Genomic DNA, 57,671 nt, shown 5'->3' on the forward strand with positions numbered 1-57,671 from the left:
TAGCCTGAAGGCTTAGTAAGCAGGGCGGGAAGCGCTGCGATCGCTTTTAACTCGATCTTTAGCTCGAGCGGCGCTCTTTTTCAAAGCATCTAGACGCTTGACGTAGCGATCGCGCTGGCGTTTGCGGGGCGTTTGCTCAATCAAAGTTTTCAGTGCGCTGCCCAAGCTCTTATAGGCATTTGGCAAACTATAGCCAAAGCGGGTCGCGATCGCGATCGCTTTTTCATCAGCCTGAATAGACTCTTGCAGCGTTTTCTGCCCGTTGTTGCGACGATAGAGCCGGAAGCCGGAAATGCCGCACAGTGCCAAAGCCAAAACCAGCAGCAGGCCATCTTGCACCCACAATTCACCTACTGCGCCCCCTAAGCCAATAGCTAGGGCAGCCATCTCCCAGCCATCGCGAGGAATGGTATCGTTTTGAATGCGTGCCACCTCATGCCAGAACAGGAGATTGCGCTGATCTAGGGCTAACTGCTCCCACTTTGCCAGATCAATCTGAATTTCGACCTGGTCTTTGCCGAGTTCTTCACAGGTAACCAAAGGCGGCGCAACGTCAGTTGCAGGTTCTACCGTGACCCAGCTTTGCAGTTCGGGGGGCAAAAGTCCTCTGAGGCGGCGCAGTTCGCCCATATCAACCCGGGCGGTGGAGGTGGCGTAAGATGTCATAAGTCGTCAACTCGTCAACAAACCCAATATTACAGACAAGCAGCTAGCTGTTCGGAGTATATCAGTCTTATCCAAAGAATGAAGCAAGCACTCGTTAGCCCATACTTTAGTGTAACGAAAATCTCACGTCTGTCTTAGCGAGCTGTGGCGGCAACTTGGCGGGCAACGGTGAGGGCTGAATAGCTCACACCAGCCGTCCCTTCTCCTGGGTGCGTCCCATCGCCCACTAGCCACAACCCCGATATCGGCGTTCGATTGGCAAAGCCAAATGGCCCAAAGGTTGAAACCCGCTGCCCAATGCCACCGACAATGCCGCGATCGCGGTTTGTAAATTTTTGAAACGTACGCGGTGTAGCCGCTTCCACATGGATCAAATTAGCGGCTCGTAAATCAAAATACTGACTGAGCTTGGCGATCGCAGTTTCGGTGTACTGCTGCTTTAAGGCGGCATAATCGGGCGATCGCCACCAGAGATTGACATCAGTAAACGAAGAAGCCACAACGGTAGCCTTACCTGCAGGTGCACGGCCATCCCCCGGATGACTGACAGAAACAAACAGCGAGTTGTTTTCTGCAATCGGCCCTGCGTAATCATAGAGAAACTGTAGGTGCGGCGGACAGTCTGGCGGCAGGGCGGCTTGCTCAACACCCAAATAAACGACAAACGCCCCAGCGGCAGGAGGCAGCTTCTCTACCCGCCGTTCGTAGCCTGGGGGGGCAGCCGCGCCCAACAGCTTCACCAAATTTTGTGGAGTGACGTTGGCAATAATATGGTCAGCCGCTACCGTCCAGGTGGTTCCTGTTTTTTGATTACGAACCGCGACTGCGCTAGCGTGAGCTTGCTCAACTTGAATAGCTTCTACGCTGTGACGTAGATGAATCTGTCCGCCCGCTTGCTTTAGCGCCACAACCAGGCGATCGCTGAGTACCTGCATACTGCCTTGCAAATGGTAAAGACCCTGCGGCGCTTGCGAGACGCCCAGCGCAGTCGCGGCATAGAGCAAGGCTGTTTCATCAGCATTCACCTGGGAGTACAGCTTTAGCTGCATGTCTAAAAACGTTTGCAAACGGCGATCGCCTTCTAAGCCATACCCCCGCAAGATCTGACCAACCGTTGAAAAGGTATAGGGCAGCGTCAGCAAAGTATCCGGGCGCACAGCCTGGAGCAGTTGCCCCATATCCCATAGATTGCGAGGGGGCAAGACAGGCTGGCGCGTCTGAAATCGCCAACTGTAATTAAACAACGAGGTTAGCAGTTGCCAGAAAGGTTCACTACCCGGAAACTGCCGCTGCCGCTCTTGCTGCCATCGTTGCGGGTCGCGCCAGACGTTAATCGGTGCGGTTTCTCCTGGCAGATACACTGCACAAGCCGGATCACAAGGCGTTGCAGCGGGTGGCTCAATGCCCAGTTCGGCAAAAATTTGGTGGTGAATGCCCCCCGGTTCTAGCCCAGCCACCTGGGTTGCGCCCACATCAAAGGTAAAGCCGCGCCGCTTAAAGGTCGAAGCACACCCACCCGGCATCGCTGCCTGCTCAAACACCTGCACCTCGTAGCCACGTTTAGCCAGGAGCGCTGCTGCGGTCAGTCCGCCAATGCCAGCCCCAATCACGACAACTTTTTGACCTTGCTGGTTGGGCATAAACCTATTTACATTTCTTAATATTCTTTTAGTCTAGCTTGCCCGGTTTTGAATCGCTGACCAACGGCCAAAAGTTGGCCGCTGGTTAAAGGAAGGCCGCTAAGCCAGACCAATTTCTTGCAGACGTTGGTGCAGGTAGTCGCCAGCGCTCACCGCTGGGTAGCGGGCAATGCCGCCCGTACGATCTATGCAGACAGCTAACGGGGCTAAATTGGTCGTGGCGGCGGGATGCACAAAAAAGGGCAGAGAAAAGCGGCGATCGCCCTGATTCTCTGGGTTAACCACTCGGTGGGTGGTGCTTTTAAACAAGCCATTGGTCAGGTGCTGCAACATATCACCCGTATCGACAATGAGGTGTCCGGGCGGAGCCTGAATCGGCAACCAGTCGCCATTGGTTTGCAGCAATTCCAGGCCAGGTGCCGTTGCTTCACACAGCAGCGTGATTAAGTTGATGTCTTCGTGGGCAGCAGCCCGCAAACTAGCAGCAGCGGCGGTTGATGGCAGGGGGGGATAGTGGATAACTCGCAGCAGCGTATCGCCCTGGCGTACCAGGTCGCGAAGAGCGGTACGAGGTTGGTCTAAATAGAGCGCACAAGCTTCTAGCAAAACGGCGGCACAGACTTCTAGCTGCTGAAACAGCGCCGTCATCACGGTTTGAAACTGAGGCACTTCAACAGGCCAAAGATTAGCCCCTAAAGCAGACGGCGATCGCCCAACATGCCAAAATTCTTTAAGGTCGGGGTACGGCGAGTTTTTGGCATGTTCTCGGCCAAAACCCACAAATCCTCGCTGCCCTTTTAACTCAGGCCGCTCATACTGTTGCTTAATAGCGTCTGGCAATTGAAAAACGAGTGCTGCTGCTTCATAAGCTTGCTGAATCAGCGGCGCGGCAACTGAATGCTGTTCTAAGGCGAAAAAACCGATCTTTTCTAAGGCTTGCCCCAAGTTGTCAACAAAATCTGCCCGCTCGGTCTGTGTTCCCTGGGTAAACGCTTTGAAGTTGAGAAGGGGAATGGCGCGATCGCCCTGAGTCTCTGGCATAGCACTGCCTTAACTGCTGTGCCTCTTAGGTTATCAAATCAGCCAAGGCATTTGATTCAGATATCCCACAAAGCAGCCACTCTATCAGGCGATCGCGCGATCGCCCCTACCGTTGAGAATAAGCTTGGCTCAAACGATAAGCCATGATCCAGCAGGCGCAGGTGCAGATAAAGATGCTGCCTGCCGAAACCAACAGTGAAAAAGAATGCTCGTTGAGGAAAGACGAAACCATAACTGGCCTCCTAAAAAACCTTTGCTGAACGCCTCTTCCAAGGTGCCCTGATTCTGGCTCCTTGCCATCCCTTTTCTATAAAGAAGTCATACAGATTCCGAAAAGATTAGTTTAGAAAAGACACTGCAAATTGATTTTTCTCAGCTATGGCTCTCGCATCGCTCAGGGCAGCGCTGGCTAACACGCGAGTCATTGGTGGACTCAGCTAATACCGATTCTTCAAAAGAAAGGTACAGATGAGACTGACGAAACGTATGCAGAGCAAAGACTGTTCAATTCAAAATCGAAAATCCAAAATCGAGAATTGATATAACGCCTTGGGTTAAGCCGCTAGGCGATCGCCGCTTTGTTTATCCTTTCACAAGTTCCTCAAATTCTTGGCCTAGCGTGAAATCGCAATCACCCCCGGCTCGATCAGCAAGCGGCCAACTTGTCAGGTAGGCTCGATCGCTTAGAACATTGCCCCGCGTGAGTCAGTATGGCTGTAGCCATTAGCCGCGAGCCACTAATAGCATTCTTGCCAGAAAAGCTTTCTGGCTGCCCGCTGCCTTTAGCGATAGCTATAGAATTGAGTCAATCTCTAGGCGATCGCTCCAGCCTAGACAATTTCAACGGTCTGCTACCCAAAGGGCTAAACCGCCGCCGCGTCCGCGAGCCGCAATACAGTCAGGACGAATTAAAAAGTATTTAAAGAAAGCCTGATCTTTCAGCGCTTGCTGGTAAAACTCGGCTTCGCGCCCCTGACCTTGCCGAATAAAGCCAGAATAGAGCGTCTGCTTACCCAGCTTGAGCGACAAGCGGGTAAAGTCAAAAGCCAAGATACGCTGTTGCGGCCAGAAGCGCGTTGGGCCACTCACCTGTAGATCGAACGGGCCACACCGCACCCGGTTGTTGACCTGAGCGCGATCGCCTGTTGCAGTCGGTTCAGTCGGTTCGTAGGTAATCGTAATGTTCAGCCAGCGGGGCAAAAATCGCCCTGCCCCCAGGGTAACCCCAGCCCGCTGCCGAGCTTTTCGGGTTCCGGTAACAAAGCCTAAACGCCAGGTGCCCCATAGGGCTGGGTAGGTAGCTGGGCTTGACTTGGCTGCTTTTTCAGCCAGTAATAGGTCGGCAACGACGGCTGCCGCCGCCGGCGGTGAAGTCTGGGTAGAAGTCAAATAAGCAACCGCTTGGCTGAGGGCAGTCATGGGCAGAGGGAAATTAGCGATTGAGAACACGGCCTGCATTCAGAATAGCCAATAGCGCCACGCCTACATCAGCAAAAACAGCAGCCCAAAGACTCACCAGCCCCATAGCCCCCAACCCGATAAATAGAAGCTTAATTCCTAGCGCTAACCCAATATTTTGCCAAACGATACGCAACGTTCGGTGGGCAATGTGAATAGCTTCAGCCACTTTTGCGGGGGCGTCCGTCATAATCACAATATCGGCAGTTTCGATGGCGGCGTCAGAACCTAAGCCGCCCATCGCCAAGCCCACATCTGCTCTGGCAATCACCGGGGCATCGTTGATACCGTCGCCGACAAAAGCTACTTTGCCAGAGCGTTGGGTTTGCTGCAGCATTTTTTCTAGCGCGCTGACTTTGTCTTCGGGTAGAAGTTCAGCCTGATACTCGTCTAGCCCTAGCTGACCAGCAATGTCAGCGGCAACGCTTTGACTGTCGCCTGTCAGCATAACGGTGCGAATACCCTGGCGCTGCAGGGCTTTTATCGCTTCGACGGCGTCAACTTTGAGCTGATCGGCAATTAATAGGTGTCCGGCATATTCGCCATCAACCGCTAAATGAGCTACCGAGCCGTCAACCACACAAACCGAGTGTGGAATATTTTCACGGTGCAGCAGCCGATCATTGCCGATTAGCACTTGGCGATCGCCTACTTGAGCCTGTACACCGTGTCCAGAAATTTCTCGATAGTTTTGCACACTAGCTGGATCAAGCGGTTGACCATAGGCGGCTCGAATCGATTGGGCGACGGGATGGTTAGAATGCATCTCAGCGATCGCGGCCCATTCCAAAAGCTGTGCAGGCGAAAAGCCATTGTCCGTGACTAGTGCCGTGACGTTGAAGTTGCCCTGAGTCAGCGTGCCAGTTTTGTCAAATACGACGGTTTTAACCTGGGTGAGCGCATCCAAAAAAGTTGCGCCTTTTACCAAAATACCTTGCTTAGCTGCCCCACCAATGCCGCCAAAGTAGCCTAAGGGAATGCTAATGACCAGCCCACAAGGACAAGAAATAACCAGCAAAACCAACGCGCGGTAAGTCCATACGGCGGGCGTTGCCCCCGCAATGAGTAACGGCGGCAAACTGGCAACGGCCAAAGAAATCAAAACCACGGCGGGCGTGTAGTAGCGGGCAAAGCGGGTAATAAATTTTTCGGTTTCGGCTTTTTGGCTGCTGGCGTTTTCAACCAGGTGAAGAATTTTAGCAATTGACGACTCGGCAAAGAGCTTGGTGACGCGCAGCGTTAAAACACCCGACTGATTGATCATGCCCGCTAGAACCGTTTCTCCGGGTGTGACCTGACGGGGGATTGATTCTCCAGTCAGCGCTGAAGTGTCAACTTGCGATTCACCGACGACGACTTCGCCATCGAGCGGCACTTTTTCGCCCGGTTTTACGACAATCAGACTGCCAACGGCCACTGTTTCAGGCGCTACGGGTTTAATTTGGCCGTTAACTTTGAGGTTGGCAACCTCTGGGCGCACTGCTAGCAGGGCTTTAATCGATCGCCGCGATCGCCCTACTGCCAAACCTTGAAACAGCTCACCGATCTGAAAAAACAGCATCACAGCAACAGCTTCGGGCACTTCGTGAATGGCGATCGCGCCTAAAGTCGCAATCGTCATCAAAAAATTTTCGTCAAACAGCCGCCCTCGCAAAATGTTTTTTCCAGCCGTCGTCAAAACACTCCAGCCGCTGATGAGATAGGCTGGCATCAGCACAGCATATTCGGCAATGGCTAGCGGCGTATTGTGTAGGGGCTGATTAAACACCAAGCCCACCAGGAACAGCACCAGAGCGATCGCCAAGGGACGAAGTTGCTGCCAAAGATCAAATTCAGCTTCTGCGTGATGGTGTTCAGAGCCGCAACAGTGAGCGTGAGCAGCGGCTACTGGCGTAGCTGAGTCAAGGTTGTTAGCGGGTAAGGGATGATGGCTCATGGCGATGCGGATGCCTTAGGCTCAATATCTGAACATGTATTCAGATATTAAAGCATAAAACTTTTTTAGCCGCATGGCTGCTAGGCGTTTACGGTCAAATTCTCAAGGTGTTCCTGGTTCATCTAAATGTTCTGCCACTTCTCGGTACAGGTTCATGATGTGATCATCGGCTAGGCGATAGTAAACATTGCGCCCCTGTTTGCGATAACGCACCAAACGTAAGCTTCTGAGAAGGCGAAGCTGGTGAGAAACGGCTGATTCTCCCATTTTGACTAAGGCAGCTAGGTCGCAGACGCAAAGTTCTTGCTTGGCCAGAGCCGACAGCAACTTCAGACGATTCGGATCGGCCAAAACGCCAAAAAATTCAGCCATGCGCTGTGCCTTTTCGGTGGGCAAAACCTGGGGCTGTACCTGACGAACGTTGTCTATGTGAACCAGAGAGTCTTTGCAGACAGGCGCTGCTGAGAGCGCATTGAAGGAAGTAGCTGAATTAGCGTGATTCATTATGATTGATTTAGGCCCGGCGATTTATTCTCTAGCAGGGCGAATGCTGCGATAGCGATCGCGGCGGATACCGTCTAAAACCGCATGGATAGCCTGAGGGGGTTCCCCCAGCGTTTTAAGTAAGTGCGATCCCAATTCTAACGCGGCTTCAAACTCTGGCTGTACCACCTCTCTAGCGCCCATTTGGGTTAGGAGATCGAGTTCTTGATTGCTGTGGGATCGGGCAATAATGTCGAGTTGGGGGGCTTGCCCTAGCGCTCGCTGTAGCAACAACCGGGCACTGGCTGGATCTGGCAACGCGATCGCCAGCGCTTTGGCCGTTTCAAGGTGGGTTTTTTCTAGCACCAGTTCGGCGTCAGCATCACCAAAAATGTAGGGAATTTGTCGATGACGCAAGCGCTGAATCGCTGCTTCGCTGTTTTCTACCACCAACACCGGATAGCCGCGACTTTGCAAGATGTTGACAATCACCTGCCCCACTCGGCCATAGCCAGCCACAATGACATGATCTCGCAGCGTTTCAGGCACCGATAGCAAGCGAGGTTCCTCGCGCTGCTTGAGATACTGTTTGAGCAAGGGCACTTGAGCAAAGCGATCGGCAAATCTGGCAGCACTTTTCATCCAAAGCGGGGTGAGCACCAGGGTAATGGCTGTCGTGCCCAGCAGCAGTGAATAGCGCTGCTCACCGATAAGCCCCATTTCAAACCCCACCAGCGATAACACAAAAGAAAACTCGCCAATTTGATTCAGGCCAAAGCTGGCGTTGATCGCTGTTTTAAACGAATAGCCAAATTGCAACACAATGGGCAAAATAATGGCGGCTTTTCCCAACATTACCAGCATTACCAGCCCTAAAATCGGCCCCCAATTTTGCCAAAGTACCTGTGGGTCAATCAACATGCCGATAGAGGCAAAAAACAAGCAAGCAAAAGTATCTCGTAGGGGCAACACCTTCGCTAAAGCCTGATCGGCATAATCAATTTCAGCAATCATCAAACCCGCCACAAAAGCACCCATTTCAATGGATAGCCCCAGCTCGGCGGTAATCCAGGCGACCCCCAGACAAAGGGCAATAACCGTCAATAAAAACAGTTCGCTGTTTTCAGTGGCGGCAATTTTTTGGATCAGTTGCGGCACAAGCCAGCGCCCCGCCGCGATCGCCCCGCCTAGAAAAATCAGGACTTTGAGCAAAGCGGCTGCCAGCGTTTGCCAAAGCTGTTCGGGTTGAGTCAGGGCGGGTAAAAAAGCAAGCATGAGTCCTAAGGCCAGATCTTGGGCAATCAAAATTGCCAGCATGATTTGCCCCTGGACAGTATTGGTTTCGCCCCGTTCAACCAGCGTTTTGAGCACAACGGCAGTAGACGACAGCGACAAAACCAGACCCAGGAAAATTCCTTGAATGGGGGAATCGGCCCATTGAAACCAAAGGGCGATCGCGGCAACTAACCCGGTGGTCAAGCCAATTTGCAGCAAACTCCCTTGCAGAGCAATATTTTTCACCCGTTTGAGTTCGGCTAACGAAAATTCCACCCCCAAGGCAAACAGCAAAAAGGCCACGCCAACTTCCGCCAAAGACTGAATTTGCTCAACATCTTGCAGCAACCCAAATCCATAAGGCCCCACCAGCAGCCCGGTCGCCAGATACCCTAAAAGTGCTGGCTGCTTAAACCGATAGGCCAAGTAGCCGCCCACCGCTGAAGATCCCAAAGCCAGCGTTAAATCTAAAATGAAATGATGCTCAGCAGCCATAGGTTATTTGTAAAGCTGAGTGTCTAAAGCAAACAGGTCAGGGATAAACCGGGAACTGTCAGGAGAAAAAGCGGCCTTCCTATCCTAACCCTGTCAAGTCCTTACCTTAGCGGCTGAATGCGGCCAGGTGGCCAGTAAATTTTGTAGGCTTCACCGAGAATATCTGAGCGCGGCAAAAAGCCCCAGACGTGAGAGTCGCCGCTAAGATTGCGGTTGTCGCCTAGCACAAAGTAGGTATTGGCGGGTATGGTTTCTGGGCCCCAGCGATAGTTGGGGGGCACCAAAAGATAGGGTTCGCTCAACGCTTGCTGATTGAGCCAAACCTGACCCGCTTCTACCTGTACCGTCTGCCCAGGTAAGCCAATCACTCGTTTAACCAGTAAGTCGTTAGGCAAAACGTCTGTTTCGGCTAGCGCTGCCACGGGGGGAGTAAACACGACGATGTCGCCTTGCTGCGGCCGATAAAACGGATTTTTGCGCACAAACAGGCGATCGCCTACTTGTAGCGTCGGCAGCATCGACTCACTGGGGATAATACACTGCTCAACAGATTGCTGAATCCAACCAGGGATAGTCCCCACAATCAGACGAATCATAATTAGACCTGCCACGACCACCGCGATCGCCCAAGGACGACGCTGGCTACTGCTGGCCTGAGTGCGATAAAGATGATAGCAGGCCAACGCCCAGATAAAAGGCGGTAGCACCATCAAAGACGGATAGCGATTTGCCATCAGCGCCAGCCCAATGCCGACAACCAGCAAACTACCGCCGACAACTGCTTGCTGAAAGTACAGATGCCCCAAACCGGGCAAAATTTGAGACAAAAAAATGCCATACCAAGCGTCTCGCGGCCCCAGCGCTGACCCCGAAGGCGGCGGTGCTAAGCTCAGAGTGTAGGTCTGCCAAATACCCAACAGGTAGAGGCCAAAGGCGATTCCCAACAGCAGCAAGCCCGTTAAGGTGTTGCCTGCGGGGGCAAAAATTGACCAAATGGCGCTACCTATCAGCCCAATTTCTGCCAAAATCAAACACAGACCCAACCCCTGGTTGCCCATATAGAGCTGACCCAAACCGGGAAACAAAGCCGAGAGGTTGACAGCAACCCAGGGATTCGGCGACTTCTGGGTGCTCACGTAAAGACGCGATCGCATGTTGAGTGACTTTGGCTCATTGCCTCCAGGATGACGCATCTTGTCTAGATGTGCTAGCCATCCCTACCCGATCAAACGTTTGGCGGCAACCTCCCTCGCCACAGGCCGCCTCAGTCGGTGACGGCCAAATTGTCTAACAAAAACGCCCACTTATCAGCCACTTCTTCAATGATTTTGCTAGTGGGCTTACCCGCACCGTGTCCAGCCTTGGTTTCAATGCGAATCAGCACCGGACGGCTACCTTGGTGAGCAGCTTGTAAAGCAGCGGCAAACTTAAAACTGTGGGCTGGTACCACCCGATCATCATGATCAGCCGTGGTAATGAGCGTAGCCGGGTAGTCAGTTCCTGGTTTGAGGTTGTGCAAAGGGGAATAAGCATAGAGCGCCTCAAACTCAGCTTCATTTTGAGGTGAACCATAGTCAGACTCCCAAGCCCAGCCAATGGTGAACTGGTTAAAACGCAGCATATCCATAACCCCTACAGCCGGTAGCGCCGCCGCAAACAGCTCTGGACGCTGGGTCATACAAGCTCCTACCAGCAACCCGCCATTGCTGCCCCCCATCATCGCCAGTTTGGCAGCAGAGGTGTATTGTTGCTCAATCAGCCACTCAGCAGCGGCAATAAAATCATCAAACACGTTCTGCTTGTTGAGTTTGGTGCCAGCCAGGTGCCAATCTTCGCCGTATTCGCCGCCGCCCCGCAAATTTGGAACCGCGTAGATACCGCCTAGCTCCATCCAGACCAGGTTACTTACCGAAAAGCTAGGGGTTAGTGAAATACTAAAGCCGCCGTAGCCGTAGAGTAGCGTTGGGTTTTGGCCGTTGAGCGCTAGTCCTTTTTTGTGGACGATAAACATCGGTAGCTGTGTACCGTCGCGGCTGGTGTAAAACACCTGTTCGGTTTGGTAGGCAGCCGGGTCAAAATCTACCTGCGGTTGCCGAAACAGGGTACTTTCCCCGGTGCGCATGTCGTAGCGGTAGAGGGTACTGGGGGTGGTGAAGCTGGTGTAACTATAAAAGGTTTCGGTGTCTTCTCGTTTGCCGTCAAAACCGCCTGCTGAACCAATGCCGGGTAGCGCCACTGTTCTAACGAAGGTGCCATCTAGCTCAAAAATTTTGATTGCTGTGTAGGCATCTTTGAGATAGTCCACCACAAACTGATGGTTCAGCAAACCGATACTTTGCAGCGTTTCTTCTGTCTCAGGAATCACTGTTTGCCAGTGCGACTTTTGCGGTTGAGTAATGTCGATGGCGATGAGCTTGCCTTTAGGGGCGTCTAAGTCGGTACGAAACCAAAAGCGGGAACCTTCGTTATCGATAAAACTATATTCGGCTTCGAACTCAGAAATTAGCTCCACAATTTCGCTGTGGGGCGTTTGCAGGTCTTGGTAAAACACCAGGTTGCGCGGGTCGGTGCCTCGCCAGACTGAAATAATCAAGTAGCGGCCATCATCCGTTACACCGCCGCTAAATCCCCATTCTTTTTGATCGAGACGCTGGTAAATTAGCTCGTCTTCAGCTTGAGAGGTGCCCAGGCGATGATAGTAAAGCTTTTGGTAATAGTTAACGGCTTCGAGTTTGGTGGCCGAGTCGGGTTCGTCGTAGCGGCTGTAGAAAAAGCCTTGGTGGTCGTGCGTCCAGGAAGCGCCGGAAAATTTGACCCATTGCAGGCGATCGCTTAAGTCTTGGCCTGTAGCAATTTCGCGTACGTACCACTCTACCCAATCTGACCCGGCAGTAGACAAGCCGTAGGCTAGATAAGCACCATTTTCGCTAATGGCGATGCTTTGGAGGGCAACTGTACCGTCTTCCGAGAGGGTGTTGGGGTCGAGCAAAACCTGGGGTTCAGCGTCTAGAGTTGCTAGGGTGTAAAGGACGCTTTGATTTTGCAAGCCGTCATTTTTGTAGTAAAAGTAGCGTCCCCCGCGTTTGAAAGGGATACCGTAGCGCTCGTAGTTCCACAGTTCGCTTAAACGCTGCTGAATGCGATCGCGCTGAGGCAAATCGGCTAAATAGCCAAAAGTCACCTGATTTTGAGCGGCAATCCATTGCTGCACCGCTTCTGCACTGGGGTCTTCTAGCCAGCGATAGGGATCGAGCACTTCAATGCCGTGGTATACATCGACTTGGTCGCTCTGATGGGTTTGCGGATAGCTAAGCGGCTGTTGCAGCATAAAAAATTGCTTTGTTTGGATGAAGGTCAAACGCCTAACTTGATTTTAGAAGTCCCGCCTCGATCTGACAGCGCTGTTAAACTTCAGCGTCTTCGTAAACCAGATCAGCTAGCTTGTCAGCCGCCCCCGGTGTACCTCGTACCTGCTGCAAGGCTTGGCTCATGGCTTCTAGCTGATGGGGGTGGGTAAGATAGGCCAGCAAGCGATCGCCCACCGACTGCCCACTCAAACGGCCCCATAACTCGGGTACGATCTCTCGTTTTGCCCAAATATTGGGCCAAGCAAACTGTTTGCCCGATCGCTGCAAAATCCCTAACACCACCAGGTTAAACAGCTTAATTAGCGGTCGGCCAATACCGGGCAACCCGCTCAAAATTCCCGGCAGTCCATCCCAAGAGCGCATAGCGTCTAGCTGATGCGTTGGCAGCAGCACCACCATCGGCACGGCTAACGCCCCTAGTTCGGCGGTATTAGCGCCAACGGTGGTAACGCAAACCCGACATTGGGTGAGAACGTCGTAGGCTGGAAAGGGCTGCCACAAAAAGACTTGGGTTCCCGCCTGGGTTTTGAGATAAGGAAGCGCCCCTGCCGCAGGTCTGACCAGTTGGGTTTGCGGGCCGTGAACCAAATGCACAATCGGATTAAAACTCGAATCGGCGTAACGGGCTAGCGTTTCTAAGTCGAGCGTTGGCGCGACCGGAATCACGTAGCGAGTTTGGGGACGAGCCTGCTTGAGGTAGTCAGCGATCGCCAAAACCAGCGGCACTCCCTGTTCTAGCTTGTTGGGTTTAGACCCCGGTAACAGACCGATTAATTCTGTCTCAGCGCTGAGATCGAGCGACTGTAGCAGCGACTCAGAAGCCGCCACCTGGCGAACATCGCTCATCAAATCGCCCACCACCGCCAGCTTGTGCCGATACTGACGCGGGCTACGGTCAATCACAGCCCCATTCATAACGCCAAAGCGATCGAGCCAGCGCAGCCAGCGGGCATCCCACTCGGCATAAATGACGCTTTTGTAGCCCAGACGCTTGCTAATCACCAGCGCATAAAACTGATCGCCACCGAGAAACAGCACCACGCCGCGATCGCGCCAATCCCAAGCTGCCGCCGTTTTGCCCCGCAGCAGAAATTGCCAAAAATGCTCGGCTGCTTGAACGCGATCAACCTCTGGGTAGCTTTGGCCAATTTGGGCTTCGCGGCCACTGGCATGGGGACAGGGGGACAGCACCAGCGAAATTCTCACCTGCTCATGGCTGGGAACCCGCTGACGCAGCGATCGCAGTACGGGCTTAACCCAGGTCGTAATTTCGCCCGGCCCGTTCGACAAAATCAAAATATCTAGCGGCGGCATAGCGGCATGCGTAACAAAGGTCTTTCCGACTATACTCGGCTATTGGCTTATTCAGACGGATGACAATCAAGTTCGATCGGCCAAAGGCTAACTTCGCCGTAGTCTGGAATCCAGGCTATCCACTGGCCATTGCACTGCCGACACAAAAGTAAAGCTTCGGCACTCTCAAACGGCACAGAAGCCGCTAACGGCACCCACTGCCCTGCCTGCAACTGGGCAGCGCAGTGCTGTAAATCCGCGATCGCAGCCATCAGCGATCGCGGTTCAATCAAAAAAAGCGGAGCACCCTTTGCCATTTGTCTGCCTTTCCCAGGCGATCGCAATTGTTTGGGGTTTGCCTGAGAGTTATGATCATTCAATTCTTTTCTGTATTCAATGATACAAAAAATTGCTTTTGGCTTCAGCGTCCTCTGAGAAACTTATTAGTTGTTCAGGCATCTTCATGCCTCTAAACCTCGTTAGAGTTGAAGAAACACTCTACAGCACGTTATGTCTAGACTCTTTGGCTCAATGCTGCTGGCAATTCTTGGCGTAGTGGTTTATCACCTGGCGCAAAAGTTTCAGCCGACCAGCGTGAGCCCTTTTTTGATTTTGAGCGTGGCCTACACTGTCGCCGCCGTCCTTTCCATCGGGCTGCACTGGCTGTTGCCGTTTGAAACGGTGCCTATGCAAAACTTTGCTTTGCCAGCCGTGGGTTTGGGCATTGCAATTGTCATCATCGAATTAGGATTTTTAACGGTCTACCGCTCAGGTTGGAATATAGGCATTGCTGGCGTTTTTGCAACGGCTGGCGCAACGTTGATCTTGCTCCCTATCGGGATAGTGGTCTTGCAAGAAAAAATTTCTAGCGTCAATGTCATCGGTATTGGCCTTTGCTTGTTGGGCTTGCTGCTGACGGCAAAACAATGATGGACAGGCGGATTGGCTTTGTCGGAGACTCTTTGGTCAATGGCACGGGAGATCCCACCTGTTTGGGCTGGGCCGGACGCCTCTGCTGCCAACAGCTACAGCGAGGTCACGCCCTCACTTATTACAACCTGGGGGTACGCGGCCAAACCAGCCAGCAAATTGAGCAGCGCTGGCAGCGTGAGGTTGCTTGTCGCCTGCCTGCCAACAGCCAAGGGTATGTAGTCTTTTCGTTTGGTGTCAACGACACCACTCTGGCAGCCGGACGGCTACGCGTAGCCCCACAGGAAACGTTGGCTGCCACCGCGCGGCTGCTGACAACTGCTAAAACTCGCTACTCCACCTTGATGATTGGGCCACCCGCGATCGCTGATGCTGAGCAAAACCAGCGGCTGGCCGCTTTGTCTGAGCAGTTGGCGCAGGTGTGCCAAACCGTAGCGGTACCTTATTTAGAGATATATACAGCAACGGCGCGATCGCCTGTTTGGTTAGCTGAACTGCAAGCAGGCGACGGCGCTCACCCAGGGGCTGCTGGCTACAGCGAACTGGCTCAATTAATTAGCCACTGGTCAGCTTGGCAGGCTTGGTTTGAGAGCTAAAGGCAACAGGATATGGGCTGCGGGCAGCAGAAAAGCCCTACTGTCAGCGGCTTGCCGCTATTGCAGCGGCTCAACCCGGCTGGCGACACTATAACCCAGCGACAGGCAAACTTCTATCTCAAGGTAGGGCAAGAAACGCTGTCATTTTTCTACATTGCTAGTAGCTAATTCATCTTTCTATACATTTATGCAAACCTACGATGTTGTGATCATCGGTGCAGGTCACAACGGCCTTGTTTGTGCCGCTTACCTGTTAAAAGCAGGGTACAGCGTCTTGGTTTTAGAAAAGCGTTCCATTCCGGGAGGAGCCGCCACTACTGAAGAAGCTTTACCCGAAAGCGCTCCCGGTTTTCGCTTCAACCTCTGTGCCATTGACCACGAATTTATTCATCTAGGCCCTGTTGTAGAAGAACTGGAGTTGCAAAAATACGGCTTAGACTACCTGTACTGCGACCCGGTGGTTTTTTGCCCTCACCCTGACGGCAAAGCATTTTTGGCACACCGTTCTGTAGAAAAGACCTGTGCTGAAATTGCCAAATACAGCGATCGCGACGCCCAAAAGTATGCCGAATATATGGATTTCTGGCAGCGCATGATTCAGGCCGTCAAGCCTGTATTTAATGCCCCACCCAAATCCATTGTCGATATCATCGGCAACTATGGTTTGCACAACCTGCAAGATTTATTTTCTCTCTTAGGCGGCGTCAACAAAACCCTAGACTTGCTGCGCACCCTCCTCACTAGCCCCAAAAACTCTCTGCAAGAATGGTTTGATAGCGAATTTTTAATTGCGCCGCTAGCCCGATTGGCCTCTGAGCTAGGAGCCCCCCCCTCGGAAAAAACCATTGCCATTGGAGCCATGATGATGGCTCTGCGTCACCATCCCGGTATGTCGCGCCCGCGGGGTGGCACAGGGGCACTCACGCAAGCGCTGGTCAACCTGATTCAACGAGAAGGGGGCGTCATTCTTTGTGACCAAGCCGTCGAGAAAGTCTTGGTCAGCAATCAAGGACGGGCTGAAGGGGTGAGTGTAGCAGGCGCTCAGGTCTATCGCGCTCGCAAAGGCGTAATTTCTAACTTGGATGCTAAACGTCTATTTTTGCAACTGCTGGAACCGGGTGACGTAGCCGCAGTTGATGATCAGCTCCGGACTCGTCTAGAACGGCGGATCGTCAACAACAACGAAACGATTCTCAAAATTGACTGTGCCCTTGCTGAAATTCCTCGCTTTGAGCGATTTGACCACAAAGATGAGTATTGGATGGGTTCGGTGCTAATTGCCGATTCTTTCAACCACGTTGAAGAAGCCCACTCCCTACCTGCCGTTGGCAAAATTCCAGACGAAAATCCTTCTTTGTATGTAGATGTCCCTACCGTACTCGACCCCTCCATGGCACCGCCCGGTAAGCATACACTGTGGATTGAGTTTTTTGCCCCTTATCAAATTGCTGGGGCTGAAGGCACCGGACTCAATGGCACTGGCTGGACAGACGAGCTTAAAAACAAAGTTGCCGATCGCGTCATCGATAAGCTAGCCGACTATACCCCCAATTTGAAGTCGTCGATAATTGCCCGTCGGGTAGAAAGTCCGGCTGAGCTGGGTCAACGCTTGGGGGCTTACAAGGGCAACTACTATCACGTTGATATGACGCTGGAGCAAATGCTGTTTTTGCGGCCTTTGCCCGAAATTTCTAACTACACTACTCCTATTGAAGGGCTATTTTTAACGGGAGCAGGCACCCACCCCGGTGGAGCCATTTCGGGTATGCCCGGTCGCAACTGTGCCCGAGTATTTATTAACCAACAAAACCCGATCCGGCAAAACCTCAAAGAGTTTGGCGACTGGCTGCAAAAGTCTGTCACCCCCTATAGCTAAAAGCAGAAGTCTGAGGGCAGAAGCAAAAGGCTTTCTGTCAGTGGCTTGTAGCCATCGAAGTGGTTTGACGCTAGTGGCTATGGCAATAACTTCTGATGTTGCCATAGCGCTAAGCTCCGGTCAGGATGGATTGACCCAACAGTTGTGTACAACCTTCTGAGCTACTTTTTGCACGGCTTGAGCCCAATCGGCTTGCGCCTCTAGTGCTTTTTCTACTTCGCTCAAACTGCGGTAAAAAAGCTGCCAGCCTTTTTGTTCGCGTTCATAAACCTGTTGCAGTGGGCTGGGTTGGCCTTGGGTAAAGTCTAAGCACTCTTGCAGTTGAGGAATCCCCACCCGCATAAACTCAGCCGCTTCTGCGGATTTGCCTTGGGCAAACAGGGTTGCGACCTTCAGCGAGAAGCGCAGCAAAGCAACTGTAATCGGCAGGTGCGAAATAAAGCAGCCAGTAAAGGGATTGGTCAGGGCTTTGATGGCATCTACGTCAGCAGGCAGGGCTTCTGCGTAAGCCGAAAACATCAAAATTCGCAGGTAGTCTCCAATTTGCTTGCCGACCTTGGCCATGGCGATCGCTTCTTGGGCAAACCCTTCTTTGTCGTGGCGCATTATCAGTCCGGCAGCGTGGGCATAGCCTAAGCGATCGCTTTGGGTCAGGGTTGAGAGCAAATAGGCTTGGTCTTCAGCTCGGCCAATAAAGCTAGGCGTAAAAGCCTGAAAGCGGCGCAAACTCTCAACCAAAATGCCGTTGGTGCCACCTGTGACATGAATCCGCTGTAGACAAGCCGCTTCACCATCTAGCCCCGACTCTGGCTGATAGCGGGTCATCATTTCAGCTTCGGTTGAGAGCGCCTGCGGCAGCTTGCTAAAGAAAATATAGTCATCGGGGCTGAGGCCACCACTGGGAAAAGTCACGTCGGGCGTAAACACTCCCTGGTGAATATCGCGCTGATTTACCAAAGCCCCTGCAATCATCCCTAGCTCAATGGGTTGCCCTGTCGCATCCTGACCTGTCGCTCCCCACAGCGGCGTTTGAAAATGCTCAAAGGCTGACGCCCCAGTTTGCTCAATTAGCTCTGGCTGGGGAAACACCTGGTCAAGGTCGATTTTGAACGTTGCTTTAATGTCGGGGTCGATGAAGACCTGCCAAAGGGCGGCGATCGCCTTCAAAAAGCTGTAATGTCGTCCATAGCGACCATCTACACCCAAAACCGACAGCAGCTCAGCCGCTTCATCAGTCGGGCAGCAGCGTTCGACAATTGGCAGCAAAACCTGCTGAATCAGGGTTTGGGTATCCGCTTCGGTAAAAGCAAAAATCTTGAGGTGATCGAGGGGTTCGTGAGCAGCTAGCACCCCCTGCAGGTAAAGTTTGCCCAGGGTTTGTAGGCGCTTGTGGGTCACGGAAACAGACAGCACACAGTTGACTTTATCGCTTAGCTCAGGCTGGCGCTGGCGCTCAACTGCCACTGCCTGGTTGAGATTTTTGAGGCCGTAGAGAATTTCGTTATTTTCAGGACGGGTGCCAATCGGGATGGGGTGGTCGTACCAGTAGAGCTGAGGCTCTTGCAAGGTTTGGTCAATTTGGGTTCTGAAGGACTGGTCAAAGTTAGCTAGATCGGCACTGGCTAGTGGTACCGTCAGCAGGGCATTGGAGGTAAAAAGAATTTCTTTGGCTGGGTTTTGAATGGGCGCTGGGTTAAGCTGGTCGATTTTAACGGTGCGCTTGTCGCGTAAGGCGGCAATTTGCGCCGCCTCCTGACCCCAAATTCCGGTACCTTCAGGAAAAAAGAGCGACCAAATGATTTCTGCGATCGCCGTTTCGTCCGTCGGCTGATCTGCTAACTGAGTGGCAGCTTGCGCGAACCGATCGCTTAGCATCGGGTCTTGCTGGCAGCGCTGGGTTAGCTCTGTGGTGATGAGCTGAAGGCTGTGGAGATAAAACTTAGCCCAGTCTCCCCACTGCGGCGAGGTAGCCAGTTTTTCCAGATAGGTTTGGGCAGGGGCAAACTCAGGATGGCGATCGCCTGCCAGCAAAATTAAAAAAGCTGAATTGAGCGTTTGCAGGGTTGGCGTAATACCTTGCTCAGACAGATGAGGTGGCTCAGCCGCCGCCAGCGAGACGGTTTTGAGTGGCTGAGACTGAAGTAGAAAGGTGATGATCGGGTTAAGTGCTGTCATTGCTGAGTCAGTTTCCAAAGCGCCACGAGAACCGATGCAACCTGTCTATTTATAAGCCAAATTACTGGCTGAGAAGGTGATTTAGACTTCAAAGCCTCCTAGAATTACGATGACTTTATCTGCCACTTATGGTTTCTTCAGAGGGCTGGCTTCGTCACTGCCAGCAAAGCTAAGCAGCCTGGTCTAGCTATAGCGGTTGCCACCAGCGCTAAGCCACTTCAATTTTGACCACCAAAGCTTAAGCTTATTGAGCAAGTATCCCGCCAAACACGTCTCTCAAGCTATTTTGGAAGATACTTTAGTTATCAGCTATTGATTCCCTTTAAATCTATGGCTAACTTAAACTCAACTTCTGCGATCGCTACTGTGGACGCTTTAACCCAAGCCTATGCCAGCGGTGAGCGCAACTTTTCCGGCATTAACTTGGCAACTGCCAATCTTCAGGGCGTATCGCTCAAAGGCGCTGACCTTAGCTACGGTGACCTCAGCGGCGCTGATCTCAGTCAGGCGAGTCTGCGCGGAGCCGACTTGAGCTATGCCGATCTACGAGGCAGCAACCTCGCCAGCGCCGATCTGCGGGGGGCTATGCTGATTGGCACCAACCTGCAAGAAGCCACCCTCACAGCGGCTAATCTTAAAGATGCCGATTACGATCCTGAAGAAACTCGTTTTCCGCTAGGATTTGACCCAACTCAGGCAGGTATGCGCAGCGATCGCTAGGCGGCGGTTCTTAAAACTAAAAGGCGCTCAGCCACAGCACACCTGGTAGGGTGACAAAGCTAAGCAAGGTAGACAGTACAATCGTTCTGGCAACTCGTACCGTATCACCGCCCAGTTCTGTCACCCAAATCAAAGAATTCACCGCTACGGGCATAGCCGCTTGTAGTACCAGCACTTGTAAGTCTAGCCCCGTCAAACCCAGCAGTCGGCCAACGGTGTAAGCCAGCAATGGCGAGGCAACCAGTCTTAAACCCGCGCCAAACAGTTCATAACGCCCAAAGGCGAACTGGGTACGCGACAACTGGATGCCTAAAGTCAATAGAGCAATTGGAATGGCTCCGCCGCTTAGCAACGTTACCCCGCGCTCAATTGCCTGGGGTAAAGCTTCATTGCCGACTTGCAAACCGAGGCCAATCAGCGCCGCCCATAGCACGGGTAATCGCAGGGTAAAGCGAAGTCCGGCCCGCAAACCAGCCCCCTTCAGCACAATGGGAAAGACGCTGGCAATCATCAGGCTTGATCCCACCAGGTACACGACAGCTCGCTCTAGTCCAGCTTCCCCCAACGAAAACAGCACAAATGGCAACCCCATGTTGCCAACATTGGCAAACAAAGTAGTGGCAATTAGGCTTTTTTGCTCGTCTGGCGAAAATTTGAGGCCACGGCCTACCCCCACCGCCAGCAGGTATAGCAAAGCCGTATTCAGCAAAAAGGCCGCTACCAGCGCGATCGCACTTTCTAGCGCGAGGGTTGTTTCAGCCAGACTAGCCAGCACCAACGCGGGCAGCAGCGCATAAATATTTAAGCGGGCTAGCGTCTGTAAATCTAGCTCAAAGGTGCGCCCGACCCACATGCCTGCCAGCGCTACCAGAGCAATCGGCAGCACCGCCGAAACTAAAACAGCCATATTCTCAGACGAAAGCCACCGTCTTGTGTATCCTAACGCCTTTACTGAGGCGATCGCCCGGTGCTACCTGGGCTCAGCGCTTGTTTGAGCAGGTTACGGCTGAGGCGGATGTTTGCGAGCCAGCCCTAACAGGGGCAACGGGGGACGCGACGAGCGATCGGGCAGGGCGCGTAAGGGAGGCTGCTCTACCAAGAGAACGGGTCGTCGCTGCCGCCGCCACCCATAAAACGCTAAGGCTCCTCCACTGGCTACCAGTCCAAAAATGAGGAGTGAGCCGCTACTTTCTACCCCACCCAATACAGCGTCCACCAGCCCAGCCGTGAAAACAAAACTGACGACGGGTTCGCGGCGATAGGCGAGTTTCAGTAATCGAGAGAACGAATAACTCATAACCCTTCTAGATGGCAAAACTGAGCGGGTTTCTGAAGTGCTCTATCAGTGCTGGGCTGTTTGCTAATGCAGCCCTAACCAGGCTAAAACGCCTTTGCCAGTGACAAACTCAATTAGCACAACAATGATAAAGCCCACCATTGCAGCCCGACCATTGAGCCGTTCTGCATATTCGTTGAAGCCACTTTTTGGCCGCTCTAAGTTAGGAACGGCGGTAGGCTCAGACTTTGACCCAACAGATGACACAACAGATTCCTCCCACTTTGGCTAACCTTATCTTCGTCCGTGCTAGAAGGTGCCGTCAATGGCGGATTGCCGTCCCTCTGCCTAGAGAAAACTCATGGGGTTGACAGGTTCGCCGTTGCGCCTCACCTCAAAGTGCAGATGAGGCCCGGTTGAAAGTCCGGTTGAGCCAACTGCTGCGATCGCCTGCCCTTGTTGAATTCCCTGGCCTTCACTCACGTACAGTTCGCTGGCGTGGGCGTAGAGCGTTGTCAGACCGCCCCCATGATCGATAATGACCGCCTGCCCATAGCCGCCATACCAGCCCGAAAAGATCACCCGCCCTGAGTCAGCCGCCCGGATGGTACTGCCATGACTAGCGCCAAAATCGACGCCAGAATGAAACCGACGGTACCCCAAAATAGGGTGTACCCGAGTGCCAAAATTGCTGGTAATGCTGCCTGCGGCTGGATAAATCATTTGCCCAGTTCCCCGGATGCTGCTGCTTTGGGCAGCAATCCGTTGCCGAATTAACTCGGCCAATTTGGCAGAATCACGAGCCAGTTGAGCTTCAGCGGCTTCTAGGGCTGAGCGATCTTGCTTGAGGCGGCTGATGAGTTGTTCTTGCTGCTGGGCTTGAACTTCATACTGCTGCTTTTGCGCCAGGAGTTCTTGCTGAGCCAGGGCAACCTGATTTTTTTGGTTTTCAACTTCGGCTCGCTGCTGGGCTAGTTCATCGGCTTGGCGTTTGAGGTCTACCAGGGTAGTGCGATCGGCGTCATAAACCAGGCGCAGTTGGCGGCGGCGATCGATAAATTGATTGAGGTCTTGACTTTGTAGCAAAACGGCCCAACCCCGGCTGTGCTGCTGGCGCTGCAAAAATTGAAGGCGGGCAACCGCTGCCTGCTGCATGGTTTGGTAAGCTTTTTCGGCGATCGCTAGCGCCTGCTGGAGTTTTTGGAGCTGTTGCTCGGCAGTGGCTAAGCGTCGCTCGGTTTCTTGAATTTGAGCAGTGGTGGCCTGAATTGTTTGTTGCAGGCCGTCTAGATGTTGCTCGGCTGCTTGCTCCAGATTTTGTAAGCGATCGCGCTCTTGGGTGAGATCAGAGCGTTTTTTTTCAATTTCTTGATGTTGCTGCTGCAATTCTTCCACAGAGGGATTAGCCTGGGCGATCGCCGGGGCGGTTAGCCAGTGAGCAGGTTTAGTCGCCGCCAAAAAAGCAGGCAAGGGCGATAGCAACAGCGCCAACAAAACCGCCAACCCCCACAGGAGCATTCGCCGTCGGGTTTGAGGTTGTCGCGTAGGTTGTTTAATCTGCTGCATCATTTGCCTTAACGCCAGCCCAAAGCCACCACACCAAAGGCTGTCATGACCAGCCCAGAAACCCTATTTAACCACCGCAATCGCTGCGGGTTAAACCTCGCTCGAAAAAGATTAACACTCCAGCTCAATAACCACCACCACAAGGCTGAACCGAGAAAGACGCCTAACACTAACACGCTGGAGTCTAAATAGCTGCGATCGCCTTCGGCAATGCCTAACCCGGCAAAAATAGCCACAAAGGAGAGAATAGTGGCGGGATTGGTTAGCGTTAGCGCTAGGGTTGAAAAGTAAGCCCCTAGCAGCGTTGATTGAGGGGCAACGGCTGCCGCCGTTTCGGCAGGCTGGCTAACGAAAATTTTAGCCCCCAGGTAAATTAAAAAAAGCCCGCCGATTAGCCGTAGCCACAGCGTTTGCTCAACTAAAAACTGCGTTAAAAAAGTTAGGCCAAAGCCAGCAACACAGCCATAAAAACCGTCGGCAGTAGCAGCCCCCAAGCCAGAAACTAAACCAGACAACCTTCCCAACACCAGGGTGCGTCGAATACACAAAACGCCAATTGGCCCTACCGGAGCGGCGATTGATAAACCCAACAGTAAGCCTTGCAGCAAAAGAGGCATGGTGAATTAAGCGGGTAAGAGAATGAAAACAACAGCCACAGCAGCAAAATGCTTTAAGTCAGCAATTGCCTCGTTACTCAGCCAACGCGGGCATTGGTAACAGCGGACTTTCTTTAAGCGTGGAGAGAACAATCGTCGTGCGTGTTTTTTGCACGCCTTCTAAGCTTTTGAGTTCGTCACTGATCAGATGCTCTAAATCCTGAGTATTGCGACAGCGGACTTTGAGCCAGTAGTCATCTTCTCCGGTGATGTGATGACACTCCTGAATTTCAGACAGGGCGGCCACTTTCTGAAGAAAGGTGGCTCGGTGTTGGGGATGGCTCAGCGTGACGGCAATAAAAGCCGTTAAGTGATACCCCAAGGTTTGGGGATTGATGTAGGCGTGGTAACCCTGAATCACGCCTTGTTCTTCTAACTTGCGTACGCGATCGGCTGTGGCAGGGGCAGATAGACCCAGAACAGACGCTAACTCAGCCCAAGTGATGCGGGCACGAGCCATCAAACAGGCGATCGCTTTGAGATCTAAGGGGCTAAGGGGCATGTGCAGGCAAAAAGGGCTAGCCGATAGACATGGATAAATTTTAAGCAAAACACGGTTTTTGGGCACAAGTGCTTTGGAAAAATAAGTTTTAACCCATATTTGCTTTTGAAAACAAAGTTTTTAGCGCAATACCGATGACGCGGCAGCGTTGTTTGCTTGTTGATGCCCCAGCCCAAACGACCCATTTTTCCATAAACCAGCCATAAACCAGGCGGTTACTATCAATTTTGGATTTTGGATTTTGGATTTTGGATTGAACAGTCTTGGCTCTGCATCCGTTTCGTCAGTCTCATCTGTACCTTTCTTTTGAAGAATCGGTGTGAGACGCCGCTGGCTTGCCACCGCAGCAGGCCAGATCAACGGGTTTCAGGCGGTCGAGGTTAAGACTCTAGTTTGGTTAGGGCGATCGCCAGTTGCCGCGAGGAAGTCATTACAATAAGGAACAACGTCTTTATTTTCATCCCATCTACCCGCTATATGATTCAAGCCTTGACTCAGTGTCTCAATTCCCTCTCTTTGCCAGTCGATTGGGTGGGTATTCGAGCCATCAAAGAGTCTGTCAACCAGCGCTCTATGCGAGATGGGATGCCTCAGCGCAACGCCCAGTCGCTCAGTCGAGGGGCTATGGTAGAGGTGTTAGCCCAAGGACAGTTGGGGTATGCAGCCACCAACGTTCTCTCGGTGGCAGGGCTGCAACAAGCCGTCGCCGCCGCCTATCAACAAGCCGTGGCAGCCAGCCAGTGGCAGCTTTATGCCGCGTCGCCTTCGGTGCGCCCCGCCGTTGTCGGTCGGTATCAGTCTTGGCAGCAAAAGCCATTTTCAGCCCTGAGTCCAGCCGATATCAACGATGTGCTGGTACGTATCTGTCAGCGGTTGCAGGTGTCTGACGAAATTGTGCAAACCAACGCAACGGCGATCGCCAACGAAACAGAATCTTGGTTTGTTAGCAGCAGCGGCGCAGAAATTTATCAGCAGTTTTTTCTGGTTGAAACCCATTTTGGCGCGACGGCCCAAGCGAAGGGAATAACCCAACAGCGCAGCGATAACGGTTCGCTGGCTCGCTGCTATCAGGGCGGCTGGGAGTTTTTTCTCGAAGCTGATCTGTGGCAGCGGGTAGAGCAGGTGGGGCAGCAAGCCATTGAGCTACTGAGTGCGCCTGACTGTCCGGATATGACGACAACGCTGGTGCTAGCCCCTGACCAGATGATGCTGCAAATTCACGAAAGCATTGGTCATCCGCTGGAGCTAGATCGAATTTTGGGCGATGAGCGTAACTACGCAGGCGGCAGCTTTGTCCAGCCTACCGATTTTGGTCGTTTAACCTACGGATCGCCTTTGATGAACGTTACGTTTGATCCAACGGTGGCGGGAGAATTTGCCAGCTATGGTTTTGATGATGCAGGCACCCCCGCCACTCGCGAGTATTTAATTCGCGCGGGGGTGCTAGAGCGGGGGCTGGGTAGCTTAGAAAGTCAGGCTCGTTTGGGGGTTCCGGGTGTGGCCTGTGCCCGTGCCGCTTTGTGGAATCGCCCTGCCATCGATCGCATGGCCAACATCAACCTAGAGCCAGGAGATCAGTCTTTTGCGGATTTGATTGGCAGCATTGAGCAGGGCGTTTATATGCAAACGAATCGCTCTTGGTCAATTGATGACCAGCGCTATAAGTTTCAGTTTGGCTGTGAGTATGCTCAGCGGATTGAATCGGGACAGCTAACGCAGACATTGCGTAACCCCAACTACCGCGCTACTACTCCTCAGTTTTGGCAAAGCTTAAAAGCGGTAGGCGATCGCACTACTTGGCAAATGTACGGTACGCCTTTTTGCGGCAAAGGGGAACCCAATCAGGTCATTCGCGTTGGCCACGGTGCCCCGGTTTGTGCGTTTGAAGCCGTAGAAGTGTTTGGGGGTGCTGCATGAAGCTAATGTGGGAAGCCCTGTTTGAGCAGATAGCCGCTGATCTGCGATCGCAGTTACAAGCAGACGAGTCTTTTACGCTGACGCTAACGGCGGAGGCAAGTCAGTTTTTGCGCTTTAACCAAGCCAAGGTGCGGCAAAGTGGACTGGTGCGAGATGGGGAACTGCAACTGACGCTGATTAAGCAGCAACGCTTAGGCGATCGCAGCTTTCCGTTAACCGGCGAGAAAGCCGTCGATTTAGATCAGGTTCAGACTGCTTTAAGCGAGTTGCGGGCAGAGGTGCCCACTTTACCCGCCGACCCGCATGGGGTGTTGCCTAGAGGTAGCGCCGTTAGCCATGAAGCGCATCAGGGGCAATTGTTAGCGCCTGAGGTTGTGGCCGCGACCTTGCTCGCACCTGTGCAGGCGTTAGATTTTGTCGGCCTTTATGCCGGGGGGCAGGTGATTCGCGCTTACGCCGACTCGGCAGGCCAAACCCACTGGTTTGAGACAGAAACTTTCACCCTCGACTATTCTTGCTTTACCGCCGATAAGCAGGCAGTTAAAGGTACGGTGGCGGGTAGCCACTGGCAAGCGGCTACCTATCAGCACGCGATCGCCCAAACTAAAACTTTGCTGGCTAAATTGTCTCAGCCACCCAAGCCGATTCAGCGTGGCAGCTATCGTACTTATTTGGCTCCGGCGGCGGTAGCCGACTTAATTTCAATGTTTTCCTGGGGTGGGGTGAGCGAAGGTGCCATTCGTCGAGGGGGTAGCCCCTTTAGCCTAATGCGCCGGGGAGAGAAACAGCTTTCGCCAAAATTTACGCTGGTAGAAGACTTTTCGCACGGCCTAGTGCCCCGGTTTAACGAATTAGGGGAGGTAGCACCGTTGCAGCTACCGATTATCACCGCTGGCAAATTGCAAAACAGCCTGGTTAGCTCGCGTACGGCCAAAGAGTATGAGATTGACTCTAATTACGCGGCGCGGGGAGAATATTTGCGATCGCCTGAAGTTCGCCCCGGCGATTTAGCTGAAGCCGACATTTTAACGGCGCTAGACACCGGGCTATACGTTTCTAATTTGCACTATCTCAACTGGAGCGATCGCCCCCAGGGACGCATTACTGGCATGACTCGCTATGCCTGTTTTTGGGTTGAGGCCGGTGAAATTGTCGCCCCGATTCAAAATCTCCGCTTTGATGAAAGTTTTTATCGGATTTTTGGTGAACAACTCTTGGCGCTCACGGATTTTCAACAGTTTATTCCAGAGGTCGGAACTTACAGCCATCGCTCTTTGGGGGGGAGCTGTGTGCCAGGTGCTTTGGTAGAAGGACTCACCTATACTCTCTAAAGTGGATCAACTGTCTTAGCTAGGCGGGAGCTGTCATCAATGTCTACTTCTGGGATAGTGAACTGTGAATCGCGTATCTGAGCAGCGACTGACGTTTTCTGCTAGCAGTCTAATTATCCTGATTGCTGCTGTTCCTCTGCTGATTTTGCTCTGGCAGTTGAAGGGACTGATTCTGCTGGTGATGATTTCAGTGGTTTTGGCCTCTGCGATCGCGCCTGTGGTGGATTGGGCAGAGCGCTATCGGGTACCCCGCTGGCTTTCGGTGGTGCTGATTTATCTGACTTTGATTAGCACCATTGTCGGAGCCGTGTTACTTATTGGCCCGACCATATTTGAACAAATCGAACGGCTGATTCGGCAAATTCCGCTTTCTTTGCGCAGCGTCGTTACCTACGCTGAGGCTTGGGTGATGAACCTCAACGATACCCGCCCTGAACTGGCGGGGGAATTGTTTAATCAGGTGCTCGATGTGCAGGCGTTAACCCGCTGGGCGATTCAATCGAGTCAGCAACTGTTAGTGCGCTCTTACGGTGTTACAACCGGGATTTTGGGCGGGGTTTTTAGCTTAATTTTGTCGCTGTTTTTGTCGGGCTACATGCTGGCCGATAGCCGTACCCTGATTAAAAATTTGGTCAGACTTTTACCGCAACCCTGGGAAGATCGCTTTGCGGCTCAGGTAGCTCCGGTTAGCTATCGCATTGGCAGCTATATTCGCGGTCGTTTAATTGTTTCTGCGATTTTGTCTGTAGCGACAACCACCAGTCTCAGCGTTTTGGGGCTTTCAGATTTTGCTTTGGGTTTAGGGGCGATCGCGGGGGTCACTAACCTGATTCCTTTTTTAGGGCCAATCTTGGGGGCGATTCCAGCGATTGTGGTAGCCGCCTCTCAAGGGGGGTGGACGTTTTTGTGGGTGATTTTGCTGTACGTGATTTTGCAAAACCTAGAAACCTATGTGCTAGATCCGCTTTTAGTGGGATCGTCTGTGGGTGTGCATCCGCTTTACCAGCTTTTGGCGGTTCTAGGGGGTACGCAGGTGCTAGGCATTATTGGGGCACTGATTGTGCCCCCTTGGATTGCTGGAGGAGCCGTCATTTTAGAAAATCTCTACCTGCGACCGAAGCTGATGGCAGAACGACGGCGGCAAGCCCAAAGCGATCGCCCTGCGGAAGACAGTCCGGTTGAAACGGCAGTGTTACCTCGATAGGGCGTTAAAACTGGCGAAACTGCTACTGATCAAGCTGCTGCCATGCCTTTTCAACTGCGATCGCCCAGCCTGCTGGCCCTGGCTGAGGGGCAATCTGCCAGCCCCGATCGCTCAGTTTAGGGTGGGGGCCAGTGGCAGCGGGAATAACAATGGCAATATCGACGTTTTCTAGCAGGTCAATGTCGTTGGGGCTGTTGCCTAAGCCAATAGTCGTCAACGGGCGATCGCTAGCTGCTTGATAGAGCGCTTTTAGCTCAAGGGCGGCGGCTCCTTTGCCCGCTTCGCTGCCAATGAGATGCGAAAAGCGATCGCCCACTACCAGCCGAAACCCCATGTCCGCAGCGGCGGCTTCCAGGTCGGCTGCTGCAATGTTTTTAGGCGTCAAAAAAGGTTCGGTGAACTCGCGGGCTTTGGCTTCTTTGGCATCTTCAAACGCTAGACCCGTCAATGTCTGAATTTGATCCACCGCCAGATCGCCAAACCCTTTGAGGGGGCGTCCTACCGATTGCGCCACCGCTTTGAGGCCAGCTCGCGCCATCACGTAAGTGCAGCCAAGTGCCAAAACCCAGTAGTTGCCGACTAACTCGGCAGCTTCAGGCCGTTCAAACGCTGGATAGTCAACTGGAATAAAAACGCCACTGCCGTTTTCGGTGATAAAGGGCGTCTGGAGCGAAAGCTGCTGAATGAACGTTTCAACTTCCGCCCGCGTTTTGCTGGTCACCGGAATCACTGGAACATGGGCGGCTTTGAGCTGCTCTAGCAAAGGCTGGGCAGCGGCATAACTATACGTTTCGGCATCGAGTAAAGTGCCGTCTAAGTCGGTAAAGATCAGCAATGGGGGAGAAGACATCAGCATCTGTGTTAGCTCTCAACAAAGGCAATCACCATCCCCATTATTAATGATGTGCCCAGACCGATTGAGATAGTCTTTCCCCTTTATCCTAGAAAAGGGAATATTGAATTATTTGCATGACTAGCCTCAGACCCCAGACTTCAAAAGCGATTCGCATCGCCGTGATCGGCGATGTTCATGACCAGTGGGAACCTGCCGATAGCGCTGCTCTGGCTCAACTCAAGGTGGATTTAGCCCTTTTTGTGGGAGATTTTGGCAATGAAGCGGTTGAGGTTGTCCGGGCGATCGCTGCCCTCGACTTGCCCAAGGCGGCTGTTTTAGGCAACCACGATGCCTGGTTTAGCGCGACAGAATGGGGTCGTAAAAAGTGTCCTTACAATCGCCAGCTAGAAGATCGGGTGCAGCAACAACTGGATTTGTTAGGGGTGGCTCACGTTGGCTATAGCAAGCTAGAACTGCCGTGGCTCAACCTTACCGTTGTGGGGGGCCGTCCTTTTAGCTGGGGCGGGTCTAAATGGAAACACGTCGCTGACTTTTACCAGCAGCGCTACAGCATTGACAGCTTAGCGGCTTCAACCGCCTACTTGCGATCGCAGGTAGAGCAAGCCAACCACGAAACGATTATTTTTGTCGGCCACTGCGGCCCTGCCGGATTGGGAGCAGATCCAGAAGCCCCCTGTGGTAAAGACTGGAATCCGGTGGGGGGAGACTACGGCGATCCAGACTTCGCCGCTGCGATCGCTCTAGCCCAGCAAAGAGGAAAACAGGTACCGCTGGTCACCTTTGGCCACATGCACCACCGTCTGCGCCACCGCCAAGATCGACTGCGGCAGCGGTTAGTTCAAGATGCCGCCGGAACGGTGTATCTCAACGCTGCCAGCGTTCCTCGCATTATTAAATCTGAGACAACCTGCTTGCGAAATTTTTCTCTGGTGGTGGTTGAGCAGGGTGAAGTGGTTGAAGCTAGCCTGGTCTGGCTGGACGAAACATTGGCGATCGCTTCCCAAGAAGTTCTCTATTCTCGTCCAGTTACATCGCTATCGGTGGGATAACCCCAAGCAAAATTGGCGGCACAGGCTTTAAGCACGGTCACCCCCACTACCAGCGAGTTTCAAATTCTAACAGCAAACCCGATCGCTCGTTGAAGTCTTCATAGCTGGTCGTGCCTCGCAGCGTAAACTGATCGCTAATGCGATAACGCAAGTTGAACTGGGGCGGGTCGTCCGCCGTGATAATTTGCAACAGCGAAGCCGAAAGATTGCTAGAAATATTGAAACCCACTTCAGCCCCTAGCTCAATACTGCCCCCCGTTTCTTGTGCTGAGGCGCTGTTGGCCGGAAAAAGCCTAAATTCGCTAAGACTCAGCGCATTGCCAATGGTGTCTTGTATGGCAATCAGAAAAGCACTACTGGCTAGCGTTACCAACCCCTGAAACTCATCTTGACCACCCGAACCAACGGATTCTAGCGCGCTGACAAAGCCCCCACTGAGCAACGCCAAAATTTCCCCTTCGCTACGCGGCGGCGAACTCGACAGCACAATGTTGTCTGTAATGTTGCTGTTGAGCTGGCTAGCTGGCCCCACCACTTCCGCCCGAATCCGCACGGTTTGAATCGAACCTTGGTTCAGCCCTAGTAGTTCGGTGGGGGGTTCCGTCCGCTCAGAAGGCGGATAAGGCGTGCTATCAGCAAAGGTAAAGCCAGGGGTATTGGCCTCTTGCACCGATGCCTGCAGAGTGACGTTCAAGTCTGGATCGAGTCCTTGGCCGGGTGAAAAAGTGGCGGTGTTTTCATCGCCAACCACCCGAAACTGAGTCGTATACAAGTTAACCCGACCGCGGGGGAGCGAAATGACCCCTTCGGGTTGCAAATTGCTAAACGTACCGTCAATAGATAGCGTTCCGGCAGCAACAAAGTTGAGCAAATTACCCTGCACGATTTGCACATCGTCTGCCAGGATCAGCTCCAAATCGCTTAGCTGCGGTGGCGAAACGAGGGTCGTTGCTTGGGCAGAAGCCGTGCTGTCGGGGGTGGCCGCTCCCTGGCCTTCTGGCAAAAAGACTCGACCATCCGATAGCACCACCTGACCCCCAATCAGCGGGGCAAAAGCGCTGCCGCCCAATACCAGCGTGCCAGCTACGTTACCGTTGTATAGCCCCTTAAAGTTCAGCGCAATCTGCTCTAGCTGAAGGGTCAAAGGCTGTTCGACGGCTGGCTGATCGGCCTGTAGGTCTTCAACGTCGGGATCGGTCGTAATCGGAGCTAGCAGTGGGAAGATGCCCTGGCCGCTCACCTGGCCGTTACTCAAGTTACCCGATAGATTTTGAACGATAATTTGCTCTCCCTGAAAATTAGCCAGCGCCGAAAAATTGGTTAGCGTCTCGTTGGGCAGCAAAATCGAAGTAAGGGTGGCATTTTCAACTTGCGCCTGCCCGGTAAGGCTGGTAATGAGGGGAAAGCTGGAATAGGCGGGCCAAAAGCCAACGGCATCAAACTGAACTTCACCTTCGCCTTCTTCCCAGGTAACCTGGCGGGTAAAGAGGTTGAGCAGGGCTAGTCCTTCGTCGTTGACTTCAGCGCTGGCTTCAAAGCGATCGCTGGCTGGCTCTATTACCAAACCCGGATAGCGCAGGGGAAAGCTAGCGGTGACAATTAACGGATCGGGTTCTTCCACCACAACCCGGCTGATGACGTTAAATCGGGCTTCGTTATAAATAAAGTCTGCCTGAGCTGACTCAATGCTGCGGTTGTTGATGGTGCCTTGGTCTAAGGTAACACTGCCTCGTAGCTGTGGATTTTGCAAACTGCCCGTTAAACTGGCATTGGCGTTGAGTTTACCGTCTAAGCTGACGGGCAAACGCCGCACTAAGCGGCGCAACCGCGAAACTGGCAGGTTTTCAGCCGTCAAACTGAGGGTACGCCGTTCGGCATCGGCTTGCCGCAACGCGACATCTCCCACCAGACTGAGGAAGATATTTTCTGTTGTCGAACGCAGACTAATCGGCTCTAGCGTTAAAATACCGTCTCCATAGCTGCCCTCGGCGATCACTTCATCAGCAGCATAGTCGCTGCCCCAACGCCAGTTTGAACCAGTCAGGTCAAAATCAACTTCTAGCCCGGTTTGCGCTGAGCTAGCAAGGCGAATATCACCTGTAAAAGCCCCTTCTAGCTCTGATAGCGGTGGAAAAGGAGCCGCCGCCGCTTCAGCAACGGCGATATCCTGAAGCGCTTGAATTTCGGAGAGTCGCTGGATCTGTCTGAGTAAGGTGGCGTTGGCACTGCCTGCGGGCTGAGTCGCCAGTAGCCTTTCCACCTCTTCGGGCGAAAGCTCGACCCCAAGGGGCGCTCTAAAGCCGCGCCGCAAGTCGGCTAGGTCGGTGATTTGCAAAGCGGCCAAAATGTCTTGCAGTCTTCCTTGCGTTACTTGCAAATCTGCCAGTAGCGTTGGCGTTGCGCCGGGGGCGTAGCGTCCGGTTAACTGATATTCGCTTTCGCCACGGATTAAGCGTCCGGCGGTTAGCTGGGCAACGCCATCTTGATAAGAGACGCGACCCGTAAAGCGATCGGCTGTAATGTAACCCAAACCGGGGCGATCGATATTGAGTTCAGCTACAAATTCTTGGGCTTGCAGGTCAATCGTTAGCAGCGCTTCATCAATTCTGCCGCTGACCTGGCCAATATTGGCAACGCCGCCGGGGGGTAAGTTGAGCGCCAACAGCGGAAAGTTTTCAATTTCAACCCGCAGTAAATTGTCGGCGGTGGTTTGACCCACAGCGCTGGCTTCGTCGAGCGCCACCGTAAAGTTTAAGTTGCGATCGCTGAGGCGATAGTCTACTTGAATCTCATCTTCTGGGCCTAGTAGGGTGAGGTTGAACTGGTTGCTATTGGTCAGGCTCACTTCACCGACGAGGCGCGGATCAAAGGCCAGTTCGTTGACTACAAAGTCTGAAAGAGCCAGATCGCCAACCAAGTTGAGATTGCTAGGCGTACCCGACAGCCGCCCCCGAAAATCGGCTCGGCCAGCCAACGCGACAACGCTAGGCAGGTTGAGCGGTAGTGCCTGTAGCGGATAGTCGTTAGTTTGTAGGTTGAGGTCAATACTGGCGATCGCGGGGGCATTCGCGCCGCTCAGACGCGGGGTAATCGTACCGCTGGCTTGCAGGCCAGCGCCGCTCGCCTGAGCAATATTGATTTGGCGACCATCCCAGGAGAGGGTAGCCGAGAGCGGCTGACTAAGTTCAGCTAGCTGAGGCGAATAAGCGGCAAAACTAGCCAACCCTTGAGAAAGAGCCACATCCCCTTGCGCCTGAATGCCAGCGAGGCTGAAATCATTGACGTTGCCAGAAAGCTGTAGCTGACCGCTAGCGTTGCCGCGTAAAGCCGCCGAAAACTGACTCAACGCTAGCCCACTGCTGCGGACATCAGCACTCCACAAACCATTGGCTAGCCGAGTCACTGCGTTGAGACGGCCTGAGTCTAGCTGAACGGCAATATCGCCTTGGCCGCGAATGCCAGCGAGGCTCAGGTCATCGAGACTACCGGAAAGCTGCGCCTGCCCGCTGGCATTGCCCTGCAAATTGGGGGAAAACTGACTCAGCGCTAGACCCCTGCTGCTGAGATCTGCGTTCCAAAAACCGTTAGCCAGCGTGGCGTCTACGTTTAAGCGGCCAGCGGCCAACTGTAGGGCAGCTTCTCCTTGGGCGCGAATGCCAGCAAGGCTAAAGTCATCAAGACTGCCTGAAAGCAAAAAGTCGCCATCGGCTGTGCCTGCTAGCGTGTCGTTAAACTGCCCCAGTTGAATGCCCTGTCCTCGCAAATTGGCCTGCCACAGTCTATTAGCTAGCGTGCCGCTGCCGCTAACGGTGCCCCCGGCAACTTGAACAACGGTGTCGCTAAAGTTAATGCGATCGCCAGCAAATTCAATGGCCCCCCGGCTAGGATAAGACGCCCCTGGGGCTTGCCAGTTGACAAAGCCGCGCAAGTTGTTAATCGGCCCGGTCACTTCTGCATCAACGGCTAGTCGCCCTAGCTGTACCGTCTCTGGCAGACCATAGGCTTGCCCAATGGCATCGGCAGGTAGCGCTTGTCCTTCTGCTTGCAAAAACAGTTCACCCACTTCTCCCAGGCGGTAGCGGCCTCGTCCAACTAGCCGACCACCCGCAGTCGGTAAAGCTTGAAACTGGCTAATAGTTAGCACCGGGCGATCGAAGGAAAAGGCTAGCCCCAGTTCCGTAAAACTGACTCTGTCGATCAGGGTGCTGCCTAAAGAAGCGATCGTGCCAGTCACGTTAGGATCGTCTAACGGCCCTGTGACAGCGACGTCAGCCGTAAAAGCCCCTTCTGCTTCAATCGGCAAATCAACGGCGAAGGTATCAACCACCTGATCAACCGTGAAGCTGGCAATGCTGCCCTCTAGGTCATAGCCTTGCTGGAGGTCAATGACCCCGGCTGCAGTGGCGGCAATTTCACCATAGCGAGCGCGAGTGTCTTCTAAGGTGATTTCAGAGCCATCAAACCGTAACTGACTGTCAATGGCTTCGATCGGGTTGGGTAAGGCTTCGAGCGCCACGCCACCGTCCGTAATTTCAGCCGCCCCTTGTAGCTTTAACGGGGCTTCTGGGCGAACTTCAATGTCAACACTGCCGCTGACGGTGCCCGCCTGAATTTCGAGCGGTAAGGGCGATCGCACAAACGAAAAAGCCAGCGGGGCAAAATCGGCAATGCGCACTTCCTGGGCATTGACAGCAATATTGGTGTTCACCCCTGCGGCAAACTCTTCTGTCTCCACCCCTTCCGGCAGTTGTAAAAAAGACCCTTTGACATCAAGCTGGCCGCCAACCGTTGGCTGAGCCGCCACCTCAAAGCTGATTTCTTGTGGCTCTATGGCAATTTCTTGTCCTTCTTGCTTAGGCAATTGGTAAGCTGAAAACTCTACAACCCCAGCAATCTCTTCTAAGGAAATCAAATCGTCGCCAGCATCTAGCTCGTTGTAGGGCACCAAAACGAGCTGTCCTTCTGCCACGCTAACCCGCGTCAGTTTGATTTCAATTAGCCGCTCTTCTCGTTCTGGCAGTTCTAGATCAGTCCATTGCCGCGTTGCGTTTTGCTCTAGGTACCCGCGAACTTCATTGAGTTCAAGCTGTAAATTGAGATCCTGGGTTAGCAGTGCCTCTAGCAGGTTGAACTTGACAACGATCGATTCTACAAAAAGCTCATCTGGGTCTGTTTCGGTTGCTGGGGCTGCCGATGGGCCAAAGCGAATGCTCGAAAGGGTAACCCGCTCAACCTCACCGAGCTGAATCGGTCGGTCGAGTAAATCGCTCAAAATTTGAGAAATACGGGGAGATAAACGTTCATGAACAAAGATCCAGGCCCATAACGCCCCCCCTGTTGCGACCAGAACGGCGATCGCGCCGAAAAAGAGTCCTACCCGAATCCAAAGCCGCCTTCTAGGTGAATCATCATGAGACGATTCAGGCTCAAGCTGGGGAGAATTTGTCATGACTGTCTATGCCACCCACCTCACCATACCTAATGAAACAGACATCTTGCTTTCTGCCAAGTCTAGCAGGCTAGGGGTTTGGCCCAACTCTTTTGGCTAATAAAATCAGACCCCTTTAGCCAAAAGAAAATAGCGGCCTCTAGGTTACCTGCGACCACTAAGATAAAATCACATCGATACTTGTGAAACTGAGACAAGTCAATGCGCATTTTTGTCATTTTGTTTAATGCTCGCTCTGAAAATGAGGGCATTCACACCTTAAAAGCAGGCGATCGCAACGTCGTTTTGATGTTTGAGAATGAAGAAGATGCCGCTCGCTACAGCCTCATGTTAGAGGCTCAAGATCTTCCCTCTCCGGCCGTTGAGGCTTTTGAGCTAGAAGAAATTGAAGAATTTTGCGCTGCGGCTGGCTATGAATACAAGCTCGTGCCAGAAGGAACGCTAGCCATTCCACCCGAACAAAATGTAGACAAGACTGATTGGGATCCTGACGCGGCGGCGGCTGATGGGTTCCCGACACCAACGGCTGAAGGGGGGGTATCTGCCGCCGAATTGGATCAAATTCGCCAGCGACTTGAAGGCTTACTGTAGCCAGCGTTGCCAGAGAAGCCAGTCAATGTAGGGTTGGGTTGATATTAGCGATCGCCTCAGATGTTAACGTTCTGGCGTAATCGCCTCTGGGCAAGCGGCTTGCACAAAATTAATTACGGCTTCAAATTGAAAGTTTTGTACCCAGTTTTCTAGCTGACGAGCCAGCGCTATAGACGACGCGGGCAACTGCTGAATCAAGGCTAAACACTGCTGGTCAGAACCTACCAGCGCCATTTCATAAAGCTGCTTGACCCAATTGACCGGGGCTGCTGCCAGCAACGTTTGTAAGCCTTCTCGATCAGACGGTAGGGGGAGGGCTGATGCAGCCGCCTCAGCCGCCTCTTCTTCTAAGCGAACTGATAGATAGCAAGCAATTTTTTCTAGCAGCAGCGCCTTTTGTAGCGGCTTGCTGACAAAAGCATCACAGCCAGCCGCTAAACAGCGGGCTTGGTCTTCGGCAAACGCATTCGCCGACACGGCAATAATCACAGGTGGCCTAATATCGGGATTGGCAGCCTGTTGAGTCCGAATACGCTGGGTGGTTTCGCAGCCGTCTAGCACCGGCATTTTGGTATCCATCAAAATCAGATGTGGTTGCCAGGTTTGCCAGTGTTCGATCGCCATCTGGCCATTGATCGCTTCTTGCACCTGAAAACCCACCGTCTTCAGGATCTTTTTCATCAACAGTCGGCTAACCGCATCGTCGTCTACAACCAAAACGCGATAGTCTGCCTGCGGAGTCGCCAGGGTGAGCGGTGCCGTCGTTAGGTGGGTTCGAGTAGTAAAAATCTGGGCTAAATTAACCGGAATTCGCAGATCAAAACGTGCCCCCTGACCGGGTGTGCTTTCAATATCGATACTGCCACCCATCGCTTGCGCAAATTTCTGGCTGATGGCTAACCCCAAACCTGTTCCTTGCAAAGACTTTTTTCCGGCTTGAGCCTGCTCAAAGGGAAGAAAAATGCGGCGGATTTCTGCAGCGGATAAACCTGGCCCGGTGTCTTGCACCGCAAAGGATAGCCCAATAGCTTGCTTGGAGCGATCGCCTGATCGCCTAGGGGCTGGTTCACATTGAGAAACCTGTAGCCGCACCGTTCCTTGAGGGGTAAACTTAATCGCATTGTCAAGCAAATTGAGCAAAATTTGCCGTAGCTTGCGCTCATCAGCGGAAATGTACTGAGGCACATTTGCCTCGTAGTGAAAGATTAGCTGCAAGGGCTTGGCGACCACTTTTACTTGCAACATCTCTTCCACACTGTCTAGCAACTGGTAGAGGTCAAACGTGTCTTCGTCTAGTTGAATATTGCCAGCCTCAATTTTAGATAGCTCTAAAATGTCATTAATCAGCCCCAAAAGGTGCTGACCACTGCGATTGACAATTTCTAAAGAGCTTTGATGTTCCCGGCTAAGGGCGCTATCTTGCCCCATAATCTGGGTGAAACCCAAAATTGCATTGAGCGGTGTCCGTAGCTCGTGGCTCATGCTGGCTAAAAACTGACTTTTAGCCTGATTAGCAGCTTCGGCGGCTTCCTTCGCTTGAAAAAGCTGTTCTTCAGCCCGTTTACGTTCGCTGATATCACGCACAATGACCACAACTTCGTCTACACCACTGGTAGCAATTCGAGCTTCTTGGTGACGTACCTCGCCGTCAATCGAGAGACTGTATTCATACACATGGGTTTGTTGCGTCTGTAAAACCTGCTCTACATGCTGCAGATACTGCTGCACAATGTCGGCAGGCAGCACTTCATGAATACTGGCTCCTCGCATATTAGAGTGGGGCATCATCACCTGGAAATCTCTGGCGGGGCGAAAATCCAGGTAACGCCCGGATTTGGTCATACGAATGATTAAATCGGGAATGGCTTCTAAAAGGGCACGGTTCATGGCTTCGCTTTCCCGCAGCGCCAAACTCGCCTGCTTCAGGGCGGTAATGTCACTGGCTGTGCCCGTAGCCCCGACTACATTGCCCTCTTCGTCACGAACGACGGTGGCGTTGAAGAGGAGGTAAATTAAGCTGTTGTCTTTAGCCAGGTTGACAATTTCGCATTGACGGCAATCTTCCCCGGTTAAAATTTGCTCAAACTTTTGCAGGCGAGACTGAGAAGAAATGGCTGGTAAAAAGTCGGTAAAGTGTCGCCCGATCATTTCGTTGGGTTCATAGCCATAGATTTGTTTAACGGCTTGATTGACAAACGTGTAGTGGCCGTCTAAATCGGTGGCGAAAATCATGTCTTGCGAAGTTTCAACTAAATCTCGATACTGGGCTTCGCGGCGAGCTAAAGACTTTTCAGCTAGCTTGCGTTTGGTAATGTCTGTCGCTACTCCAAGAACCAATTTTGTCTGGCCATCACTGGAGGAGATGGGCTTTTTAACCGTTTGGAAATATCTGACTTCTCCTGATTTTGTAGTAATAGCTTCTTCAAAAAAACAAGGTTTTCCGGTTTCTAATACGTAGCGATCGCAGTAGGAAAAATGCTCAACCTCATCGCTGTTGGAGTTAAAATCAGCATCAGTTTTACCAATCAAATTAGGTACGACTGTTTCGTATAATTCGGCTGTGGCGCGATTGGCTAAAACAAATCTACCGCTAATATCTTTGGCAAAAATCAAGTTGGGTGGCGCATCAATAACGCTGTAAAGAAAGTTTTTTTGCGCTCTGAGTCTTTCTTCTGCATAAATGGCACTTAGATATTTGCCAATGCTTTGCGCCATTAGCTCAACGATTTCTTGCTCGTAGTGGGTAAACTCGGTTCTAGCTACAGTTGAAAAAAAGCAGAGGGTGCCATAGAGCGTTTCATCTACCCAAATCGGAGTGCCAATATAGGACTCTAGCTTGAACTGTTGATAGCAGGGATGACACCGTAAATTTGTGTTACTAACCTGCGTATAGGTGACTGTCTTTTGCTGCTCAAAAACCTGATGGCAGTATACGTTTTCGATGGATAGCGAAAGGTTAGCTTTGAGTTCAGTGATATCAGACTTGACTGCCAGCATTCTATAGGTTTTGCCTTCAAAGGTGCCAATAGAACCCTGGTCAAAGTGAAGCAAATCACAGCCAGTTTTAATATAGTCGGCAAAGAGATCGTCTAACGTTGGAAAGCTGGAAAGTTGCAGGCGATGAAGCTGACTTAAGCTCAGGGTGAATTTGGTGAGTTTTTCTGCTTGTCTAAGCAGGGTTATTTCGATCGCTTTATAGACTGTAATGTCTTGACCAATCCAAATAATGGAAGCTGCTGAAAGCGGTATAATTTTCGCGCTATACCACTTGGGGCGATTTTCGATGGTGAGACAATACTCGCAATCAACCGTTGTTTGAGTAGACAGCGCCTGTTGAATATGACTGACAAAATAATCAGCTTGGGTGGCGGCAAAAAGTTCGTATAGCGTTTGGCCTAAATATTTCTGACCTAAAGGATAGGTACGCTCTAGCTCAGTCGGCATCACTTGCAGGTAGCGACCCTCAGCATCTAACACCCAAACCATTTCTCCCATTACCGAAAGCAATTGCTGCAAGGGAGCCGAGAGAATTTCGACAGGCTTAAGCGTTTCGGTTGCAGGCGGTTGTAACAGGGATTGCGATCGCAGGAGACCAATAACTTGCCCTTGCCCATCAACAACTGGCAGCGCCAGCAGGGGGCTTTGGTGCAAAAGTTCTAAAACAACCAGGCGATCGCTGAGGTGATTGGCTTGGAGAATCTGCGGCGGCTGTGACATTATTTGCCCTACGCTCAAGACCGACAGATTAGCCTGCGTAGCCACTAACCCCACCACATCTTGAGCGGTGAACCAACCGATGAGATTCGTTTTGCCTGAACTGGCTTCATCAACGATTAAGAGGCAGTCTGACTGAGCTTGATGGAGTTGAGCGATCGCGCTTTGAGCCGAACAAGCGGGCGAAACCCTAAGACAATTGCGATCAATTGCTTGCAGAATCGAGATGTTGGATGTCAAGCTCACGGCCTCTCCATCTAGCCTGCCGCTAATCTAGGTTCACACCTTATCATTTACTATTCTTCCCGTAGACCGCCATCTTGCTTAACTCTTGCCCCTGTTTAGACATTGGCCTGATAGAGTAAAGGGCAGCTAATTTGAGGGAGAGACGCTGATGCATCAATCTGAGATGTCTTCTACTGAATCGAATTCCTTCAGCGATCGCGGTCATCTTTTAACTGAACAGGTAAATTCTGCCAGTCAGCAACTGGATCAGCTTTCTAGCCTAGAAATTGTTGATTTATGCAATCGCGAAGATCAAAAGACCATCAGCGCCATCGCCGCCGCCCGTGAACCCCTGGCCGCTGCCATTGAGATGACGGCTACGGCGCTGCGTCGAGGGGGTCGCCTGTTTTATGTAGGGGCGGGTACGAGTGGTCGATTGGGTGTTTTAGATGCGGCAGAGTGTCCGCCAACTTTTTGTACCCATCCAGACCAGGTACAGGGCATTATCGCCGGGGGCGCTGGGGCGCTGGTACGCAGCTCAGAAGCGTTAGAAGACATTGAAGACGACGGCATGGAAGCGATCGCCATGCACAAAATTACCCAGCGGGATGTGGTTGTGGGCATTACGGCAGGTGGGACTACCCCTTATGTGCATGGCGCAATCAAAGCGGCTCGACAACGAGGTGCCAAAACGGTTTTTATAGCCTGTGTTCCGGCTGAGCAGGTAGCCGCTCAGGCGGACGTTGACATTCGGTTGCTGGTTGGCCCTGAAGTGTTAGCTGGCTCTACCCGTTTGAAAGCAGGCACAGTGACTAAAATGGCGCTCAACATTCTGTCAACGGGGGTTATGGTCAAGCTGGGCAAAGTTTATGGCAACCGCATGATTGACGTTTCAGTCACCAATACCAAGCTGCGCGATCGCGCTTTGCGCATTCTCTGCGACCTCACCGACTTAGATCGAGCGACTGCCGAAACCTGGCTAGACAAAAGCGGACAGCGGGTTAAGCTAACGCTGTTGATGTACTGGGGGCAACTGGAGGTGGCCGCTGCTGAGCAAGTTTTAGCCGCCCATCAGGGCGACCTCCGACAGGCGCTTGCTAGCCTAAGCTTGGGCTAACTCGCGCAAAATGGTTGACACCGATCGCGGTTGCCAGCCTAGCTCTTTTTGAGCTTTGCTGGCGTCAATCCGCACACAGCGATCGTAAATATAGTGAACCCGCTCTCGGCTCAGCGGCGGGTTCCAGGCGAACAAGCGGCCGACTGGCTCTAGCAGATTGCCCAACAGCCTGACTAACCAGGCAGGCGGCTCTGCCGGAACGGAGATGCCCGTTTCCTGGCTCAAAAGCTGAAACATTTCTCGCGTTGAGAGTTCACCAGCCGAAATGATGTAATGCTCTCCGGCAGGGGCTTTTGCCGCCGCCAGCATGAGAGCCGCCACCAAATCATCTACATGTACTACCCCGGTGAGGCGATCGCCCCCCGGCCATAGCTTTAGTCGTCGTTTGAGAAAAAGCTGAATCACCGGGCCAAAATGGGGGTCATCAGGGCCGAGGATGCCTGCTGGCATGAGACTGACCGTATACAAACCCTGGGCTGCTGCTTGATCAACTAGCTGCTGGGCTTGATATTTGGTGCGATCGTAAGCCGAAGAAAAGTCAGCCTGGGTACGTTGAAATGTTTCATCCACCACCTGACCCTGAGTATCACCAAAGACGCCAATGGTGCTGCAATAGATCACCTTGGGTGAAGGGTTAGCCATCAACGCTGCTTCTAGCACTGTGCGGGTACCGACGACATTGACCCGCTCCATTTCAGCCGCTTTGACAATCCCTAAATCTACATAAGCAGCGATGTGAAAGACAACATCCACCCCGCTAATGGCTTTGTCTAAGGCGGCGCGATCGCTGATGTCGCCATAAACCAGTGGGAAGTCTAAGGCGGCCAGCCGAGACAAATTGCTGGTTGGGCGCACTAAACCCACCACTTCATGCCCTTGCTGTAGCAGCGCTTTGACTAAATGCGAACCCGTGAAGCCATTGGCCCCGGTGACTAAGGCTTTCATAAGGCTTTTTCGTAGATGCGATAGGTTTTGGTGATGTGGGCACCTGAGGCTTCAATAATTTTGCGCGAGGGCAGATTGTCTTCAAACACCCAAGAAAGTTCGGCTTGCTTATAGGGTTTTTGCTTTTTGGTGCCCCCCTTCATGCCCAGATAAACTAGCGCCAGCGGTACCATCTTACGGCGATAGGCTGGCAACGCGCAGATGGCAATTACCCGACCGCGATCGATCTGCCGCCGATACCAGAGAAACTTGAGAATGCCTAGCCAGTTGAGCCGACCATTCACCTGCTTCAGCGGAATGTTGTAGTCAGGTAGCCCCATAAAAAAGCCAATCATTTGGCCTTGGTCTTCAGCAATGACAAAAACATCTGGATCGACTAGCTGCTGTAGCTCCCTGGCTTCTTGCATAAATTCGGCTTCAGTGCGAGCCGAAGAACTCCAGTTGTGGGCAAAGGCGGTGGTAAAAAGCTGATAAAGGCTACGGCAATCTTGTTCAAAGGCTTCGCCTTTGGTATGAAGGGGGCGAAAGGTAATTCCGGCTTTTTCGGCAATTTGGCAGGCTCGTTCAAACTGGCTGGGCAACGACTGCGCCAATGGTAAATCGTAGGCGTAGGCATCTTTGGCTTTGTGCCAGCCAGCTAGCCTCATCAAGTCGTCGTAGTAGGGCGGGTTGTAGGGCATCATCACCATGGGCGGTGTGTCAAACCCATCGACTAAGAAAAAGCAGTTGTTGTGGGTAGATAAATCAATGGGGCCACGAGCAAGGGGCATATCGCGATCGCGCAGCCATTGACAGGCGGTGTCTAATAGCGCGGTTGCGATCGCAGCGTCATTTATACATTCAAAAAAGCCAAACAGCCCCACCTGTTGACCTTCGCGTTCAATCAAACGCTGATTGATGGCTGCAACAATGCGACCGATCGGTTGCCCCTGGGAGAAAGCGACAAACTGCTGGAGTTCGCCGTAGCTAAAGAAGGGATTGTCAGGCCGAAATTGCTTTTCAATACTTGACGTCAGCGGCTTCACCCAGTTGGCATCCCCTTGGTAAACGCGATCGGGCACGGCCAGGAAAGCGGCTTGATCGGCAGGGGTGGTAACGGGCTTGATTTCGAACTGGGTTGTCACAGCAGTCATGGAGATTACCGGGCAGCATTAGCAAGCGGTGAAGCTGCAAGCGTCGTTCCCAGGTGGCCACCTGGGAACGAGACTGGCTAAAAAATCAGGCCGTATACTGAACCACAGAGCCACAGAGCTTTTCGCGCACGGCTATCATGGCTTCGACTAACTGATCCATCTCCGCATGGGTATGGAGCGCGTTGGCAGTAATCCGCAGTCGGGGCTTGGCAATAAACCAAATGGGCGATACCCATAGCCCAAACTCTTCCATCAAACAGCGAGCAAAGGGTTTGGGCTTTAGCTCTGACGGCAAAATCACAGGAATGACGTTAGTTTCACCAATCGCATCAAAGCCAGCTTCAATCAGGCGCGATCGCAAATAGCGAGTATTCGACTGCAAAGTTGCCACCAGATCAGGACGCTGGCGGACTTGGCGAATACTTTCTAACGCGGCGGCTGTCACCGGCGGCGGCAGGGAGATGGTACCGATAGAGGTCGGCGAAACATCCAACAGGTCGATGAGTTCGCGGTTGGGAGCACTAATGGCGGCTCCAGCCGATCCGGCAAACTTAGAAAACGTCGTCATGATCAAAGGGACGATGCCGCGATCGATCACCGACTGGGGAGTAATGCCGAAGTGGTCATAAATGCCTTCTCCTTTGGAGCCAATTGCACCACTGGCATGGGCTTCATCCATGACGACGACGCTGCCTGGATAGTGCTCCAGAATATCGAGCATTTTAGGCAACGGCACCACATCGCCATCCATGGAAAAGACCGCATCAGAAACAACCATAATGCGATCGCCCGGACGGGCATAGCGGCGCACCTTACGAGCTAAATCGTCCATATCGCAGTGACGATAAGCCTTTACCCGGACGTTAGGGCTGTGGCTAAACATCTTGCCAGAGCGATTGCTGGCATTAACGACGGCTGAAATAATGCAACCGTGATTGAGCACGTCGGTAAAGATTAAGGTTTCTCTTGTGTGCTCGAACCCCGGAACTGGCACGGCCAAGTGGCAAAAGCCATCCATGAGCGCTTGTAGCGCCATCCAGGCATTGAGAAACAAGTGGGTATGAGGCAAATGCTTAAAAGCGGAAATTTCTGCTTCTAGCTGCCGATGTAAATCAATCCGACCGCTTAAAACTGAGCAAGAACTATTAGACGTACCGTATTGCAGGATAGACTCAATCGCTGCCTGTTTCACAGGTTCAGCCTGAGCTAGCCCTAATACATCGTTTGTACAAAAAGTTAAGACCTTATGGTGCTTACCCGTTGCCTGTTCTTCAATCTCGACCAAGTTACCCTGCTTTTGATGGCAGATAAACTTGTCGGGATAAAGGCCACTGGCATAAAGATGCTGCATGTAGTCATTAACGACGTCCACAATCTACTCCTCTCACCTACACTTAGAGTCCTGAACTAGTTCAAAATTACGATCGCTTGCAACTGCAGTTGGTGGGTTCAATGACCGATCTGATTGTTGCATGAACTTTTCGTACTGGCCGATAATTACCCGTTGCAGCGCGATGATGGCAGGGTTCACTTCCACGTAATTGCGTTGAGGATTTGCCGTATAGTTGCGCTGCTCACTTTCCATCATCTCAACATCTTGGTGGAGAAATTTGAGAAATATTTGGTGCAACACCCCTTTTTCTAGCAGTTTTCCAAGCTTGCCCTGAAGCAGCCAACTCGGCAACGGCAGCTTCAAAAACAGCATAGAGAAAGAACGGGTCAAAGTTGGCCCGATCGGTAGCCGCATAAGATATAGCGAAGAAACGCCCTCTAGCGAACTGTGGTAGTGCGGATATTGATAGTGAATTGAAACTGTCCGCGTGGTGACGCCATTGCCAGTTTTCCCCAGACCCATCAGCTTGGTCAGCACCCCTTGATAAGACACCTGATAGTCGGCGTAAACATCTGCTTCAGTTTGTTTGAGACCTAGAAGTATGGGGTCAAACCAGCCCTGGAGTTCTTTGTGCAAAAAACCGTGGAACACATCCATCGTGTTTTCGTTGCAGATGGAAAAATGAGCCTGGAATTCACCTGGAATCCGAACCATAAACCATTCTTTGGCGTCGTATTCGGGGATTTGGGGTAGCGGATGCTGATCAGCCAAGGCTGGATCACCTGGAAAAACCCAAAGAATGCCATACTTTTCTTGAATGGGATAACTGCGGGCTTGGGCACAGGGCAGTTTCTGGTCGCGAGGGAAGTAAGGGATGTGAACACATTCCCCGGAACCCTTAAACTCCCATCCGTGATAAGGACAGGTGAGATGAGAGCCGTGAACTTCGCCTTTGTGTAGCTCAACCCCTTTGTGCGGGCAGGCATCTTCTAAGGCGAAAACTTGCCCAGCGTGGTCTCGGTAGATGGCAATATTTTGTTGCCAAACGCTGACAGGTATAATCTCGCCCGGTTTGAGCTGAGCAGCCCAGCTAACGGGATACCAGTAGTTGGGATTGATGCCAGTTTCTCGGACACGCCTGTAAATGGATTGACCTTTGAGGACAGCTGATTCCATAGATAAGGGCAGAGACTGTAACGTAAAGATAAATCTTACGAAATAAAGCTTAATTATTTCTGAATAGCCCTTAGCATACCGTGAATTCCACAGGCTGTCTGCCTGAAAAAGGACGTAAAGTCTGCCAAGGAACTTCGATAAACAGAAGCTAGTCAGCAGGGTTAGCCAAACCCGACCCGTTGTGACTGACTAGACGCGATCGCGGGGTAAATTTCTCCCGATGCGGCGGCTAAAAAGCCCGATCGAGATGGGGCTAGAGCCGACGGTTCGTGGCTAAAGCGAATAAATCAGCGATTTAACAAATATTAATCTTTCAGGCTATAGTTGCAGAACACGCTATTTGAACACTTTGGAGCTGCTTTTTCTACCTTGTCTGTTTGTGATTCTCCTAAACAGCAAAGCGATCGCCTGATTCCGTCTCGGCAACGGTTGTTCGTGATGCTGGTGTTGCTGCTGGCGGGCTGCTTGTCCAGCGCGACTGGATCGATTGTCGCTCCGGTGTTTCCTGAAATTATTGAGCAGCTACAGATTGATCCGGGGTGGGCGGGTGTATTGGTTAGCGCCCACACGTTGACCACGGCTCTGGCGAGTCCTGTGTTGGGGCTTTTGGCCAATCGCTGGGGGGTTTTGCCGATTTTGCTGCCGTCGCTGGTGGCTTATGCCGTCTTTGGCGTGGGCGGGGCGATCGCTGCTAACTTTTGGACAATGCTGCTGTGTCGAGGCTTGGTTGGGGCTGCCAGTGGTGGTATTGCCGCAGGCAGTATTGGCTTGCTCAGCAATTTGTATGGCGGTGAAGCGCGATCGCGCATGATGGGTTACGCCACCAGTGCTTTAGCTAGCGCCACGGTGGTTTTTCCTATTTTGGGGGGCTGGCTGGGGCTATATCACTGGCGCTGGGCTTTTGGGCTGTATGGGTTGAGCTTACCCGTTGCGATCGCGGCGGCAATTCTTTTTCCTCGCCAGGTTCAGCAGTTAAGTCAAACGGTTGACCTGCGTCAGGCGCAGGGAATTCGCCAGGTTTTACAACAGCGCAAAATTTGGTTTTTGTTTGCGGCACTAGCTGCCGTTTCCGCTATTTTTTACGTCGTCGTTGTATATGCGCCGCTCTATCTCAAAGCTGCGATCGGAGCTAGTTCGCTGCTCAACGGTATTGTGCTGGCCTCCCGCGCGATCGGAGCAGCCGTGCTGTCGGCTGTGGGAGCCAATCGTTTAGCCAAAGCCATTGGCCTATCGTCTACGATTGCAGTGGGCTTTTTGTGTATGGCGTTGTCTCTGGCGGCAATTCCCAACTTAGTCAATCCTTCGCTGATATTGCTAACGGCTTTGCTGTTTGGCTTAGGGTTCGGTTTAGTGATGCCTAATTTTTATAGTGGTTTAGCCAATCTATCGCCCGACAGTCAGCGATCGGGGGTGCTGGCTTTGGGAACTGGCTTTGCCTCGCTGGGGCAGTTTGTCTCTCCCCTCATTTTTGGCTCCGTTTGGAAGGCGGCTGGGGGTAGCGTCTTCTACGCAGCAGCAGGCATAGCGGTTATTATAGGCATTCTAAGCTGGCAACGACGGTAGACGATTTGGGGAGCTATGGTTGAGAAAACCGCCAGGGCGAGGCTGTTGCAGCGTTGGGCAATTCCAGGATTGCTGGTGGTGGTGGCGCTGCGCCAGATTTGGTTAAGTCATACGGTGGGGCTAAGTGCTTGGCACGGCGGCGGATTTGGCATGTTTGCCTCGGTCGATCGCGACGAACGACGGCTGATTCAGGTGCAGGCGGCTACTTGTCAGGGGCAGATGATTCAAGTTGATTTGCGCCCTCCCAGTACACTGCTGAGTGAAGCAGAACTGATCCACGTCATGACTGTGCCGAAGGTGGCTTTGCTGGAAGCTGTGGGTCAAAAGGTGCTGGCGGCTACCCTGCAGCCGAGCGATCGCCCCAATGTCTATTTAGCGCAGGCGGCGCAAACGGTTGACTACCCCTCTGAAACTTGCCTGCAACAGGTAACGGTGCAAGTTTGGCGACCCTATCATCGCCGTCATTTAGGTCAGATTTGGTATGAGCCAATATCGCCAGCAGTTGAGGTCAGCCAATGATTCAAGCTTGGAGCCAACGCTGGTCGCAAACCATTACCCGCTTGCTCAACCAACCTCGCTACCAGCTGATTTTGCGGCTGACGCTGGTTATTGTGGCTTTACAGGGAATTGATGAGCTACATGCTGAACGCTTGCCCGAAAAAGGGCTGGCTGTCGTCATGCTGTTTTCGGCCAAACTGCTTCAGAGTCGCTATGCCTGGTGTGGGTTGGCTGCTCTGATGGTTTGGAATAATGTTTATTTCTGGTGGCGGTTGGTCAACCACGAATACCTGATTACTTATTGGGTTCTGGTTTGTGCGATCGCGGCTTTTAGTCAGTTTTCCTTAAAAATCTTTGCCTGGAATGCTCGTTTGCTCATTGGCCTGTGCTTTTTGTTTGCTACGGCCTGGAAATTTATGGGCGGTGAGTATTTGGATGGCTCATTTCTGCACCTGACTTTTTTGGTTGATCCCCGATTGGCTATGGGGGCAACCTGGTTGGGGGGGGTCGCGGCGGATTTGCTGCAAGACAATTACGATCAATTGCTCACTATCCAGGCGGCAACTAGCCCTGAATCCGCTTTGATTAACAGCAGTCCGCTAATGTCGGCTTTAAGCGTGGCATTGTCTTACTGGACAATTTTTATTGAAGGAATTGTGGCGATCGCCTTTTTATCTCCCTGGCCGCGCTGGCTGTTTCTCCACCGCGATGAATGGCTGCTAATTTTTGTGGTTTCAACCTATTCAGTCATTCCGGTTTTTAGCTTCGCCGCTATTTTGCTGCTGATGGGGCTGGCGCAGTGTGCTTTGACGCAGCGCTTTAAGGCAGCCCTTTATCTAAATCTTTTATTACTAATTCCGCTGTGGCTGCCGCTACCGCAAGAAATTTTTTATTTTTTGCAGCAATGGTCTTAAGCCCGTCGGTAAAAAGGGCGTTTGACCACTTTTGCCGGGTAGGCTTTGCCGCGAATTTCAACCGCGAGGGTTTGGCCTACTTTGCTCAAACTGGCTGGCACATAAGCCAGCGCCACTGGATAACCCAGCGTTGGCGAAAGGGTGCCGCTGGTAACCTGACCTACCGTTTCTTCCTGGTGTAGAACTGCATAGCCGTGGCGGGCAATATTGCGCCCTGGCAACTGTAGCCCGACCAAGCGACGCTCTACCCCTTGCGCTTGTTGCTGCGCCAACACAGAGCGGCCAATAAAATCGCCTTTGCGATCGAGATGCACCAGCCATTTTAGTCCAGCTTCGAGCGGGGTGGTGGTTTCATCAATGTCTTGACCATAAAGTGCCATGGCCGCTTCTAGACGCAGCGTATCGCGTGCCCCCAACCCACAAGGGATTACCCCCAGTTCTTGCAGCGATCGCCAAAGGGCTACTCCCGTTTCAGGAGTTACCATCACTTCAAAGCCGTCTTCGCCAGTGTACCCCGTACGGGCGAGGAACCCTGGCTGACCCAAAACCTCTGCCATTGTGTGGCCATATCGGCTGACGGTCGCTAAGTCAGCATCAACCAGTTTTTGCAGTTGAGCAATCGCTGCTGGCCCTTGTACGGCAATTAAAGCCTGTTCAAAGGATACATCTAGCAACTTGGCCTCTGTCGAGTCAATTTGCGTCAGTAACCAAGCTTTGTCTTTTGGCGTGGTGGCTGCATTGACAATCGTGACAACCTGCTGCCAGCCCTGAGCATCGACGCCTTGATAATAAATAATTAGATCGTCAATGATGCCGCCGCTGGGGTTGAGCAAAACCGTGTATTGAGCTTTACCCGGTTCTAGCTGACTTAAATCAGACGGCACCAGCCGCTGGAGTTGATCTAATACGGCTGAACCTTGCAGCTTAAACTTACCCATGTGAGAAATATCAAACATGCCTGCTGCCTGCCGAACAGCTTCGTGTTCTTGCTTAATACCGCTATACTGCACAGGCATTTCCCAACCTGAAAAGTCAGTAAAGCGCGCTTTACTTTCTAGCGCTAAGGCATACAGGGGCGTCCGCGATAAGGTCATGTGATTAGTTAAAGGTAGAAGGCAAAGGGCAGAGATCAGCAGGAAAGCTTTTCTGTTAAAGGCTCTTAGCCATTGGAGTGTCTCAATGCTGGTGGCTACCGCTATAGTAACGGCTTCTCGGATGGTGTAGGCAGTTTGGCAAAAATGATCTGTTTGACTCACGCCTTGATCGGGGCTGAAGGTTGCTGCTGAGCTAACTGAGGAGTCAAGCGGTGAGACATCAGCGGCTCATGGGATGAGTTAAGCGGGTGACTGACCGTATGCTCAACTTTCGCCAAAATTCGTCAAGAGGAAATAGATTAATCAGGTTCTCTAGCCTGGCTCGATGGCTGTTTGGGTGCTGATCAGGGGATGCTAATGGGACAGAAGCTCAACAATTTGTCAGCGCTATTTTAAAGACAATGGGTTTAGGGAGGCATTACTGAATAGCGGTATGATTTTTCGGGTTTTTGGTTGAACTTTCAAAGGATTCAACGTTCGATTCATACCTTGAATCAGCAACCCCGGCTTAGGTAAACGCGATCGCTCGATAGCTGAGACAGCTAAAGCAAATTTGCAAGTAGCTTAGTATCTATACCATTAGGCGAATTGTCAGCCGAATTGGCTGTTGATTATGATTTTCTCTCAGGAAAACTTTGTAAAGCGCTGAACGGGTGACTCATGTACATACTGGTGGTTGGAGCAAGCCCTGAAAGTGACAACTTAATCGATATTTTGATTGACCAAGGCCACCGGGTGGCTCTGATTGAAAGCAATGAAGACCAAGCCCGCCATATCTTAAAGAAGCACAAAAACATTGATGTCTTTCAAGCCAGTATTTCTCAGGGCGATATTTTAGAAGAGGCCCGGGCAGAAACCGCAGATGCGATCGTAGCGGCTACGGGAGATGATTCTGCCAATCTGATGGCTATGTTTCTGGGTAGAGAATACGGGATTGAAACCCTAGTTAGCATTATCAATGAGCCTAAGCATCACTCTATGTTTGAGCGTTTAGGGGTTAAAGTGTTGGCAAATCCAGCCGCCATTATTGCTCAACAGCTTTATCGGTTAATTGAAAAGTCTAGGTCTGAAGCTAAGAAAGGCTAGTCGGTTTTGCGGGTGTTGCTTCCAGTTAACTCGCTGAAACCGACGGCTTGAAGCAGTTGATTGATGATTGCCAGGTTGAGCATAAATCCTTATCTCAAAACAGTTCTGCGCGATTTAGGATTGTTAATTCACATTCCGGCAGCGATGGCGCTGCTGAGCTTGCCGATTTGTCTACTAGCAGGTGAATATTATGCGGTGGTTCCTTTTCTGCTAACGGCGATCGCAGCGCTGATAACGGGGCAAGGCTTGTTTCGGCTATTTCGGCAAGCCAGTGCTTCTAAGCTACGTCAGGCTTTGATTACCGTTGCGCTGAGCTGGGCGGTTATTCCTGTTTTTGGAGCGCTGCCATTTCTTTTGATCGCCGATTCTATAGTGGGTACCCCTCCGGCTTTACCCACCATTGCCTATTTTCAAAGCCCCTGGAACGCTCTGTTTGAAGCGACATCAGGTTTTACCAGTGCAGGGCTAACCATGACGATTCGTGAAGCGGTGTTGCCCCACAGCTTACAGTGGTGGCGCTCTTTTATGCAGTGGATTGGGGGGGTTGGGGTAATTGTTTTGATGATTGCGGTTTTAGAACCTGCTACCAGTTCTGAAAACCTTTACTTTGCAGAAGGGCGGAGCCGTCGTATTGGCATCACTTTGCAACAAACGGTTCGCAACATCTGGTGGATTTATCTGCTTTACACCCTTGCAGGAATTTTATTACTTCGCATCGCGGGTATGCCCTGGTGGGAAGCGCTAAATCATAGCATGACGGCCATTTCAACGGGTGGCTTTAGCGTTACCAACAACAGCATGGCAGCCTATGGAGCCAGAGAGCAGCTAGCAGTGATAGTGCTGATGATTTTGGGGGCAATCAGCTTTGCCAATCACTTTCAGTTTTTGACCCGGCGGCGCTTAAAGGCACTTTGGGGAGATGCCCAGCACCGGGCTTTGTGGCTTTTATTGGCTTTGGGGTTTGGTTTGCTCTTGGCTGAAGTGTACTGGTACAGCGGTCGTGTTCAGGGGCTAAATGCTGGTTTTCAATGGGTTTCGGCGTTGACAACTTGTGGCTTTGCGAGTTTAGACGTGCAGCAGTGGAGTCTGAGCGCTAAGCTTTTGCTCAGTTTAGGCATGATTTTTGGGGCGGCTTCGGGGTCTACTGTGGGCGGGCTAAAGCTAAACCGGGTCATTTCTCTCTACAAAGCTGTGGCTTGGCGCTTTGAGCGTACTGGATTACGCCCTCATCAGCTCATGCGCTATCAGCTAGATGGCCGGGTTGTCTCTCCTCAAGAGGCGAATCGGCAAATTGAATCAGCCGCTGTTTTAGCGGTTCTTTGGCTCAGCCTGGTGGCAGTGGGCACAGTGGTTTTAGTGCATATCGTTGGCTCAGAATATACACTGGCGGATGTCGTTTTTGAAGTTGCTTCAGCTTTAGGCAGTGCTGGTCTGAGCAGCGGTATTACGGGGCCAATGTTGCCGTGGGCAGGCAAGCTAACGCTGATGCTGCTGATGTGGATGGGGCGCTTAGAAATTATCCCCGTTTTGCTGCTGCTATCAATGCCGCTGCGCCACCTGAGTAAAAGGTGACCCCATAAAACCGCTACGGCTGCTAGCGCCCCTGACGACGTGAAAAGGGTTTGCTGGTGGGGCCGTCGATTTGCACCCGTCGAGCCGGATTTTTGTGAGCAATGGGTAAAATCACCCGGCTTAACACGCGGCCATCGTCTAGCTTAAACAAGTTCAGTTCGCCTCCCATTTTCTGCATCAGCGCTTGACAAATGGCAAAATGCAACCCAGGGGGATCTTCTAGCTGAGAGGGGGCTAGCAGGTCTTCTGGGCGGCCTGAGTGCAGTTCTTCAATCAGGGCGTCGTCAATGATGCCGCTGTCGGTAATGGCGACTTCAATCCAGTCGCGGTTGTGAGGGCGACACCAAATGTCAATTCTGCCGCCAACGGCTGAGCGATCGCAGGCGGCTGCCATTAATTCGTACAAAATAAATTCAATTTTGGGAATATCACCGCCAATGGTGAGGTTGTTGTCGTTGTGAACTTTGGCCCAAAGCTGCTGCCGCTCGATGGCGGTGCGTGCCCGCTCCATCAGGCGGTTGAGCAGACTCGCTAGCGGCGTGGTTTCGTACTCGCTGTGGAGCTGCCAGTCTTCGTGTTTCAAGATGGGGGCTAGCGTGGTCAACAAGCTGCCCAACTGCCGCAAGACCTGCTGATACTGAGGGCTAGATGGCGTACTTTTTTGGACGCTGAGTTCGTTGAGGCGACGGACGCTGTGTTCAATCAGTCGATGAACTTCGCCAAAGCGCTTTTGTTTGTACCAGTTGAGAGCTTCTAGCGACTCTCGTTGAATTAGTAGCATTTCAACTAACCCCAAATGGCGACGCGACCAGGCTAGCTGGTTTGCCAGCAGAGTTAGAGCGTTGAGATGATACTCTGACCAGCGGCGATCGCTTTGGTCTGCCAAAATCAGGACGGCGTTGCAGGTATGCTCTGGAGCGGTCTTTAAAGCCATTGCCAGCAGTTTGCTACCCGTGGGCGCTCGTAGCCACTGACGGCTATTGTCGGGCAGGTCTTCTAAGGTTAGCGGTAGCAACCCTTCTGTTTGCAAGGCCCAACTAACAATGGCGTCTGAAGCAACTGGGATGGTGGCTGTGGTTACCAGATCAAACGACTTTTCCTTGATGACGGTGCAGGTAATGCGGGCTTCTGGTTGGTCAGCAACCCAGCTAATTAAGCCAATCAGCGGCACCCGTAAGAGCTTAGCAATATACTCCAGCGTTCCTTGCTCTAGCTGGTCGAGCTGAAAGGTGCGCTGAATGGTTTGCAAGCCCCATTGCATGGTCTGGTAAAGCTGAATTTGCTGGCTGACCTGTCGTTGCAGTTGCCACTGATGCAAAATCAGACCCACCTGCTGGCTGACGACCTGTACCAAAGATCTGTCGAGCTGATTCCAACTGTGAGCATGACGACTGCTAACAATAAGTAATCCTTCCGGTGCATGCCCCATCGAAACGTTACAAACAATCAGCGATCGCGCTTTCATCTCAGCCAGGATAGGCTGCCAAGCTAATAGCTTTAGCTCATCTTCGAGATCTTCAATACAGATGGCATCTTGGCTGCGCTCTAGCATTTGCCAGTCAACATCGCTGAGCGGCGGCCAAGGTGTGCGGGCAAAGCGAGAAACCTGAGTCCGACTGTAGTAACACAGCTCAAAGCCTGCCAGCTCAGAGTTGTAAAGCAAAACCATTAGCTGATCGGCTTGCAGGCGGGGGCAAAGTTCTTTCGCGCACAAATCTAGCGTTTTGCGCCAGTCTTCATGGCTGTGGATGCTGCGCGAGACGGTAGCAGTTAGCACCTGATTGGCCTTAACTTCTTCCACTTTGGCTTCCATTTCTGCCGTTGGCATGGCCAAGCCTACCAGTCGCGCTGCTGCCTGTAGATAGTTCCGTTCTGCCTCCGTCCAAATGCGTGCCTGTTCGCCTTCGACTGAAATAAACCCCAACAGTTCAGACTGAAACCGAATGGGGGCAGCAATGAGCGATCGCGCCCTGAGCTGCTGCATCAACAAGCTGGTAACGGTGGTATTGAGCGATGTTTGGGCTTCCCCAATGACCACAAGCTGATTAGCCTGTAGCGATTGATAAAATCCCTTGACTTGGCTGACTTCGATGCGCGAATCGGCAGGATGACTTTCGATAGTATGAATCGTTGGTCGCGTACGGTGGTAGGCTACCCGATGCCAAAAAAATCTTTCTTGAGGTGCAAACCAGTAAATATTGGTACGTGAAGGCGCGATAAACTGATGCGTTATTTGCACAACGGTTTTGAGCCGATCTTCTAAATGGGTTAGTGGCTCAAGCGCTTCTAGCAAGCTCAAAAGCGGTTGATCAGCCCGCTTCAGCTTCAACTGCTGCTGATTTTGCTCGTGCAAATAAAGCGCTTCGGCCAAAGCGCCCAAAACCAGGGCTAAAACAGCCCGCTGCGAGGCGCTAGGCGACATGCCCCACTGTTCGGTTGCCAAAAGCATTACGCCTAAGCAGGTATGGCGATGACGAATGGGAAAAAGCAACGTTCCCTGAATATTTTGCTGCTCTGCGATGGGTGCCCAGGTTCCTGCTCTCGATTCGGCGCGTAAATCGGGTACCGCTAAAGGCCGCTGCTGAATAACGACTTGTTCCATCAAATCGCCTGGACTTAGCGAAATCATCTGATGCATCAGGCGAATCGGTGCGGCGCTACGCCCCCCCTGACCCTGAAGCTGATGGTTGACGCGGTCGTATAGGCCAATCCAGAGGAAAGGATATTCAAACTCGGCGCTGACATACTCCAGGACAGCCTCAATTAAGGGTTCTAAATCCTCCAACTCCCGCAGAGTTTGCAGAATTCGCCCTAAAGCCACAACTTGCTTGTCAAACTTGGTTGGTGCCTTTGGCTGCCCCATGCCCTATTGACTCCTTAACGGCCTAGATCATTTTTCCCTGTTTGCCAGAATTGAGAAGTCTCTGCCGCGATCGCTGACAGGTCTAGTCATCCTCATTTCTATTACTTAATAGATCGGGAAATATACCACTATGCAGATCTATCGACCTCAGTTTACTGGCTCAATTCTTGCCCCGCTTGCTTAATTTAATGCACCCATGCTTTTAAGATGATGCCAATAGCTATAGCAGAGGTGACTGATTGATAACAGCGTGTGGTTAACAGACTTAGCAGTTTTACGAGATTAACTAACCGCTATCTTGACAAAGATTTTGAAAGATCAGGCCAAGGAGAGAGTTTTTGCAAGACATTTATACAAGTTTGATTCGACCGCTGCTGTTTGCCCTACCGGGTGCGAATCCAGAATGGTTACATCAGCAAACTTTGCGCAGTCTTGCCTGGATGACGCAGCCTGGGCCAAATGCCGCTACGGTTGACCAGCCTTCGATCTATCAGGCTTGGCTCCAACGAACGTATACCCTGAGCGATCCGCGCCTCCGGCAGAGCCTCTGGCAACTGGAATTTGCCAATCCGGTGGGGTTGGCGGCGGGCTTTGATAAAGATGGCATCGGTGTTCGAGCCTGGGCGTCGCTGGGTTTTGGGTTTGCGGAATTGGGGACGGTTACCTTTGCAGCCCAGCCGGGAAATCCCCAACCGCGTCTGTTTCGCTTACCAGCCGATGACGCGGCACTAAACCGCATGGGATTTAACAACCAGGGAGCCGCCGCGCTAGCTGAACGGTTGCAACAGCTTCGTAGCCCTCAAGCGGTGCCTATGCCGCTGGGTATTAATCTGGGCAAGTCTAAGGTTACGCCTCTAGAACAGGCTGCAACTGACTATCAAAACAGCTTTCGGCTGCTTCAGGGGTGGGGAGATTATTTTGTGATTAATGTGTCGTCTCCGAATACGCCAGGGTTGCGATCGCTTCAGGCGACTGACTCGCTAGCAGCTATTCTCGACGCTATTGAACAAGTTAACCAAGGCCAAAAGCCGCTACTGGTCAAAATTTCCCCAGATCTCGATCAAGCGGCGATCGCGGCTATTGTCGATTTGGCTTTGGCCTATCGGCTAGCGGGTCTGATTGCGACCAACACTACCCTCGACCGTACAGCCTTAAAGACGCGGATTTTAACCGCTACTGGCCAACCCGTTGCCACAGAAGCAGGGGGGATTAGTGGTGCCCCGTTGCGATCGCGATCGACTGAAGTGATCCGCTCGATCTGGCAGCAAACCCAGGGGCAACTGCCGATTATTGGGGTGGGGGGCATTTTTACAGCCGCTGATGCCTGGGAAAAAATTACGGCTGGCGCTTCTCTCGTCCAGGTTTATACAGGCTGGATTTATGAAGGGCCAGGTATGATTCGGCGCATTTTAAGCGGGCTGCTGCAAAAGCTAGAAGACCACCAGCTTACGCACCTTTCGCAGGCGGTAGGGTTAGCCCACAAGCAATAAGGCCAACGGCTAAGCGGCTTGAAGATAGGGTTCGTCAAAACCGTGAGTTTGAGGCGGCAAACCGGAGGCTAACAGTGCCCGCAGGCGCGGAATTTGGCGCGTATTGTAAACTCGAAATTCATTTTGCAAAGAAGCGGCTTCGCTTCTAATGGCTTGATTGAGCACTAAAGACCCTTTGGGGTCAGAAACCGAGCGGTGAAAAGTGCCGGGGGGAATGCGCAAAATTGCCCGGTTGGCTTCTAAACGTACCCGGTGATAAGGATAAGCCCAGGTGAAATTGATTAAATCAAACGTTCGCCCACCGCTAACGGCTAACAAATTGTCTTCTTGGTGGGGATGTAAATAAAACTGCCAATCTCCTTCAGCGCTGTTGTGGGGGCTAATGGCGGGGCCATCATGAAAAACTAAATCACGGGCATTAGAACGGCCAACGGTAATATCAAAAAACCGTACATTGGGCGTGTCGCGAAATTTGTTAAAAGCGAGCAACTCGAACATAGCTCAAACGGATGTGGATAAACTAACGGCTTATTGACTAAGCTATCTTTACGTTTGATGAACGACAAAAACCTCACCGAGTCGCATCTATGCGCAAAGCG

General features: G+C 52.2%; 47 protein-coding genes. 17 read left to right on the forward strand and 30 right to left on the reverse strand.

Features of this window, described 5'->3' with window-relative positions; translation table 11 throughout:
• Positions 1-12 precede the first annotated feature (12 nt).
• The 12 genes from ACTS3T_RS04615 to ACTS3T_RS04670 all read right to left on the reverse strand — a co-directional run bounded on the left by ACTS3T_RS04615 (position 13) and on the right by ACTS3T_RS04670 (position 13,972).
• Positions 13-666 (reverse strand): DUF3318 domain-containing protein, encoded by a 654-nt coding sequence (locus tag ACTS3T_RS04615; protein WP_377963975.1) that lies wholly within the window; start codon positions 664-666, stop codon positions 13-15.
• 134 nt (positions 667-800) lie between these two features.
• Positions 801-2,306: a C-3',4' desaturase CrtD gene (gene crtD, locus ACTS3T_RS04620; RefSeq protein ID WP_377963977.1), complete on the reverse strand. Its 1,506-nt coding sequence runs from the start codon at positions 2,304-2,306 to the stop codon at positions 801-803.
• Between the two features lie 99 nt (positions 2,307-2,405).
• On the reverse strand, positions 2,406-3,347 hold the full coding sequence (locus ACTS3T_RS04625; protein ID WP_377963979.1) for an isopenicillin N synthase family dioxygenase: 942 nt from the start codon (positions 3,345-3,347) through the stop codon (positions 2,406-2,408).
• A gap of 106 nt (positions 3,348-3,453) precedes the next feature.
• On the reverse strand, positions 3,454-3,579 hold the full coding sequence (locus tag ACTS3T_RS04630; RefSeq protein ID WP_377963981.1) for a hypothetical protein: 126 nt from the start codon (positions 3,577-3,579) through the stop codon (positions 3,454-3,456).
• 608 nt (positions 3,580-4,187) lie between these two features.
• The gene (locus ACTS3T_RS04635; RefSeq protein ID WP_377960892.1) at positions 4,188-4,766 is read right to left on the reverse strand and encodes a hypothetical protein; all 579 of its coding nucleotides are present in this window, start codon (positions 4,764-4,766) and stop codon (positions 4,188-4,190) included.
• Positions 4,767-4,779: 13 nt separating this feature from the next.
• Positions 4,780-6,741, reverse strand: coding sequence for a heavy metal translocating P-type ATPase (locus ACTS3T_RS04640; RefSeq protein ID WP_377960890.1), 1,962 nt, complete (start codon positions 6,739-6,741; stop codon positions 4,780-4,782).
• Between the two features lie 102 nt (positions 6,742-6,843).
• Entirely contained in the window at positions 6,844-7,245 is a 402-nt protein-coding gene (locus ACTS3T_RS04645) for an ArsR/SmtB family transcription factor (RefSeq protein ID WP_377960887.1), read from the reverse strand.
• A gap of 24 nt (positions 7,246-7,269) precedes the next feature.
• Positions 7,270-8,994, reverse strand: a complete 1,725-nt coding sequence (locus tag ACTS3T_RS04650) for a cation:proton antiporter (RefSeq protein WP_377960884.1) — start codon at positions 8,992-8,994, stop codon at positions 7,270-7,272.
• 101 nt (positions 8,995-9,095) lie between these two features.
• Positions 9,096-10,187, reverse strand: a complete 1,092-nt coding sequence (gene lepB, locus ACTS3T_RS04655; protein WP_377960882.1) for a signal peptidase I — start codon at positions 10,185-10,187, stop codon at positions 9,096-9,098.
• Between the two features lie 71 nt (positions 10,188-10,258).
• A complete protein-coding gene (locus ACTS3T_RS04660; RefSeq protein WP_377960880.1) occupies positions 10,259-12,322 on the reverse strand; it encodes a prolyl oligopeptidase family serine peptidase in 2,064 nt (687 codons plus the stop codon).
• A 76-nt stretch (positions 12,323-12,398) separates the two neighbouring features.
• A complete protein-coding gene (locus tag ACTS3T_RS04665; protein WP_377960877.1) occupies positions 12,399-13,676 on the reverse strand; it encodes a lipid-A-disaccharide synthase in 1,278 nt (425 codons plus the stop codon).
• A gap of 47 nt (positions 13,677-13,723) precedes the next feature.
• Entirely contained in the window at positions 13,724-13,972 is a 249-nt protein-coding gene (locus ACTS3T_RS04670; RefSeq protein WP_377960875.1) for a hypothetical protein, read from the reverse strand.
• 193 nt (positions 13,973-14,165) lie between these two features.
• Between ACTS3T_RS04670 and ACTS3T_RS04675 the strand changes: the two genes are divergently transcribed.
• From ACTS3T_RS04675 to crtO, 4 genes are read left to right on the forward strand one after another with little or no spacing between them, the layout of a single operon-like run.
• The gene (locus tag ACTS3T_RS04675) at positions 14,166-14,585 is read left to right on the forward strand and encodes a hypothetical protein (protein WP_377960872.1); all 420 of its coding nucleotides are present in this window, start codon (positions 14,166-14,168) and stop codon (positions 14,583-14,585) included.
• Entirely contained in the window at positions 14,582-15,181 is a 600-nt protein-coding gene (locus ACTS3T_RS04680) for a GDSL-type esterase/lipase family protein (protein WP_377960869.1), read from the forward strand. Before ACTS3T_RS04675 ends, ACTS3T_RS04680 begins: the two co-directional genes overlap by 4 nt.
• A gap of 12 nt (positions 15,182-15,193) precedes the next feature.
• Complete coding sequence (locus ACTS3T_RS04685) at positions 15,194-15,349, forward strand: hypothetical protein (RefSeq protein WP_377960867.1); 156 nt, start codon at positions 15,194-15,196, stop codon at positions 15,347-15,349.
• Between the two features lie 19 nt (positions 15,350-15,368).
• Positions 15,369-17,057 carry a beta-carotene ketolase CrtO gene (gene crtO, locus ACTS3T_RS04690; RefSeq protein ID WP_377960864.1) on the forward strand — a complete coding sequence of 563 codons (1,689 nt, stop codon included), beginning with the start codon at positions 15,369-15,371 and terminating at the stop codon, positions 17,055-17,057.
• A gap of 120 nt (positions 17,058-17,177) precedes the next feature.
• Here the strand turns inward: crtO and ACTS3T_RS04695 are convergent, their stop codons facing one another.
• Entirely contained in the window at positions 17,178-19,232 is a 2,055-nt protein-coding gene (locus tag ACTS3T_RS04695; RefSeq protein WP_377960862.1) for a hypothetical protein, read from the reverse strand.
• Positions 19,233-19,562: 330 nt separating this feature from the next.
• On the opposite strand from ACTS3T_RS04695, the gene ACTS3T_RS04700 reads away from it, so the two are divergent.
• Positions 19,563-19,952 (forward strand): Alr5209 family pentapeptide repeat protein, encoded by a 390-nt coding sequence (locus tag ACTS3T_RS04700; protein ID WP_377960860.1) that lies wholly within the window; start codon positions 19,563-19,565, stop codon positions 19,950-19,952.
• 16 nt (positions 19,953-19,968) lie between these two features.
• On the opposite strand, the gene ACTS3T_RS04705 is transcribed toward ACTS3T_RS04700, so the two are convergent.
• The 7 genes from ACTS3T_RS04705 to ACTS3T_RS04735 form a co-directional block, all read right to left on the reverse strand.
• A complete protein-coding gene (locus ACTS3T_RS04705) occupies positions 19,969-20,859 on the reverse strand; it encodes an AEC family transporter (protein ID WP_377960858.1) in 891 nt (296 codons plus the stop codon).
• A 93-nt stretch (positions 20,860-20,952) separates the two neighbouring features.
• Positions 20,953-21,249 carry a hypothetical protein gene (locus ACTS3T_RS04710; protein ID WP_377960855.1) on the reverse strand — a complete coding sequence of 99 codons (297 nt, stop codon included), beginning with the start codon at positions 21,247-21,249 and terminating at the stop codon, positions 20,953-20,955.
• Between the two features lie 63 nt (positions 21,250-21,312).
• Complete coding sequence (locus ACTS3T_RS04715; RefSeq protein WP_377960852.1) at positions 21,313-21,495, reverse strand: hypothetical protein; 183 nt, start codon at positions 21,493-21,495, stop codon at positions 21,313-21,315.
• A gap of 81 nt (positions 21,496-21,576) precedes the next feature.
• Entirely contained in the window at positions 21,577-22,797 is a 1,221-nt protein-coding gene (locus ACTS3T_RS04720) for a murein hydrolase activator EnvC family protein (protein WP_377960850.1), read from the reverse strand.
• 5 nt (positions 22,798-22,802) lie between these two features.
• Positions 22,803-23,411: a LysE family translocator gene (locus ACTS3T_RS04725; protein WP_377960847.1), complete on the reverse strand. Its 609-nt coding sequence runs from the start codon at positions 23,409-23,411 to the stop codon at positions 22,803-22,805.
• Positions 23,412-23,484: 73 nt separating this feature from the next.
• Positions 23,485-24,018 (reverse strand): Lrp/AsnC family transcriptional regulator, encoded by a 534-nt coding sequence (locus ACTS3T_RS04730; protein WP_377960845.1) that lies wholly within the window; start codon positions 24,016-24,018, stop codon positions 23,485-23,487.
• 54 nt (positions 24,019-24,072) lie between these two features.
• Positions 24,073-24,294 carry a hypothetical protein gene (locus tag ACTS3T_RS04735; RefSeq protein ID WP_377960843.1) on the reverse strand — a complete coding sequence of 74 codons (222 nt, stop codon included), beginning with the start codon at positions 24,292-24,294 and terminating at the stop codon, positions 24,073-24,075.
• A gap of 135 nt (positions 24,295-24,429) precedes the next feature.
• On the opposite strand from ACTS3T_RS04735, the gene ACTS3T_RS04740 reads away from it, so the two are divergent.
• The 3 genes from ACTS3T_RS04740 to ACTS3T_RS04750 all read left to right on the forward strand — a co-directional run bounded on the left by ACTS3T_RS04740 (position 24,430) and on the right by ACTS3T_RS04750 (position 28,404).
• Positions 24,430-25,869 carry a TldD/PmbA family protein gene (locus ACTS3T_RS04740; RefSeq protein ID WP_377960840.1) on the forward strand — a complete coding sequence of 480 codons (1,440 nt, stop codon included), beginning with the start codon at positions 24,430-24,432 and terminating at the stop codon, positions 25,867-25,869.
• On the forward strand, positions 25,866-27,200 hold the full coding sequence (locus ACTS3T_RS04745) for a TldD/PmbA family protein (RefSeq protein ID WP_377960838.1): 1,335 nt from the start codon (positions 25,866-25,868) through the stop codon (positions 27,198-27,200). Before ACTS3T_RS04740 ends, ACTS3T_RS04745 begins: the two co-directional genes overlap by 4 nt.
• Positions 27,201-27,264: 64 nt before the next feature.
• Positions 27,265-28,404, forward strand: a complete 1,140-nt coding sequence (locus ACTS3T_RS04750; protein WP_377960835.1) for an AI-2E family transporter — start codon at positions 27,265-27,267, stop codon at positions 28,402-28,404.
• Positions 28,405-28,426: 22 nt separating this feature from the next.
• On the opposite strand, the gene ACTS3T_RS04755 is transcribed toward ACTS3T_RS04750, so the two are convergent.
• On the reverse strand, positions 28,427-29,254 hold the full coding sequence (locus ACTS3T_RS04755; RefSeq protein WP_377960833.1) for an HAD-IIB family hydrolase: 828 nt from the start codon (positions 29,252-29,254) through the stop codon (positions 28,427-28,429).
• Positions 29,255-29,373: 119 nt separating this feature from the next.
• On the opposite strand from ACTS3T_RS04755, the gene ACTS3T_RS04760 reads away from it, so the two are divergent.
• Positions 29,374-30,309, forward strand: coding sequence for a TIGR04168 family protein (locus tag ACTS3T_RS04760; RefSeq protein WP_377960830.1), 936 nt, complete (start codon positions 29,374-29,376; stop codon positions 30,307-30,309).
• A gap of 46 nt (positions 30,310-30,355) precedes the next feature.
• Here the strand turns inward: ACTS3T_RS04760 and ACTS3T_RS04765 are convergent, their stop codons facing one another.
• A complete protein-coding gene (locus tag ACTS3T_RS04765) occupies positions 30,356-35,758 on the reverse strand; it encodes a translocation/assembly module TamB domain-containing protein (protein WP_462934816.1) in 5,403 nt (1,800 codons plus the stop codon).
• Between the two features lie 201 nt (positions 35,759-35,959).
• Between ACTS3T_RS04765 and ACTS3T_RS04770 the strand changes: the two genes are divergently transcribed.
• On the forward strand, positions 35,960-36,349 hold the full coding sequence (locus tag ACTS3T_RS04770; protein WP_377964476.1) for a DUF3110 domain-containing protein: 390 nt from the start codon (positions 35,960-35,962) through the stop codon (positions 36,347-36,349).
• 63 nt (positions 36,350-36,412) lie between these two features.
• Here the strand turns inward: ACTS3T_RS04770 and ACTS3T_RS04775 are convergent, their stop codons facing one another.
• Entirely contained in the window at positions 36,413-40,309 is a 3,897-nt protein-coding gene (locus ACTS3T_RS04775) for a PAS domain-containing protein (RefSeq protein WP_377964478.1), read from the reverse strand.
• A 148-nt stretch (positions 40,310-40,457) separates the two neighbouring features.
• On the opposite strand from ACTS3T_RS04775, the gene murQ reads away from it, so the two are divergent.
• On the forward strand, positions 40,458-41,405 hold the full coding sequence (gene murQ, locus ACTS3T_RS04780; RefSeq protein WP_377964480.1) for an N-acetylmuramic acid 6-phosphate etherase: 948 nt from the start codon (positions 40,458-40,460) through the stop codon (positions 41,403-41,405).
• Here the strand turns inward: murQ and ACTS3T_RS04785 are convergent.
• The 4 genes from ACTS3T_RS04785 to ACTS3T_RS04800 form a co-directional block, all read right to left on the reverse strand.
• On the reverse strand, positions 41,391-42,350 hold the full coding sequence (locus ACTS3T_RS04785; protein WP_377964481.1) for an NAD-dependent epimerase/dehydratase family protein: 960 nt from the start codon (positions 42,348-42,350) through the stop codon (positions 41,391-41,393). The two genes, murQ and ACTS3T_RS04785, sit on opposite strands and share 15 nt — an antisense overlap.
• Positions 42,347-43,483 carry a hypothetical protein gene (locus tag ACTS3T_RS04790; RefSeq protein WP_377964483.1) on the reverse strand — a complete coding sequence of 379 codons (1,137 nt, stop codon included), beginning with the start codon at positions 43,481-43,483 and terminating at the stop codon, positions 42,347-42,349. The genes ACTS3T_RS04785 and ACTS3T_RS04790 overlap by 4 nt, the downstream gene beginning before the upstream one ends.
• Before the next feature lie 85 nt (positions 43,484-43,568).
• Positions 43,569-44,855: an aminotransferase class I/II-fold pyridoxal phosphate-dependent enzyme gene (locus ACTS3T_RS04795; RefSeq protein WP_377964485.1), complete on the reverse strand. Its 1,287-nt coding sequence runs from the start codon at positions 44,853-44,855 to the stop codon at positions 43,569-43,571.
• Between the two features lie 12 nt (positions 44,856-44,867).
• Complete coding sequence (locus ACTS3T_RS04800; protein WP_377964487.1) at positions 44,868-45,992, reverse strand: aromatic ring-hydroxylating dioxygenase subunit alpha; 1,125 nt, start codon at positions 45,990-45,992, stop codon at positions 44,868-44,870.
• A gap of 369 nt (positions 45,993-46,361) precedes the next feature.
• On the opposite strand from ACTS3T_RS04800, the gene ACTS3T_RS04805 reads away from it, so the two are divergent.
• From ACTS3T_RS04805 to ACTS3T_RS04815, 3 genes are read left to right on the forward strand one after another with little or no spacing between them, the layout of a single operon-like run.
• Complete coding sequence (locus tag ACTS3T_RS04805; RefSeq protein ID WP_377964489.1) at positions 46,362-47,555, forward strand: MFS transporter; 1,194 nt, start codon at positions 46,362-46,364, stop codon at positions 47,553-47,555.
• Between the two features lie 15 nt (positions 47,556-47,570).
• Positions 47,571-48,074, forward strand: coding sequence for a hypothetical protein (locus ACTS3T_RS04810; protein WP_377964491.1), 504 nt, complete (start codon positions 47,571-47,573; stop codon positions 48,072-48,074).
• Positions 48,071-48,967, forward strand: a complete 897-nt coding sequence (locus ACTS3T_RS04815; RefSeq protein ID WP_377964493.1) for a hypothetical protein — start codon at positions 48,071-48,073, stop codon at positions 48,965-48,967. The genes ACTS3T_RS04810 and ACTS3T_RS04815 overlap by 4 nt, the downstream gene beginning before the upstream one ends.
• On the opposite strand, the gene gcvT is transcribed toward ACTS3T_RS04815, so the two are convergent.
• Positions 48,964-50,061, reverse strand: coding sequence for a glycine cleavage system aminomethyltransferase GcvT (gcvT, locus tag ACTS3T_RS04820; RefSeq protein ID WP_377964495.1), 1,098 nt, complete (start codon positions 50,059-50,061; stop codon positions 48,964-48,966). The genes ACTS3T_RS04815 and gcvT overlap by 4 nt on opposite strands.
• 660 nt (positions 50,062-50,721) lie before the next feature.
• Between gcvT and ACTS3T_RS04825 the strand changes: the two genes are divergently transcribed.
• Complete coding sequence (locus tag ACTS3T_RS04825; RefSeq protein ID WP_462934817.1) at positions 50,722-51,147, forward strand: potassium channel family protein; 426 nt, start codon at positions 50,722-50,724, stop codon at positions 51,145-51,147.
• 63 nt (positions 51,148-51,210) lie between these two features.
• Entirely contained in the window at positions 51,211-52,719 is a 1,509-nt protein-coding gene (locus tag ACTS3T_RS04830) for a TrkH family potassium uptake protein (protein ID WP_377964499.1), read from the forward strand.
• A 22-nt stretch (positions 52,720-52,741) separates the two neighbouring features.
• Here ACTS3T_RS04830 and ACTS3T_RS04835 read toward each other — a convergent pair whose 3' ends face one another.
• Positions 52,742-55,582, reverse strand: a complete 2,841-nt coding sequence (locus ACTS3T_RS04835) for a sensor histidine kinase (protein ID WP_377964501.1) — start codon at positions 55,580-55,582, stop codon at positions 52,742-52,744.
• A 338-nt stretch (positions 55,583-55,920) separates the two neighbouring features.
• Between ACTS3T_RS04835 and ACTS3T_RS04840 the strand changes: the two genes are divergently transcribed.
• Positions 55,921-57,072, forward strand: a complete 1,152-nt coding sequence (locus ACTS3T_RS04840; protein WP_377964503.1) for a quinone-dependent dihydroorotate dehydrogenase — start codon at positions 55,921-55,923, stop codon at positions 57,070-57,072.
• A 9-nt stretch (positions 57,073-57,081) separates the two neighbouring features.
• Here ACTS3T_RS04840 and ACTS3T_RS04845 read toward each other — a convergent pair whose 3' ends face one another.
• Positions 57,082-57,570: a redox protein gene (locus ACTS3T_RS04845; RefSeq protein WP_377964505.1), complete on the reverse strand. Its 489-nt coding sequence runs from the start codon at positions 57,568-57,570 to the stop codon at positions 57,082-57,084.
• Positions 57,571-57,671 lie beyond the last annotated feature (101 nt).

Origin of the sequence: Almyronema sp., from assembly GCF_052168255.1 — a bacterium.
Lineage (GTDB): Bacteria > Cyanobacteriota > Cyanobacteriia > Phormidesmidales > Phormidesmidaceae > Sphaerothrix > Sphaerothrix epifaneia.

Coding starts and splice junctions, on each gene's coding strand:
- ACTS3T_RS04615 (WP_377963975.1), bottom strand. CDS start 666: ATGACATCTTACGCCACCTCCACCGCCCGGGTTGATATGGGCGAACTG.
- crtD (WP_377963977.1), bottom strand. CDS start 2,306: ATGCCCAACCAGCAAGGTCAAAAAGTTGTCGTGATTGGGGCTGGCATT.
- ACTS3T_RS04625 (WP_377963979.1), bottom strand. CDS start 3,347: ATGCCAGAGACTCAGGGCGATCGCGCCATTCCCCTTCTCAACTTCAAA.
- ACTS3T_RS04630 (WP_377963981.1), bottom strand. CDS start 3,579: ATGGTTTCGTCTTTCCTCAACGAGCATTCTTTTTCACTGTTGGTTTCG.
- ACTS3T_RS04635 (WP_377960892.1), bottom strand. CDS start 4,766: ATGACTGCCCTCAGCCAAGCGGTTGCTTATTTGACTTCTACCCAGACT.
- ACTS3T_RS04640 (WP_377960890.1), bottom strand. CDS start 6,741: ATGAGCCATCATCCCTTACCCGCTAACAACCTTGACTCAGCTACGCCA.
- ACTS3T_RS04645 (WP_377960887.1), bottom strand. CDS start 7,245: ATGAATCACGCTAATTCAGCTACTTCCTTCAATGCGCTCTCAGCAGCG.
- ACTS3T_RS04650 (WP_377960884.1), bottom strand. CDS start 8,994: ATGGCTGCTGAGCATCATTTCATTTTAGATTTAACGCTGGCTTTGGGA.
- lepB (WP_377960882.1), bottom strand. CDS start 10,187: ATGCGTCATCCTGGAGGCAATGAGCCAAAGTCACTCAACATGCGATCG.
- ACTS3T_RS04660 (WP_377960880.1), bottom strand. CDS start 12,322: ATGCTGCAACAGCCGCTTAGCTATCCGCAAACCCATCAGAGCGACCAA.
- ACTS3T_RS04665 (WP_377960877.1), bottom strand. CDS start 13,676: ATGCCGCCGCTAGATATTTTGATTTTGTCGAACGGGCCGGGCGAAATT.
- ACTS3T_RS04670 (WP_377960875.1), bottom strand. CDS start 13,972: ATGGCAAAGGGTGCTCCGCTTTTTTTGATTGAACCGCGATCGCTGATG.
- ACTS3T_RS04675 (WP_377960872.1), top strand. CDS start 14,166: ATGTCTAGACTCTTTGGCTCAATGCTGCTGGCAATTCTTGGCGTAGTG.
- ACTS3T_RS04680 (WP_377960869.1), top strand. CDS start 14,582: ATGATGGACAGGCGGATTGGCTTTGTCGGAGACTCTTTGGTCAATGGC.
- ACTS3T_RS04685 (WP_377960867.1), top strand. CDS start 15,194: ATGGGCTGCGGGCAGCAGAAAAGCCCTACTGTCAGCGGCTTGCCGCTA.
- crtO (WP_377960864.1), top strand. CDS start 15,369: ATGCAAACCTACGATGTTGTGATCATCGGTGCAGGTCACAACGGCCTT.
- ACTS3T_RS04695 (WP_377960862.1), bottom strand. CDS start 19,232: ATGACAGCACTTAACCCGATCATCACCTTTCTACTTCAGTCTCAGCCA.
- ACTS3T_RS04700 (WP_377960860.1), top strand. CDS start 19,563: ATGGCTAACTTAAACTCAACTTCTGCGATCGCTACTGTGGACGCTTTA.
- ACTS3T_RS04705 (WP_377960858.1), bottom strand. CDS start 20,859: ATGGCTGTTTTAGTTTCGGCGGTGCTGCCGATTGCTCTGGTAGCGCTG.
- ACTS3T_RS04710 (WP_377960855.1), bottom strand. CDS start 21,249: ATGAGTTATTCGTTCTCTCGATTACTGAAACTCGCCTATCGCCGCGAA.
- ACTS3T_RS04720 (WP_377960850.1), bottom strand. CDS start 22,797: ATGATGCAGCAGATTAAACAACCTACGCGACAACCTCAAACCCGACGG.
- ACTS3T_RS04725 (WP_377960847.1), bottom strand. CDS start 23,411: ATGCCTCTTTTGCTGCAAGGCTTACTGTTGGGTTTATCAATCGCCGCT.
- ACTS3T_RS04740 (WP_377960840.1), top strand. CDS start 24,430: ATGATTCAAGCCTTGACTCAGTGTCTCAATTCCCTCTCTTTGCCAGTC.
- ACTS3T_RS04745 (WP_377960838.1), top strand. CDS start 25,866: ATGAAGCTAATGTGGGAAGCCCTGTTTGAGCAGATAGCCGCTGATCTG.
- ACTS3T_RS04755 (WP_377960833.1), bottom strand. CDS start 29,254: ATGTCTTCTCCCCCATTGCTGATCTTTACCGACTTAGACGGCACTTTA.
- ACTS3T_RS04760 (WP_377960830.1), top strand. CDS start 29,374: ATGACTAGCCTCAGACCCCAGACTTCAAAAGCGATTCGCATCGCCGTG.
- ACTS3T_RS04765 (WP_462934816.1), bottom strand. CDS start 35,758: ATGACAAATTCTCCCCAGCTTGAGCCTGAATCGTCTCATGATGATTCA.
- ACTS3T_RS04770 (WP_377964476.1), top strand. CDS start 35,960: ATGCGCATTTTTGTCATTTTGTTTAATGCTCGCTCTGAAAATGAGGGC.
- murQ (WP_377964480.1), top strand. CDS start 40,458: ATGCATCAATCTGAGATGTCTTCTACTGAATCGAATTCCTTCAGCGAT.
- ACTS3T_RS04785 (WP_377964481.1), bottom strand. CDS start 42,350: ATGAAAGCCTTAGTCACCGGGGCCAATGGCTTCACGGGTTCGCATTTA.
- ACTS3T_RS04790 (WP_377964483.1), bottom strand. CDS start 43,483: ATGACTGCTGTGACAACCCAGTTCGAAATCAAGCCCGTTACCACCCCT.
- ACTS3T_RS04800 (WP_377964487.1), bottom strand. CDS start 45,992: ATGGAATCAGCTGTCCTCAAAGGTCAATCCATTTACAGGCGTGTCCGA.
- ACTS3T_RS04810 (WP_377964491.1), top strand. CDS start 47,571: ATGGTTGAGAAAACCGCCAGGGCGAGGCTGTTGCAGCGTTGGGCAATT.
- ACTS3T_RS04815 (WP_377964493.1), top strand. CDS start 48,071: ATGATTCAAGCTTGGAGCCAACGCTGGTCGCAAACCATTACCCGCTTG.
- gcvT (WP_377964495.1), bottom strand. CDS start 50,061: ATGACCTTATCGCGGACGCCCCTGTATGCCTTAGCGCTAGAAAGTAAA.
- ACTS3T_RS04825 (WP_462934817.1), top strand. CDS start 50,722: ATGTACATACTGGTGGTTGGAGCAAGCCCTGAAAGTGACAACTTAATC.
- ACTS3T_RS04830 (WP_377964499.1), top strand. CDS start 51,211: ATGATTGCCAGGTTGAGCATAAATCCTTATCTCAAAACAGTTCTGCGC.
- ACTS3T_RS04835 (WP_377964501.1), bottom strand. CDS start 55,582: ATGGGGCAGCCAAAGGCACCAACCAAGTTTGACAAGCAAGTTGTGGCT.
- ACTS3T_RS04845 (WP_377964505.1), bottom strand. CDS start 57,570: ATGTTCGAGTTGCTCGCTTTTAACAAATTTCGCGACACGCCCAATGTA.